Here is a 52838-nt window from a genome sequence, read left to right as displayed (position 1 = left end):
GGCGAGCGAAGCGAGTCAATCCCCCCCTCACCGCCATATTTGAGAAAGAGCTCGTACGCAAGTACGGGCTTTTTTTTCGCATGTTGCACACCTGCGGGGGGATGAGAAGCCCCGGCCGGGGGCGGTAATTGGTGACGAAACTGTGCTTTCTATTCATTGACAGATTTCTCAACATAATTAAAATATAACGTTGCATCGGTTTTTTTGTATTGTAGATGGTTTATTTTTTCACTTGAAAAGTGGCTTTCAATTGTGCCTTAACGCAAATTTGCTTTGCCTTTTCAGAGTCCTCAGAAATGTATTGTGCAAAAACATAAAAACCACGTATTTTACAAACTCAGATGGATTGATTAAAAGGACATAGAAATGGAAAACGATAGCCTGTATCATTTCACTACCTATGATAATTTTGTTAGCATTATCAAATCAAAAAAAATCTTCATGTTTAATGCGTTTAGCATGAAAGATACACAGGAAGTCATAGCCGGCCTTGAAGCATCAATCTTAGTTGTCGACGATATAATATCTTCAATAGAAAATAATGACACATTAATTAATTCGTTCACCGTTGCAAAGAAAAACATTCTTAAAGAAATTGAAAAAATAAATAAAACAGATGCCATTTTGCAAGACGTTTTTTATTTCTATATACTTTCACTTTGTCGTAATATTGAAAATGAATATCTTTGGGATAACTATGCGAATAATAATACTGGTGTGGCTATTGAATTCAGTAAAAATGAAATGGAAGAAAATATATCACCATATAACGATGATTTTCACCCACAGGTGATTTCCTGGGATACCAGAGATACTATAGTCCCTTACCTTACAGGGTATATTAACAATTTACCATTACGTCCAATTCATTACAGCTTTAACAGTTATAATGAATTGTTGAAAGCAGAACTTGAGCAATTCAAAAAAGAAAAACATAAAGATCAAAACTGCGCTACCTGGATACAACTGATCATCTTCAACTTATCATCAAGTTTTAAACTGATTTCTGAAACTGATTATGCTAAAGAAGAAGAGACACGGTTCTTATTCAGCTTGTCACATACAGGAACCTCACAGGACCTCACCTTTTATTTTAATAAATTTTTTTACAATATAGATGATTTAAAAGTTAATAGCAGGAAATACATCCCCCTGCATCTTAACCCATTGGAGAAAGAAACATGGCCACTGCCATTTCAGAAAAAACATGAGTTAATCATGTCAAACTGCTATCCATTTGCTCATATCAAACGAATTGTGCTAGGAAAACACAATAAACAATTAATTCACGATATAGAAAATTTTTTACATCAATCTGGATTTTATAATATAGAGGTCATAAAAATGCCTAATTAATATAAATAAAAACCTTAAATTATTGTATAAAGTGATCGATATATTATGAATACAATTTTTATCAAAAAAACATTTAAATCAAGAATAATTCCTCTAATGTCGTAGTAAGTGTCACAGTGACCGCACTGAATGTGTGTCAGAAACTCTATTAAATCATCTACTTTGCTTCATTTTATTCAAGCCCCCCCCTAAACCTCACAAAAATCAAGGAAGGCAAAAAAGATCCTTACTGCACACGAATTGAATTGCCCAAAAACAAAGCCCGGTTTCCCGGGCCTTGAACACAACAGCATACTCAGTAGTACGCGTTCAGCGTGCGTTGGCACAGCGCCGAACGGACGCAGTCATCTTTAGTGAAACGCACCACACCCACCATATCGTCTTCAACAAAACGTGACATTGCATCGCTCAGTCCAGATTTCACACCGGACGGCAGGTCGCATTGAGTAATATCGCCATTGACGATAACCGTCACGTTTTCCCCGAGGCGCGTTAAAAACATCTTCATTTGCGCAGCGGTCACGTTCTGAGCCTCGTCAAGAATAACGACCGCATTTTCAAATGTACGTCCGCGCATATAGGCGAACGGCGCGATTTCCACCTTGCCAATCTCTGGTCGCAGGCAGTACTGCATAAAAGAAGCACCCAGTCGTTTCACCAGTACGTCGTAAACCGGTCTGAAATACGGGGCAAACTTCTCCGATATGTCTCCGGGCAAGAAGCCGAGATCTTCATCAGCTTGCAGTACCGGACGAGTGACAATAATCCTGTCCACGTCCTTATGGATCAGAGCCTCCGCCGCTTTGGCTGCACTAATCCAGGTTTTCCCGCATCCGGCTTCGCCGGTTGCAAAGATCAGCTGTTTACTCTCGATAGCATTCAGGTAGTGCGCCTGAGCGTCATTGCGCGCCACAATTGGTGAATTATCACGGCTGTCCCGCGCCATGCCAATTGCTTCTACGCCACTCATCTGCACAAGCGAGGTGACCGATTCTTCTTCACGCTGTTTATGGCTGCGTGAATCCCGTCTCAGCACACGTTTTGCTTCACGACGAGCTTTGATCACTGCTTTCTGTCTTCCCATGGATAGCACCTTGAGTTGTTGGTATTCATCACACGCGCCTGTCACGGCACGATTATGCGCACGAACATCTGAGGGTTGGCTTCCTTGTAAGCCATTGCTTGTATTTCCGGATGACGATACAGAACGGCTACGCGCACCATTTTGCACGTCGGTAGAATGATGATGTTTTGTGGGAGGGGAGAATTTTGTGGTGAAGAAATCGCTGCCGGAGTCTGAGCCTCCGCGCCGGGTGCTGCGGTTGTTGTGTTTACCTTGTCCAGTACAGGACGCAACCATTCGCGATCTCCATAGTGATTCAGTATCACTGCCGGGAACTACCGCTGTCTTATATTAAGTACACCAAGGATTATCATAAATGCAACATTTATTTTACCTTGATGCAACTTACAGACTGTCCCTACAGCGTAATCAGTCTCTTACAGGGATATTACAGAAATATAACAGTGGGATAGTCATACGAAAAAATAATATCCCGCTCGGGCGAGCGGGATAGGTCTCAGGCTTCGATAAGCCCTTGTGCAAGATACACTTTTTGATCGTGAGGCCCTGGCAAGGCAAAGAAATAACCACCGCCAATCGGCTTAATATACTCTTCCAGCGCTTCGCCATTTAACCGCTTCTGCACAGTTAAAAAGCCCTTCTCCAGATCGTGCTGATAGCAGACAAACAGCAAGCCCATATCCAGTTGCCCGGAGTTAGTCACACCAAGCGAGTAACTATACCCGCGGCGCATCATCAGGTTCGACTGCGTCTCCTTCGTGCGCGGGTTCGCCAGCCGAATATGGCTGTCCAGGGCAATGGTGTCCCCTTCAGGATCGCGCGCATAGTCAGGTACATCGTGCTCGTTTTTCATGCCGAGCGGCGCACCACTTTGCTTGTCACGACCAAAGATAGTCTGCTGCTCTTTAAGCGGCGTCCTGTCCCAGAACTCGACGTGGAACTGAATGATACGCACAGCCTGGTAGCTGCCGCCCACGGCCCACGCAGGTTCACCCTGGTTGGCCGTCACCCACACCACCTCTTTCATTAAGGCCGAATCCGTGCTGTCCGGGTTCGCCGTGCCGTCTTTAAAGCCCAGCAGGTTAACCGGCGTCTCTTTGCCCTTACTGCGGGCTGCATGGTCAGAGATAAAACCTTCCCGCTTCCAGCGTACGCTCAGGAGATCCGGCGTGTGCTTGATGATATCGCGCAGAGCGTGGATCACCGTGTCCTGGGTATTAGCACAGATCTGCAGCAACAGATCGCCGTGACACAGGGCAGCATCCAGCGAATCATTCGGGAAACGCGTCATTTTTTGCAGCGCTTTCGGCTTCTGTTTCGCCAGGCCGTAACGCGCATCAAACAATGACTCCCCAACAGAAACAGTGATGGTCAGGTTATCAGGAGCAATAAACGGCCCCAGAATACCAGAGTCCATCGGCGGCAAACGCGGGTTAGGCGTATCCGGTGCAGGGCCGCCTGCCGTAAGAAAGGCAATGCGTTTCGTCAGCAAACGGAACAGACGTTCCAGATCCGCTTTATCACTCGCCAGAGAATCGAAAGCCACCAGCATCATCGCCGCCTGCTGCGGCGTCAAAATACCTGACTGGTGTTCGCCATAAAAAGGCTGCGTTTCCATACGGTCGTTAGGCGAAAGTGTGCCTGGGGCACTTTGCGGTTTTGCCGCATGTGCCACCGGGCAACCGCCAGCCAGAGCAAGCGCGCCGCCAAGCGCCCCTACCCCTTTCAGCAACCGACGTCGTGAGGGTTCAGCAACGTCGTATTCATCATTCTTGCTCATCGTACTTAGTCCAGACCCAGAACGCCGCGCAACTGAGCCAGATCTTCCGCCAGGGTCGTAATTGGGCCTTTCAGCGCATTACGGTCGGCATCGGTCAGCTTGTCATAGGTTTCATAACCGTCTTTGGTACGGTATTTCGCCAGAATGGTGTTCACTTTCTTGAAGTTCGCATCCACTTTAGCCAGCAGTTCGCTGTTATCTTTCTGCAACTGAGGACGCAGCAGGTCGACAATTTTCTGCGCGCCTTCCACGTTTGCCTGGAAGTCCCACAGGTCGGTATGGCTGTAGCGATCTTCTTCACCGCTGATTTTGCTGGCTGCCACTTCTTCAATCAGCCCCGCCGCACCACCCACCACTTTTGACGGTGGGAAGGCCAGTTCGCTGATGCGTTTTTGCAGTTCCAGCACGTCAGTATTCAGTTGCTCAGCATACTTCTCCATCCCTTTGGTGGAGTTGTCGCCAAACAGGGCTTTTTCCAGACGGTGGAAACCGGTGAATTTAGGATCAGCCGCTTTCTGCTCGTAGTCATCTTCACGGGCGTCGATGCTGCCATCCAGGTCAGAGAACAGTTCTGCAATCGGTTCAATGCGCTCGTAGTGCTGGCGAGTTGGCGCATACAGGGCTTTCGCTTTTTCGATATCACCAGCTTTCACCGCGTCGGTAAAGGCTTTCGTCCCGGTCACAAGGTCAGCAGTCTCTTTCGTGACATAGGCTTTATACGCCGTAATCGCTCCGCCCAGGCTCAGCAAGGCTTCACTTTTGGCTGCATCGGCTGTCGCTTCGCCCTTCACAATCAGCTTGCCTTTCGGGTTGGTCAGCAGACCACAGGTCATGTCGTATTCACCCGGCTGCAGGTTGGCCGTCATTTTCTGGGTAAAGCCAGGCGCGATATTTTCACGCTCCTCCACCACCATTACGCCTTTGAGGATTTCCCATTCCAGCGCCTTCTGGCTATGGTTCTGAATAATAAACTGCGTTTTACCGCTGTTGACCGTGACAGTCATCGGCTCACACTGTTTGTCATTCACGGTAACTTTAACCTGCGGAATATCTGCCGCGCCTGCTGAGAAAGCAGACGCAAACAGCGCTGCCACACCAACCTGTAACGCACTACGACGAAAATGAATTGCCATGACCCTTCCCTTTCTTAAGTATGTTGTAACGACGTAGCACTTCAGGGCGCAGTACGCGACGGCTGAGTGCTGGGGCGTGATGGCATAAAGAACAGCACCAGCGCCGGAATGAGATAGATGAAATACATCGCCACTTCGCTGACGCTCGGCGTTTCCTGATACCCGAAAATACCTTCGAGCAGCGTCCCGGTCAGAGAATGGGTGGTGAGAACGTTACTGAGATCGAACGCAACATCCTGGAAGTGGTTCCACAGACCCGCCTCATGGAAGGCGCGAATAGCTCCTGCCGCCAGGCCTGCAGCAACCAGCAGAATAAACAGACTTGTCCACTTGAAGAATGCGCCCAGGTTAAGACGAATACCGCCCCAATAGAGCAAGAATCCTAATACCACGGCCGTTGCCAGCCCCAGCATTGCGCCAAGCGGCGGCCAAATACCCACATCTTGCTGGAAAGCAGCTAACAGGAAAAAGACCGATTCCAGGCCTTCGCGCGCCACAGCAAAAAAGACCATCATGATCAATGCCCAGCCGTGGTTGTTGCTTTTTTGCAGGGCATTATCAACGGCCTGCTCCAGTTGAACCTTCACATTGCGGGACACTTTACGCATCCAGAACACCATCCAGGTCAGGATGACCACCGCAATCACCGCAACAATGCCTTCAAACAGCTCTTGCTCTTTTTGCGGGAATTCACCGGTGGTTTCGTTGATCAGGATCCCCAGCCCAAGACACAGGGCAGCGGCGAGGATCACCCCAATCCACATCACCCCAATCCAGCGTCCTCGCTGAGTGCGTTTCAGGTAACTGGCGATAAGGCTGACGATGAGAGCCGCTTCAAGGCCTTCACGCAACATAATGAGAAATGGAACAAACATGCCGACACCTTAATTGTTAATCGCAGTCAACTGATGCAAAGAAAAGTAAATTCATGTGATAGTGATTATCATTACGCCACACAGAAACACAAGTGAAATGTGTGGTGTTTTGATGACGAGATGTAAATCACTCGCTGATTAATAGTTTCACCCGTTATCGTTGTATTTATAACTTATAACCCAAATGCCCATTTACGGTTAATCACAGCTGTGGCTAAATATGCGGCTCGCAAACCAACTGAACATTCATCATGTATAACTTTGTCCATTTCCTGCTGGCGCTGGTCATTATTCTTGCGCTTGCCTGGCTGGTGAGTTTTGACCGCCGAAAAATTCGTATTCGCTTCGTTTTACAGCTTATTGTTATTGAAATTGCGCTGGCATTCTTTTTCCTGCATGCCGAAAGCGGGTTATTCATTATTAAATATGTCTCCGGCTTCTTTGAATCACTGCTTAAATTCGCCTCGGAAGGGACCAATTTTGTCTTTGGTGGCATGGGTGAAAAAGGGCTGGCATTCATATTCCTTGGCGTACTTTGCCCCATTATTTTTATTTCTGCCCTGATTGGTATCCTTCAGCACTGGCGGATTTTACCGATCTTTATCCGGGTCATCGGCACGCTGCTGTCGAAACTGAATGGGATGGGTAAACTGGAGTCCTTTAACGCGGTGAGTTCGCTTATTTTAGGGCAATCAGAAAACTTCATTGCCTACAAAGGCGTACTGGGCGATCTCTCCTCCCGTCGCCTGTTCACCATGGCAGCTACCGCAATGTCGACCGTATCCTTGTCGATTGTCGGAGCCTACATGACGATGCTCGATGCAAAATTTGTCGTTGCTGCGCTCATTCTGAACATGTTCAGTACCTTTATTATTCTGTCTGTCATTAACCCGGCGCGTCCGGAAGGCGAGCCGGATATTCATCTGGAAAAACTGCACGAGTCGCAGAGTTTCTTTGAGATGCTGGGCGAGTATATTTTGGCCGGCTTTAAAGTAGCGATGATTATTCTGGCGATGCTGATTGGCTTTATTGCCCTTATTAGTGCCATCAACGCCCTCTTCTCCAGCGTATTTGGCATGAGCTTCCAGCAGATCCTGGGCTATGTGTTTTATCCTCTGGCGTGGCTTATCGGTATTCCACTGAGCGATGCGTTAAATGCAGGCAGTATTATGGCAACCAAGCTGGTGGCAAATGAATTTGTGGCGATGATTGAACTGCAAAAAATTGCCAGTCAGATGACACCACGTGGTCTGGGTATTCTCTCTGTATTCCTGGTCTCTTTCGCTAACTTTGCGTCAATCGGTATTGTGGCTGGCGCCATTAAAGGCCTGAACGAAAAACAAGGGAACATGGTCTCTCGCTTCGGTCTGCGTCTGGTGTATGGCGCAACGCTGGTCAGTCTGCTGTCCGCGAGCTTTGCCGGTTTAGTGCTGTAATTTATGCCCGGCGGCCTGGCGCTTGCGCGGGCCTGCCGGTTTGACAAGCCGGGTAAGCGCCAGGCCACCCGGCGAGTTTTATCAGAACTGTACACACACCGGTTGATCGACACGCATCACCGACTCCTGCGCAAAGCGTGATTTATAGATCCCACGCAATGCCTCAATACTCTTCTCACTCTGCGCGTCTTTGCCGTGGATCAGCATCAGCGCCTTACTCTGCTCACGAGCCACTTTTCCGTCGTTACCCAGCCATTGACCGCGTGCATCAAACACCGTTAAACCATCACGAAAACGCGGCGTCACATCCTGGTCAACAAACTGCTGCCATTCCTGACCCGTAATGTCTTTCCCTGCCGGGCGGCTCAGCCCGAAATAGAGCGTGGTTTGCTGCATCTGGTTGTCCGCTTTGCAGGTATCAACCGCAGCATGTTGCGATGGTGCATTGCAGCCAGCCAGCATCAAAAGTGCAGCCGCCATAAGCCCTGTTTTGATTGTCATTATTCGCTATCCTCATTGTTATAAGCACAGCGATATCAACGTAAATTGCGGAATTTAGCAAGAGGGGTTTGTTCCCTCTCCCAAAGGGAGAGGGTCAGAGTAAGAAGAGGAATTACTCAGGCTGCAGTTTAGACGGAGGTGCAGAGTGGTAATGCGCATCCGCTTCAGCAAAGCGTTTTTGCATTGCCGCTGATGGCGCTTTGCCCAGCAGGCTGAACACCACAATACCGACGCTGCCGAAGATAAAGCCTGGGATGATTTCATACAGCCCCAGCCACGCGAACTGTTTCCAGACGATAACCGTTACCGCGCCAATGATCATCCCGGCGAGTGCACCATTTCGCGTCATACGCGACCACAGCACAGAGAAGAGCACTACAGGGCCAAACGCCGCACCGAAGCCCGCCCAGGCATAGCTCACCAGGCCGAGAACACGGTTTTCAGGGTTTGCCGCCAGCGCGATAGAGATCAGCGCCACCACCAGCACCATGAAACGCCCTACCCACACCAGCTCGGTCTGGCTTGCCCCTTTACGCAGGAACGCCTTGTACAGGTCTTCCGTAATCGCACTGGAGCAGACCAGCAACTGACAGCTCAGGGTTGACATCACTGCCGCCAGAATCGCCGACAGCAGAATACCGGCAATCCACGGGTTGAACAGGATTTGCGCCAGCTCGATGAACACGCGCTCGGCGTTCTGGTTCACCGCGCCTGCCTGTGCCGGGTTGTTATTGAAGTAGGCAATACCGAAGAAGCCTACCGCACACGCCCCTGCCAGGCAGAGGATCATCCAGGTCATACTGATACGACGCGCGTGAACGATGGTGTGGTGGGAATCTGCCGCCATAAAGCGTGCCAGGATATGCGGCTGACCGAAGTAGCCCAGGCCCCAGCCCATCAGGGAAACGATGGCGACAAAGTTCAGGCCTTTCAGCATATCAACGTTTTCGATGCTCTTTTGCTTGATCACTTCCAGCGAATCGCCAAAGCCACCCACGGTAATAATCACGATCACTGGCGTCAGGATCAGCGCAAAAATCATCAGACTTGCCTGAACGGTATCGGTCCAGCTAACGGCCAGGAAGCCGCCCACAAAAGTATAGAGGATCGTTGCGGCCGCTCCGGCCCATAGCGCCGTTTCGTAGCTCATACCAAAGGTACTTTCGAACAGACGCGCACCGGCCACAATGCCGGAGGCACAATAGATAGTGAAGAACACCAGAATAACCACAGCAGAGATAATGCGCAGAATACGGCTCTTATCTTCAAAACGGCCGGTGAAATAATCCGGCAGCGTCAGGGCATTATTGTTAGCTTCGGTGTGCACACGCAGGCGCCCTGCCACCAGTTTCCAGTTGATCCACGCCCCCAGCGTCAAACCAATGGCGATCCAGCTTTCTGAAATACCTGAGATGAAAATCGCCCCTGGTAACCCCATCAGCAGCCACCCGCTCATGTCGGATGCACCCGCAGAAAGTGCGGTCACCATCGGGCCTAAACTGCGGCCACCCAAAATATAGTCATCGAAGTTCTTCGTCGACCGCCATGCCAAAAACCCTATCAGGATCATGCCAAAGATATAAACGAGAAATGTCACCAGCATCGGTGTGCTAATTGCCATTCAAACTCTCCAAAATTGTCGTGCGACAACCATCCGGGCTGCCTTGTTATGTCATCACCGGAACGTGGTGATGTGTGTCTACCCGTCATGCTTCAGGGTATATGAGCTTCTGTTGGGCGCGCTATCCTGCCGTATACGCATCCCGCTGACAAACGATTTAACACTGCATTTACATCAAATTCATCCCTGGTTTTATAGGTCTTTCCTATAGGTTGCACTCGCTCACGCTTTTACGGGTTGCACCTTTTAAAAGTGTTAACTCCCGCATAAAAACAGGCTTTGAAGGCACATGCCAGCTAATTTTTCCAGCTAACCGTCTATTAACAATCCATTCATTTTCCAGCTTGCAAACCATGTCACATTTAACACGGTTGCACAAAGTTGCAACATGGTGGATATTTCACGCTATCGACAGAACATCAATACCGAACAACAGGAGTTTTGGCATGGGCATGACCACCATGGGGGTTAAGCTGGATGACGCAACACGCGAAAGAATTAAAACCGCAGCGACCCGTATTGACCGCACACCACACTGGTTAATTAAGCAGGCGATTTTCAATTATCTCGAAAGGCTGGAAAGCGAAGACGGCCTGCCGGAGTTACCCGCCCTGCTGGCGGGCGCGGCAAACGAAAGTGATGATGCCACCAGCAATACAGAAGAAAACCACCAGCCCTTCCTGGAATTTGCCGAGCAGATCCTGCCCCAGTCCGTGAGCCGGGCGGCGATCACCGGCGCATACCGCCGCGCGGAAACCGACGCCGTCCCCATGCTGCTGGAACAGGCCCGCCTGCCTGAAACCATCGCCGCGCAAGCACACAACCTGGCGTACCAGCTCGCTGACAAACTGCGTAACCAGAAATCCGCCACCGGTCGTGCTGGCATGGTGCAGGGCCTGCTACAGGAATTTTCTCTCTCCTCACAGGAAGGGGTTGCCCTTATGTGTCTGGCAGAAGCGCTGTTGCGTATTCCTGACAAAGCCACCCGCGACGCCCTGATCCGCGACAAAATCAGCAACGGTAACTGGCACTCACACATTGGCCGCAGCCCGTCGCTGTTTGTTAACGCCGCCACCTGGGGACTGCTGTTTACCGGCAAGCTCGTTTCAACCCATAACGAAGCCAATCTCTCCCGCTCACTGAACCGCATTATCGGTAAAAGCGGCGAGCCGCTGATCCGCAAGGGTGTGGATATGGCGATGCGTCTGATGGGCGAGCAGTTCGTCACCGGGGAGACCATCGCCGAAGCGCTGGCCAACGCCCGTAAACTGGAAGATAAAGGTTTCCGTTACTCCTACGATATGCTGGGCGAAGCGGCGCTGACCGCTGCCGACGCACAAGCGTACATGGTGTCCTACCAGCAGGCGATCCACGCCATCGGTAAAGCCTCTAATGGACGCGGTATTTATGAAGGTCCGGGCATCTCCATTAAGCTCTCCGCCCTGCACCCACGCTACAGTCGTGCCCAGTATGACCGCGTGATGGAAGAGCTTTACCCACGCCTGAAATCCCTGACCCTGCTGGCGCGTCAGTACGATATCGGGATCAACATTGATGCGGAAGAAGCTGACCGCCTGGAGATCTCCCTCGACCTGCTGGAAAAACTCTGTTTCGAACCCGAACTGGCAGGCTGGAACGGGATTGGCTTTGTCATTCAGGCTTACCAGAAACGCTGCCCGTTTGTCATTGACTACCTGATTGACCTCGCCACCCGCAGCCGCCGTCGCCTGATGATCCGTCTGGTGAAAGGGGCGTACTGGGATAGCGAAATCAAACGCGCACAGATGGACGGTCTGGAAGGCTATCCGGTCTATACCCGTAAGGTGTACACCGATGTCTCTTACCTTGCCTGTGCGAAGAAACTGCTCGGCGTACCGAACCTGATATACCCGCAGTTCGCAACACACAACGCCCACACGCTGGCAGCCATCTACAGCCTGGCCGGGCAAAACTACTACCCAGGGCAATACGAATTCCAGTGTCTGCATGGCATGGGTGAACCGCTGTATGAACAGGTCACCGGGAAAGTGGCGGACGGAAAACTGAACCGCCCATGCCGTATTTATGCCCCTGTCGGCACACACGAAACGCTGCTGGCCTATCTGGTTCGCCGTCTGCTGGAGAACGGGGCGAACACCTCCTTCGTTAACCGAATTGCCGATACCTCGTTGCCGCTCGACGAACTGGTTGCCGATCCGGTACAGGCTGTTGAGAAAATGGCCGCTCAGGAAGGCCAGATTGGTCTGCCGCATCCGAAGATTGCCCTGCCGCGCGAGCTGTATGGTAAAGGTCGCGTGAACTCCGCAGGCCTGGATCTGGCGAACGAACACCGCCTGGCATCGCTCTCTTCCGCCCTGCTTAACAGCGCCCTGCAAAAATGGCAGGCCAAACCGATCCTTGAAGAGCCGGTAGCTGACGGGGAAATGCAGCCGGTGATTAACCCGGCCGAGCCAAAAGACACCGTCGGTTACGTACGCGAAGCGACGGAGCAGGAAGTGGATCTGGCCCTTAACAGCGCAGTGAACAATGCGCCGATCTGGTTCGCGACCCCGCCACAAGAGCGTGCCGCCATTCTGGAGCGGGCTGCCGTGTTGATGGAAGATCAGATGCAGCAGCTGATTGGCATTCTGGTACGTGAAGCCGGTAAAACCTTCAGCAACGCGATTGCCGAAGTGCGCGAAGCGGTCGACTTCCTGCATTACTACGCCGGTCAGGTTCGTGATGATTTCGACAATGAAACCCACCGCCCGCTTGGCCCGGTGGTCTGTATTAGCCCGTGGAACTTCCCGCTGGCGATCTTTACCGGACAAATCGCTGCCGCACTTGCCGCAGGTAACAGTGTGCTGGCAAAACCGGCGGAACAGACTCCGCTGATTGCCGCCCAGGGGATCAACATTCTCCTTGAAGCGGGTGTACCGGCAGGCGTGGTGCAGTTGCTGCCAGGCCGGGGTGAAACGGTCGGCGCGAAGCTGACGGCCGATAACCGCGTGCGCGGCGTCATGTTTACGGGCTCGACCGAAGTCGCCACGCTTCTGCAACGCAACATTGCCACTCGCCTGGATCCGCAGGGTCGTCCAACGCCGCTGGTTGCCGAAACGGGCGGGATGAACGCCATGATTGTCGACTCATCGGCCCTGACCGAACAGGTCGTCGTCGACGTACTGGCTTCCGCTTTTGACAGTGCGGGACAACGTTGCTCTGCCCTGCGTGTGCTGTGCATACAGGATGATGTTGCCGACCACACGCTGAAGATGCTGCGTGGTGCAATGGCAGAATGCCGCATGGGTAACCCAGGGCGGCTCACCACCGATATCGGCCCGGTCATCGACGCAGAAGCCAAAGGCAATATCGAGAACCACATTCAGGCCATGCGTGCCAAAGGCCGTCCGGTATTCCAGGCCATCCGTGAGAACAGCGAAGATGCCCGTGAGTGGCAAGCCGGAACCTTTGTTCCGCCCACGCTGATTGAACTGGCGAGTTTTGATGAACTGAAAAAAGAGATCTTTGGCCCGGTTCTGCACGTAGTGCGTTACAACCGCAATAATCTGGATCAGTTGATCGAGCAGATTAATGCGTCAGGTTACGGCTTAACGCTGGGAGTACATACCCGTATAGACGAAACCATCGCCCAGGTAACCGGTAGCGCCAACGTCGGTAACCTGTACGTCAACCGTAACATGGTGGGCGCAGTGGTTGGCGTACAGCCTTTCGGAGGAGAAGGTTTATCGGGCACAGGTCCGAAAGCCGGTGGTCCACTTTACCTCTACCGTTTGCTGGCTCATCGCCCGGAAAATGCGCTCAGCATCACCCTCGCACGCCAGGACGCAGAACATCCGGTGGATGCTCAGCTCAAGGCAATCCTCACGCAGCCGCTGGATGCACTCATCACATGGGCAGATAAACGCCCGGAACTGCGCACCCTGTGTCAGCAGTTTGGTGAGCTCGCGCAAGCCGGGACACAACGCCTGCTGCCAGGCCCAACCGGAGAACGCAACACCTGGACATTAATGCCGCGCGAGCGGGTGTTGTGTGTTGCAGATAACGAACAGGATGCTCTGGTTCAACTGGCTGCGGCGGTCGCGACGGGGTGCGAAGTCTTGTGGCCGGAAGAGGGTCTGCACCGCGATCTGGCGAAACAGTTGCCCAAAGAGGTCGCGTCGCGCATTCACTTTGCCCAATCAGATGTCCTGTTCACCCAACCGTTTGATGCGGTGATCTACCACGGGGATTCTGACCAGCTTCGTGCGCTGTGCGAGCAGGTCGCGGCACGCAGCGGAGCGATTGTCTCGGTGCAGGGCTTTGCCCGGGGAGAAACCAATCTCCTGCTGGAGCGCCTCTATATCGAACGCTCGCTCAGCGTCAATACTGCCGCCGCTGGGGGGAACGCCAGCCTGATGACAATCGGCTAACGCTGTGCTAATAAGGCTCCGGAGACGGAGCTTTTTTTATTCGGGGAGTTTATGAAACGATTTCTTATCGCAGGCGCGGCATTGCTGCTGAGCACCAGTGCGCTGGCAGACGAGTGTGCCAACGCCAGCACGCAACTGGAACTGAACACCTGTACAGCACAGCAATATCAGGCAGCCGATAAAAAGCTAAACCAGACCTGGCAGGCCGCGTTAAAGCGTGCCGCTGCACCACAGCGGGATCTGCTGAAAAAAGCACAACAGGCGTGGATCACCCTACGTGATGCCGATTGCGCGTTTATCGGCTCAGGCACGGAAGGCGGCAGCGTTCAACCGATGATCGTTAACCAGTGCCTGGCGGAAAAAACGGTCGAGCGCGAAGCGTTTCTCGCCTCACTGATGCAGTGTGAAGAAGGCGATTTAAGTTGCCCTCTTCCCCCGGCAAACTAACGCACACGGATCCCTTCAATAATCATCCGCTGTACGTTTTCCAGGGTATTCTGGAAAAAGGCTTCGTCCTGCAACGTTTTGCCCGTGACAGCCTCAACCTGGGCCGCAAAATCAGCATAATGCTGGGTTGAGGCCCAGATCATGAAGATCAGATGATGCGGATCGACCGGTGCAAGTTTCCCGTTGGCAACCCATCCGGCAATAATGGCGGATTTATCGGCAACCAGCTGTTTTAAGTCTCCCGTCAGCTCGGCCTTCAGCAACGGCGCTCCCTGCAACATCTCCAGACAGAATAATCGCGATGCCTGCGGGTAATCACGCGATACCTCAAGCTTGAGGCGGATGTACTCTTTTATCGCCACCAGCGGGGTGAACTCTTCGCGAAACGCCTTAAGCGGGGCGAGCCAGATGTCCAGAATCTGTTGCAGCACCGCAACGTAGAGCGCCTCTTTAGACGGGTAGTAATACAGCAAGTTGGTCTTTGATACCCCAGCCTGCTCCGCCACCTGTTCAAGGCGAGTGCCATGAATACCAAACTGCGAAAAGGTGTCCAGCGCCGCTCCCAGGATGGCCTTTTTCTTGGCGCTCACCGCCTGGGACCGTTTACCCGCTGTTTTCACTGCACCTTGTGTCATACCCGCTCTCCTTATTTTGCTTAGCCATCAGCATAGCAAAACCCCTGCTTTCTCTCGACATTCTGTAGCGCAGGGGCTGTGCAAAATTGATGAGGGGAATGTGTTGTGGTGTGAGATGGGTTGTAGGGGGGAAATGATTGAAAACGGAGGCAGGAGTCATATCTGGGGTTGACTGGGGGTTTTAGTGGGTCGGTTGAGGGGGACCGGAATGGCGGGTATGTGCCAGGAGCGGACATTTTGTAGATTATTCGGAGGCATACCAAAAAAGAATTATCACGGACCTGAAAGATAGTTATGCGTCAGGAAAACGCTCCTGACGCAAACTGTAAACGCTAATCAGACTTTCTTTTGTAGAGCATTTACCACAGCCTCGCCCAGTGCTTTAGCCGATGCCGGGTTCTGTCCCGTAATCAATCGCCCGTCGACAACCACTTTATTTTCGAAAATCGGAGCCTCCTCGAAGAGTGCTCCATCTTTTTCTAACGCCGCTTCCAGCTCAAATGGAACAATTTTATCGTAGTGCCGATATGCTTCTTCTTCTGCGGTAAATCCGGTCAGATGACGTCCTTTGATCAACAGTTCGCCATTGCTGAGCTTAACGTTCAACAGCCCGGCAGGCCCGTGGCAAACGGCACTGATGATGCTGTTGTGCTCATACATAGTTCTGACAATATGGATCAGTTGCGGGTTATTAACAAAATCCCACATTGGACCATGTCCCCCGACAAGCAGAATCGCGCTGTAATTTTCTGGATTCACTTTTTCCAGAGCAATAGAATTGGCTAATTTATTACGGTGCTCAGGATTCGTCCAAAAATCGAGATTAGCCCGATCCTTCAGATCGAACCCGTCGAAGGGAGGTAGTCCACCTTTAGGGCTTGCAATATCATAACTCACACCCGCTTTATCAAAAACTTCGACAGGATGAGTTAATTCAGGAAACCAAAATCCCCCGACCAGATCCGGCGTTTTTTTATCCAGACTGGATACCACAATAAGGACTTTTTCTCCCTTTACGCTGATTTGAGCAAGAGCAAGAGGAGACACCGCGCAGAACAGAACTGATGCAAAAAGGCATGTACAGAATTTCAAAATTGTCACAGGTAATTTCTCCAGTGGGTCGTGTAAGTCGACTCTAACTGAAAGAAGTAGCGCCCAACAGACGGTAAAAAAAGGACAATGTGTTTAAAAAAACGATGTAATAACTCTGCATTGTTGCTTAATGTTACTATGAAGTTATCTCCAAAGTTTTAGAAATAATATGACAAGAGGCTACATGGGTCAGTCCGATATCTTTGACGGTTTAAACGAGTTTCTGGCCATTGCAAAGCGCTTGAGCGTTAGAAAGGCAGCTCTTGATATGGGCAAAACGCCGGGCGCTGTAAGTCTGGCTTTGCAACGGCTTGAACATCGCCTTGGAGCGCCACTTTTCCATAGGACGACGCGCAGAATGTCACTAACGGAAACAGGCGAGCATCTTCTTTAGCAAATCACCCCAGCAGCCCAGATAATTGCAACGAGTTTTGAAGACGTCGCGCAATCAGCAAAGTTGCCAACAGGAACGCTGAAACTGATTGTAGAACGCCTTGCGCTCCCTCATGTTCTCGAACCTCTTTTACCTGCATTCAGAGAGGCATGGCCGAATATACATATTGATATTACGGTAAGTAACCGACACGAGAATTTCGTTTCAGAGGGTTATGATGCAGGAATTATGATCGGTTCATATATTGAGCAGGACATGATTGCCATCAGACTCTCACCGCCATTCAGGTGGGCGGTATTCGGTTCTCCCGAATATTTCCAAAAATATGGAAAGCCGAAAAAAACGCAAGACCTCGAACAACATGAATGCATTCGCTTTCGTCGTCCTGAAAAAGGGGATGTTTATCGCTGGGAGTTTATTGAAGACAATGAAAATAAAAAGTTTGAGCCTCGTGGGTTGATTACCGTGAATGACGGAGAATTAATGCGTAGCCTCGCGGTGAGGGGTGCAGGGTTGATTTATTCCTCCACCTTTCACACTTCTCGTGAACTGGCTAATGGTTCTCTGGACGCGGCCTTGCTGGATCTTTCTCCGGGTAACGATGGACTATTCCTTTATTTTTCCAGAGCAGCCAGAAATCAACCCAAACTTCGTGCATTTATCGACTTATGCTCAGAATTAATAACAACCTGAATCGCTAATGTGTTCGTGGCCATCCTTTACATCGAGTACTCTGCCTCATGCCTTTTGATCATTAAAGTAACGTCCGCCCCTCGCTCAAAGTAGCCTCTTAGACACTCGCATATGGGCTGCCTGGTACAGCAGACATTGCAACGCGGGGTATTTGTTGGAACGTTGTGTTGATTGCTCGCTATGGACGTCAATCAGCCACGAGTAAAAAAATGTGAATACCGATCAGATATGCTAAAACATACCCCCGGCCCACAGGTGACAGGGGGTTAATAATAATGCCAGGCTGACCTGCCTGCGACTAACCAGGCGGACTCATGCCGTTATTTTTTGGCGGTGATTTTCGTCACTGAGCCTGTCTGAACTTTATCCCCGGTCGAGCCATACATAGACACCAGATAAACTGCGCCATCAGGCCCGGCGGTCAGGTTGTTTGGCGTATCATCCACCGGGATATTAGCGACCAGTTTACCGTCCTTGTTCAGCACTGCTACGGTTCCGCCTGCACGCGTGGCGGCGAAAACCTGCGATGTCACCGGATCCCAGACGACAGATACTCCCCCGGCACCAATATAGGTATCCGCAAGTACCTTACCGTCCGCATCAAGAACCACGACATTGTTCGTCTCCTGGGACGCGACATACAGACGGCCAGTCTGCGGATCGCGAGCGATGTCGGTTGCGCCCTGCGCCTGAGGTACTTTCACCGTCGTACTCTTGCCGGTTTTGAGATCAATCCAGCCTACCCATGGCGTATCGCGGCTGACGCCGTAGAGCTTGCCGCCAGCGCTATCGAGGATAAGATCGGTACTGTTAAACAGGTTTTTGCCACGCTCCACCACAAACTCCAACTGACCGATGTGCTCCAGCGTTTTGGTGTCATACACTTCGACAAAACCGGTCAGCGCCGCGCTGACATAGGCCCGATTGTTGTCTTCATCAATAACCACATCGCGTGGATGCGAGACCGATCCCTCCGGGAAAACCTTCACAACGGAAAGCGTTTTTGCGTCATAGACGGTCACCGTCTCGGCAAGGGTGTTCGTCGTCCAGACCTGATTATGGGCATTATCAACACCGACGCCGAAGACACCAATCTGCTCACCCTTTTTGTCTTTAGGCAGTGTTGCCTCCGCTTCGACAGCCAGGGTTCTGGCATTCAGTCTCATTAGGCGGCTACCATCCTTCGGGCCGCGTGCAGAGGTCACGAACAGTTTTCCGTCAGCCGACACTGCCGACTGGTAAGCCCGCTCACCGACGGACGTTGTTTGCAGCCTGAAAGCCTCCGTGTTTTTTGGCGGGACAATCTGGGACAATTTCAACATGACCTGCGAAACGCTCGCGGGGTTTTGCGTAATAACAGTGAGTGGATGAAGGCCTGTTGCGGCATCGGCCGGAACGGTCAACGGAATATTGAGGTTTCCCTTCTCGTCGGCGGTCAGTGGTTTCGGTGTCAGGACTTCAACACCATTGAGAATGGTGACGGTCGTGCCCGCCTGCAAGCTCTTAATGGCTATAACCGTTTTATCTCCGGGCTTGACGGGAACTTCCCGTGACCCGGCACGGATGCTACCAGGAAAGGTCGTGGTGGCGGCTGTCCATTGGCTATCGGCGTATGCCGTTGTGGCAGTTGATATCGCAATAGCTGAGGCCAACAGCACTGACCAGACTGAAATTCTTCTCATCTTCTCTCCATAAATTGTATTGATGCTGCTTCTCAACGCAGCCACAGGGTTTTCCCACGCGATGAGTCTTATCTTCCGCCATGAGAACCAGATCTTGTTTTAAGCGCGTTCAACATAGCACACTGATGCAAATAGTTATCATTACTGTTTTGAGTGGTATCTTAAATGATGGGCCTTTACTGTATCGCGGGGAAACGTGGTGTGGGTTTTGGATAGGGTGGGCAGGAGGGACACCTTAAGATTCAACCATTAGAAATGTTAGCTGCGAAAAAACGATGTAGAATTATGTATATTAAACTTAATATTCTGTGACAGCTTGTAATAACAATGGAGTGTTCACGCTGAATAACGCCTGGGCGTTTAAAATTAAAAGATGAAAAATGAGTAATAAGAATATTAAAAGCTACTGTCGTGATTGTTGCAAAAAACTAATTATCAGGAAGTTGGAACATCAATTTTTGCTTTCTATCCGTATAGGGCGAGAAGGTCCATTCCTCGCTCAAACCAGCCCCTCAAGTCCCCCCACACCTTTCCTCGAGCCGCCTCGCATTTTCACTATTTCCCCGACCATTTTACCCCTGTGTATTTATCCATAAGGGTATAATCGGCGTAGTGAAACCACCCAACACAAGCAGTGAGTTTTAGACAGGAAAGTAGATAAACGAGATCGCGGTAAAAAGGTGTAACAGCACCTTTATACCGCTAACCACAAAACAACTAAACAGGAGTTGAATATGGCTGCGAAGAATTTTATGCCAGAGCGGGCTGTTGCCCAAACGGAAAATGCAGTATTTGAAAATGGTGAAGAAATTCGCGAGCAGGTACGCAAAAAGAACCCACGGACGTTGCATGGGGATCCCACCCATTCCGGGCGTGTTCACGCGAGGGATGAGACGGGTTCATCCTGCGGTGAGCTGTATACGCGAATGGAGAACAATTATCTGCCGCTGTCCGGGGAGTGGCTGTCCCGCGCCGGGTTTGCGTATGGCCGCGCGGTAAAAATCCGCGTGATGCCGGATTGCATTGTGATCACCCCGCAGAATACGCGCGAGCTATGGGGCTGTTTAGAAGGGTTAAGCGCAGTGCATACCAATAAGCTCAAGGTGAAAGCGTGGCTGGCGACATTCCCGGGGGCGCTTAATGATACGGGCGATCAGCCGGAGCACAAACGCGTGAACGGGCCTGTGAAGCCCCGGTAAACGCTAACCTGCGATCCCGGTCAGGGCCGGGATCGTTGCCACTTTCCCCCGCCCTTTTTCACCCTCCCTTGCTGCATTCCCTTCATCATGCCCTGCACCTCAATCGCGCATGAACGCCTGATTTCTGTGCAATGTTTTTGACCATTTAGTCCGTTTTTTTAGCCTTCATTTCATCAACTTTGCGTTAACACATTAATAACACAGTCATTTTCAAAACTGGCATCTCCTTTGCAAAACCTTGTTCACGAGGCTGAACAGGATATGCAGGATGCAGCGCCACGTCTGACTTTCACCCCATACAGAGATGAAGAGAGGTTCGTGATGAAAATTGGCGTATTCGTACCTATTGGTAACAACGGCTGGCTGATCTCCACCACCGCGCCGCAGTACATGCCAACCTTTGAGCTGAATAAGGCGATTGTGCAGAAAGCCGAGCATTACCATTTCGATTTTGCGCTGTCGATGATCAAACTGCGCGGTTTTGGCGGCAAGACCGAATTCTGGGATCACAATCTGGAGTCCTTCACCCTGATGGCAGGGCTGGCAGCCGTGACATCGCGCATCCAGATTTACGCAACAGCAGCCACCCTCACCCTGCCCCCGGCCATTGTGGCGCGAATGGCATCAACCATCGACTCCATCTCAGGTGGCCGTTTTGGCGTTAACCTCGTCACCGGCTGGCAAAAGCCAGAATATGACCAGATGGGGATTTGGCCGGGCGACGAATACTTTTCCCGTCGCTATGAGTACCTGACGGAGTACGTCCAGGTATTGCGCGATCTGTGGGGAACTGGCAAGAGCGACTTCAAAGGCGACTACTTCACCATGAATGATTGCCGTGTCAGCCCACAGCCCTCTGTGCCGATGAAGGTTATCTGTGCCGGACAGAGCGATGCTGGCATGGAATTCTCTGCAAAATACGCGGACTTCAACTTCTGCTTCGGAAAAGGCGTTAATACCCCGACAGCCTTCGCGCCAACCGCCGCACGCATGAAAGACGCCGCCGACAAAACCGGACGTGACGTGGGTTCCTACGTGTTGTTTATGGTGATCGCCGACGAAACCGACGACGCTGCGCGCGCAAAATGGGAATGCTACAAGGATGGCGCCGATGACGAAGCCCTGAGCTGGCTCACCGAGCAGAGCCAGAAAGATACCCGCTCCGGCTCCGATACCAACGTTCGCCAGATGGCTGACCCGACTTCAGCAGTCAACATCAATATGGGCACGCTGGTCGGCTCTTACGCCAGTGTGGCACGAATGCTAGACGACGTGGCTAACGTGCCAGGGGCAGAAGGTGTTCTGTTGACCTTTGACGATTTTCTGACCGGTGTTGAAACCTTCGGCGAGCGCATTCAACCGCTGATGCAGTGCCGCTCACACATCCCTGCTGTCACGAAGGAGGTCGCGTAATGACCACGCTCGACGCTCGCCCGGAAGCCATTACCTTTGAGGCACAAAAAAGTGCCCTGATCGTGGTGGATATGCAAAACGCCTATGCCAGCCAGGGCGGTTACCTGGATTTGGCAGGCTTTGATGTCTCCGCGACGAAACCCGTTATTGAGAACATTAAAACGGCTGTCGCTGCCGCACGCGCTGCGGGAATGCTGATTATCTGGTTCCAGAACGGCTGGGACGATCAGTATGTGGAGGCGGGTGGCCCCGGCTCTCCTAACTTCCACAAGTCCAACGCCCTGAAAACCATGCGCAAACAGCCGGATCTCCAGGGCAAGCTGCTGGCAAAAGGCGGCTGGGATTATCAACTGGTTGATGAACTGGTTCCTGAACCTGGCGATATCGTGCTGCCGAAACCCCGCTACAGCGGTTTTTTCAACACCCCGCTCGACAGCCTGCTGCGCTGCCGTGGGATCCGCCACCTGGTCTTTACCGGCATCGCCACCAACGTCTGTGTGGAGTCGACCCTGCGCGACGGTTTCTTCCTTGAATACTTCGGTGTGGTGCTGGAAGACGCCACCCACCAGGCCGGGCCGGAATTTGCCCAGAAAGCCGCGCTATTCAATATCGAAACCTTCTTTGGCTGGGTAAGCACTGTCGCTGATTTCTGCGACGCTCTCTCCCCGCCATCATTAGCCCGTATTGCCTGAGGAGAAACACAATGCCGAAATCCGTGATCATTCCACCGGGCACGAGCACCCCCATTGCCCCGTTTGTCCCCGGCACACTCGCCGATGGCGTGGTGTATGTTTCCGGCACGCTGCCGTTTGATAAGCAAAATAATGTGGTCTACCCCAACGACCCAAAGGCGCAAACCCGCCACGTGCTGGAGACGATCAAAAGCGTTATCGAGACCGCAGGTGGCACGATGGAGGATGTGACATTCAACAGCATCTTTATCACCGACTGGAAAAACTACGCCGCGATTAACGAAATCTATGCCGAGTTTTTCCCTGGCGACAAACCAGCGCGGTTCTGTATTCAGTGCGGGCTGGTCAAACCGGAGGCACTGGTCGAAATCGCCACCATTGCCCATATTGCTAAGTGAGGCTGCCGTGAAAATTTCCGTCTCACCGCCGCCCTTTTCTGGCGCTCCCGTCGTGGTACTGATTGCCGGGCTGGGCGGCAGTGGCAGCTACTGGTTGCCCCAGCTTGCCCTGCTGGAGCAGGAGTACCAGGTGGTGTGTTATGACCAGCGCGGTACGGGGAATAACCCCGACACACTCCCGGAAGGCTACAGCCTGGACACCATGGCGGACGAGTTGTTTCAGGCACTCACAGAGGCAGGCATTCAACGTTTTTGCATGGTCGGCCACGCGCTGGGCGCGCTGGTTGGCCTGCAGATGGCGCTCGATAGACCCGATGCGGTTACCGCTCTGGTGTGCGTCAACGGCTGGCTCACGCTGAATGCCCATACCCGTCGTTGTTTTCAGATCCGTGAACGCCTGCTCCATGCGGGCGGCGCACAGGCGTGGGTAGAGGCGCAGCCGCTGTTTCTCTACCCGGCGGACTGGATGGCTGCTCGCGCACCGCGCATGGAGGCAGAAGAGTCGCTGGCGCTGGCCCATTTCCAGGGCAAAAACAATCTGCTGCGCAGGCTGGCGGCCCTGAAACAGGCCGATTTCAGCCGTCAGGCTGCCCGTATTCGCTGTCCTGTGCAGGTTATCTGCTCCGCTGACGACCTGCTGGTTCCTGCCGTCTGTTCAACTGAGTTGCAGGCCGCAATCCCCGGTTGCCAAAAAGTGGTGATGCGCCAGGGAGGACATGCCTGCAACGTCACCGAACCCGATATCTTTAATACCCTGTTGCTGAACGGGCTGGCCCGCCTGCTGCACAACCATGAACCCGTTTTATAAGGAGCTGCGATGAGCGAAGCCATTAATCCTTCCGCACTGGAAACCCTGTTCACCGGTGCTCGTACGCATAACGGCTGGCAGGATATTCCGGTCAGCGATGAGACACTACGGGAGATCTACGGCCTGATGAAATGGGGGCCGACCTCCGCCAACTGCTCACCTGCGCGCATCGTGTTTGTCCGAAGTGTGGAAGGAAAAGCGAAACTGCGTCCGGCGCTTTCCAGCGGGAACCTGGAGAAAACCCTCAGCGCCCCGGTGACGGCGATTGTCGCCTGGGACAGCGAATTTTATGAGCGTCTGCCCGAGTTGTTTCCACACGGAGACGCAAAAAGCTGGTTTACCTCAAGCCCGGCGCTTGCGGAGGAGACCGCCTTTCGCAACAGCGCTATGCAGGCTGGGTATCTGATCTTTGCCTGCCGCGCCCTGGGGCTCGACACCGGGCCGATGTCTGGATTTGACCGACAAAAAGTCGATGACGCCTTTTTCACGGGTACGACACTGAAAAGTAATCTGCTGATCAACATCGGCTATGGCGATGTCCGCAAACTATACGGGCGTCTGCCCCGGCTGAGTTTTGACGACGCCTGTGGCCTGGCGTAAGGAGCGAAAATGAATACTCCCGATAAACAAACCTTTCGCGATGCGATGGCCTGCCTGGGGGCGGCCGTCAACATCATTACCACCGACGGGCCTGCCGGTTTAGCGGGCTTTACCGCCAGCGCGGTATGCAGCGTGACCGATTCACCACCAACCCTGCTGGTATGTCTGAACCGTGGCGCGTCAGTCTGGCCCACCTTCAGCGAAAACCGCACACTGTGCGTCAATACGCTCAGCGCCGGACAAGAGCCACTGTCGAATCTGTTTGGCGGCAAAACGCCAATGGAAGAACGTTTCTCCGCTGCCCGCTGGCAGACGGGAGAAACGGGCTGTCCGCGTCTGGAAAATGCACTGGCGTCGTTTGACTGCCGTATCAACCAGGTCGTCAGCGTTGGCACTCACGATATCCTGTTTTGCGACATCGTATCGATCGTTCGCCATCCCGTGCCGCAGGGACTGGTGTGGTTTGACCGCGGCTATCACGCACTCTTGCGACCCGCCTGTTAACCCTCCTTAAGGAGACAGCTTATGGCAATGTTCGGTTTTCCCCACTGGCAGTTGAAATCGACCTCTACGGAACACGGCGTGGTCGCGCCGGATGAGAGACTCCCGTTAGCCCAAACTGTGGTGATGGGCGTTCAGCACGCCGTCGCGATGTTTGGCGCAACCGTACTAATGCCCATGCTGATGGGGCTTGATCCCAACTTATCCATTTTGATGTCGGGTATCGGTACGTTGCTGTTCTTTGTGGTCACAGGTGGGCGAGTGCCGAGCTATCTGGGGTCAAGCGCCGCCTTTATCGGGGTTGTTATTGCCGCCACCGGGTTTAACGGTCAGGGGATTAACCCCAATCTGAGCGTCGCACTCGGCGGCATTATCGCCTGTGGTCTGGTCTATACCCTGATTGGCCTGGTGGTAATGAAGATTGGTACTCACTGGATCGAACGGCTGATGCCTCCGGTGGTAACAGGCGCGGTGGTTATGGCGATTGGCCTGAACCTCGCCCCTATCGCCGTTAAAGGTGTGTCCGGCTCGCCATTTGAAAGCTGGATGGCGGTGATCACGGTTCTCTGCATTGGCCTGGTAGCGGTATTTACCCGTGGAATGATCCAGCGTTTGCTGATTCTGGTCGGGCTGATTGTGGCCTGTCTGGTGTACACCCTGCTGGCAAACGTGTTTGGATTCGGCAAACCGGTCGATTTTAGCCTGATCCACCAGGCTGCCTGGTTCGGCTTACCGCAGGTCACCTCCCCGACGTTTAGCGGCCAGGCGATGATGCTGATCGCCCCCGTCGCCGTGATCCTGGTTGCAGAAAACCTAGGCCACCTGAAAGCCGTCGCTGGCATGACCGGGCGCAATATGGACCCGTACATGGGGCGTGCGTTTGTGGGCGATGGGCTGGCAACAATGCTCTCCGGCTCTGTCGGCGGCAGCGGGGTCACGACTTATGCGGAAAATATTGGCGTCATGGCTGTCACCAAAGTCTATTCCACGCTGGTGTTTGTCGCGGCCGCCGCCATTGCCATCTTGCTCGGCTTTTCGCCTAAGTTTGGCGCACTGATCCACACCATTCCCGGCCCGGTCATTGGCGGCGCATCGATTGTGGTATTTGGGTTGATTGCGGTGGCGGGCGCACGTATCTGGGTCCAGCACAATGTCGATCTCAGCCAGAACGGCAACCTGATTATGGTCGCGGTTACGCTGGTGCTGGGTGCGGGTGACTTTGCCCTTTCGCTGGGGGGATTCACGCTGGGCGGGATCGGAACGGCTACGTTTGGAGCAATCCTGCTTAACGCCCTGCTGAGCCGCCGAATGGCGGTGACGCCGCAGGGCGACGTGGTGCGTCAGGATTCGTGATTGACCACAGCGCTGTCATTTTCCGGCAGCGCTTTTTTCTTCCGTTTGAGCTTTAACTCGCTGACCAGCACCCCTGCTACAATAAACGCGGCTCCCAGCAGAGCCAGAAGCGGCAGACGTTCTCCGGCGATACGCCCAAAAATCCCCGCCCAGACAGGCTCACCCGTATAGATAACCGTTGCACGCGTGGGCGAAACGCTGCGCTGCGCCCAGTTCATCGTGACCTGAATAATGGCGCTAAAAATGCCCAGCCCCAGGGCGACAATGATAAGCCCTGGCGACATCGGCGGAACAGATTCTCCCGCTGGAACCATCGCCATAAAAGCCACCAGCGATGCGGTAGCCAGTTGCACCACGGTCACTCGCTTAACGTCCACTTTTCCCGCCCAGGCACTGATCAGGATAATTTCAGCCGCAATCGCCACCGCGCCAACCAGAGTGATCATTTCGCCTGGCCCCAACGCCAGCAAATTATCGCCAGGACCGGCCAGCAGGATCAGGCCGATAAACGCCAGCACAATACCGATACAGGACATCAGACCCGGCATTCGTCCCAGACACAGCCACTGTAATAGTGGAACCAGCGGAACATACATGGCGGTGATGAAGGCCGATTTACTGCTGGAGATGGACTGTAAGCCCCAGGTTTGCAGGCTGTACCCCATCGCAATGGACACACCAATCGCCACACCGGCTTTCAGCTCTTTGAGCGTCAACCCGCGCAATGTTTTTAGCGAGATCAAGGCCACGGCAATCGCCGCCGTCGCAAAACGCAGTCCAACAAAGAAGAAGGGATCGCTCAGCGTGACCGCATACTGGACGGCAAGAAACGTTCCGCCCCAGAACATGGTGATCAGAATGAGGATGGCTTCCTGAGGTTTAACGGAGAATCTGAAACGAGAAGACGACATGGTGCACCAGCAATAAGGATCAATTCCGTAGTGTGCGATGCCTTTGGTTACAGTTCAATGTTGCAGAAATAAAAAAACCGCCGGATGTTCCGGCGGCCGGGGAATGCCGCGACCGTCATCGGTCGCTATCTGGAAAAGGATACGGGCGAATTAACTGTTACGGTTCCCGTGGCTATTTTTTCCCCCTTTTTTACCGGCTTCTGATGCACGCTGAGGGTCATTCTTAAAGTTCCCTCCGCTGTGTTGGCCACCTTTACGACCTGCTTCTGATGCTCTGTCACGATCTTCAGCAAAATTACCTGAGCCACCACGATGGTTTGCCATCTTCAACCTCCAGGGTGTGAAACATTAGACATCATACTGCATTCAGTAAAAGAGGATTCTTTCACCTGACGACGTGAAAAAAGCGTCTTATCTCCGCGTCGCGTGGATCTAAGCTTAGCGGATGAGGGCGGTATAACCAGCAAACCGTAATATCCTGCAACAGGATCTCAGCCTCTTGCGCGGGACGTTGTGTGAACCATCAATAACCCTTTCTTATCAATCTAAAAATTGAGTGTCGTAAATATGTTTCATATTGCTACAAAAGAAAGTGTAAGATTTATGATTATAAATCAATTAAATAACAATAAATCGATGCTCTGTGGTCTCAGAAATAGCGTTGTTACCCTTTTGTCTCAACGCTATGATGAGCCGCTCACCTCTGCTAACCCTTTCACGTAGAACCTGTACCACATTTCGTAATGCCTATTTTTATAAGGATTTAAGATGAACAAGCTTTTTGCATTAGCCATAACGGCTCTCGCGTCATCAACAGCCATTGCGGGCGAGATCGCGGATAACGCGACAATAGGCTGGCAAGAGGCGCAGTGTGCGGCGATTTCTCGTCTTGATGAAACGGGCTACAACGGTGCTGCGGGGGATCAGTTGCTCAAGCTGGCGAAACCGCGTCTGTCCAGATACTTTACTCAATATAAAGCCAATGCCATTTCAAAAGAGGAGTGGGGAAAAATCGGGGGCAATCTCGAAGCGTCGGCAAAAATATCCGATGATGCCGATCATTTTGTTTATGCCGTCCTGGCTGACTACACGCGAAAACTGCAGCACTTAAAATCAGAGTCAAACTTCACGCCCGACAGTGTGAATGGGCAATTCTTTTACTCAATGGCATGGGTTAACGGTGGGTGTGCCGCAATGTTAGCGCTGGACAAATAATCCATGATTTAGCAGTGAAATTACCCGGTTTCACTGCTATCCGATCAGAGTCTGTCCGTCCCGCAATAGTCATATCCTGCAACATCATATCTGCTTTTCAGTCTTCTCTGTGTCACTGATGCCATTAAACCCCTCTTATCATTACGAAAATTGAACGGCACAAAAGTGTTTCACGTTACTACAGAATAACTTAGTTAATATGTTGTTATAAATCAAAGAAATGGCGCTAAAAGTTGCACTCTGGCCATCACGACTTATCTTTAAATGAACGCAGCGATTCGCTGTCAGAAAAAACAAACGAGGAGTGATGCAAAATGGCAAAAGTTCTGGTGCTCTATTATTCCATGTATGGACACATTGAAACCATGGCTCACGCAGTAGCAGAAGGTGCAAACAGAGTAGATGGCGTTGAGGTTGTGGTGAAGCGCGTACCGGAAACCATGCAGGCGGAAGCCTTCGCCAAAGCCGGGGGGAAAACACAAAATGCCCCGGTCGCTACCCCACAGGAACTGGCTGATTACGATGCCATCATCTTCGGAACCCCTACCCGTTTTGGCAATATGTCAGGCCAGATGCGCACATTTCTCGATCAGACCGGAGGGCTTTGGGCATCCGGCGCATTATACGGCAAGCTCGCCAGCGTATTCAGTTCCACCGGTACGGGCGGCGGTCAGGAACAGACTATCACGTCGACCTGGACCACGCTTGCCCACCACGGAATGGTGATTGTGCCAATCGGTTATGGCGCACAGGAGTTGTTTGACGTGTCTCAGGTTCGCGGCGGGACACCGTATGGCGCAACCACCATTGCCGGTGGTGATGGCTCACGCCAGCCGAGCAATGAAGAGCTGTCTATCGCCCGCTATCAAGGCGAACATGTCGCGGGTCTTGCCAAAAAACTGAACGGCTAACCCAACAGGAGGACCAGCATGCCAACTCAAGAATCTAAAGCTCATCGTGTCGGCGAATGGGCAAGTTTACGCAACACCTCTCCGGAAATTGCCGAGGCCATCTTTGAAGTCGCGAAATATGATGAAAAAGTGGCTGAGCAAATTTGGGAAGAAGGCAGCGATGAGGTACTGGTACGCGCCTTCGATAAAACGGACAAAGACTCGCTCTTCTGGGGCGAGCAAACCATCGAACGTAAAAACGTCTGAACGTTCCCCCCGCTACGGCGGGGGGTTATCCCCTATTTCGCCGCGTTATTCATGACCGCATTGAATTTATCGACCGGGCAGAAGCCGTTCGCATCGACCGGGCAACCTGCCAGCTCCAGCGTCACATGCTGTGCCGGTGAGGTCAGCGACAGGACACTCGCCTCCCGCAGTTGCTCAGAACTCTGATACACATACTCAATTTTCATCAGCTCACGATTGGCATTTTTATCGTGCCAACGCTGGAAGACAATTTTACCGCCGATCGGTGTACGTTCCTGCTGGTCGTGCAGTTGATACGGCTTAAAGTCCAGGGCCGCCAGCAACGAGGCGATATTAGAGTCGTGTCCCACCAGGAGCGTAATCTTTGGCGCTTTCGCCTGATCCGTCACCAGCGCCTTATCGATATATTTCACCAGCGGTTTGGCGACGTTCTGTGCAACATCGGTAGAGGTGAAGAGCGAATCCTGATAACCATTTTTCAGCTTCGACAAAACGCGCCACTGCTGATCGGTTTTGATTTCCCCCCAGGCGACCTGGTCGGCCGGGAAGCCTTCGTAATATTGCAGCGTAAAGGCATCCACCAGCGAGTTACCCACTTTCAGCGGCCCGGAAACGCCCGGCTCTTTTTCATACTCCGCGCTGAAAGTATCTTTCGCCTCGGTCAGTGAACAGACCTTTTTCTCTTTGCAGGATGGCGACTCCGCATAGTTTGTCATCTGCTCCAGCAGCTTATAGCTTTCATCAAGCTGCATTTTCTGCCGTTCAGTCTCCATCGCCTTCAGCGCTTTTTCACGGAATTCAGGGGAGTTATCCGTAATGACCGGGTTAAAGGTTGGGTCCATCGTGCCCATTTTTTCCTGATGATGGACAGGCACATCACAGCCAGGGAATGCACCCGTAATGAAGAATTGCGCGGTCGCCACGGTGCGTTGCAAACTGTTGGCATAGGCATAAACCGTATTTGCCGGCGGACACTCTCCCGTGGTGACCATCCCTTTGTCTGCCAGCCACTCACGCATGTAGTGCCCCATATAGACTTCAAGCACGCCGCCTTTGGTGGTGAGCTGACCGCCCGGCACGTCCCATTCTGGCCATTTGTTCGGCGTGGCTTGTTCCAGCACGCTGCCATTATTGGCGAGCGGCGCACGCAAGTTATGGCGACTCATGATTAAAACTTGTTCTAACTGATACCCCTCAGGTACGTCCTGCGCCTGTACGCCGAACGTCATGGACATGGAGCCTGCCACTGCAACAGCGAGTAGTGCTTTTCTCATCCCTCATTCCTCACCTGGTTGTTAACATCGCGTTAAGTGTGACAGATTGATGACAATTTTCCGGGAAGCATTTCTCAAACTGATGAATAACGGGCTTACCCGTCAGCATAATTAGTTTTATAATAAAACCATACCGTCCTGGAGAATCGCCCGTGAAACGCACCCGCCTTGAAGAGAGCACCTGCCCGATTGCCCGTTCGCTGGATATTATTGGCGACTGGTGGTCGTTGCTGATCGTTCGCGATGCCCTGCGCGGCATTAAACGCTTCGGTGAGTTTCAAAAAAGCCTCGGTATCGCAAAAAACATGCTGACCTCGCGCCTGAAACTGTTGGTTGACGAAGGTATCCTCATCCTCCAGCCCGCTTCCGACGGCAGTGCATGGCAGGAGTATGTGCTCACCGAAAAGGGACAAGCGCTACAGATGGTCCTGGTTGCTTTGTCGCAATGGGGCAATGAATATCTGTTCGCTGATGACGAATGTGGCAGCGTGTTGGTCGACGTGAAAAACCAGCAACCCCTGCGCAAACTGTCTCTCATTGCAGGCGATGGCCGGGAATTATCGCCTCAGGACGTTGAGCTTAAAACCCCGTAATTTCATATTGTTAGCCTGAATTTCCTTTCTACCCTGAATTCAGAAACAAAAAATAGCCCCCAAAATGGTTGCATTATAAAACCAAATATCTCACAGTAAATTCAGTTTCATATTGAAACCAATTAACTCACTTTGCTTTGAGGTACAACACAATGACTACGCAACATTCTGCAGCGCTGATCACAGGGGCATCATCCGGTATTGGCGCAGTGTACGCCGATCGTCTCGCGGCGCGCGGCTACAATCTGGTTCTGGTCGCCCGACGCGAAGCCCGCCTGAAAGCGCTGGCTGAACAACTTTCAGGCCAGTATGGGGTGGAGATCCAGACCCTGACTGCCGATCTGAGCGATGAAAACGGTATTCGCGTCGTTGAAGAAAAACTGCGTAGCGACACCCGCATCGACACTCTGGTTAACAATGCAGGCACAGCGCAGATGGCCCCCTTTTTAGCCGGGGATATTGCCCAACATCAGGCCATCAACACCCTGAATACGACGGCACTGATGCGCCTCACCTACGCCATCCTGCCGCGTCTGGCACAAAACGACAGCGGCACAGTGATCAACATCGCTTCTGTACTTTCTCTCCACGCCCGCGCGGGTAGCGCACTCTATAGCGCCACCAAAGCCTGGGTGTTCAATTTCACCCGCGGCTTGCAGGAAGAGTTTGCCGACCGTCATGTCCGCATCCAGGCAGTATTACCTGCCGCTACCGCAACGGAAATCTGGGATCTGTCCGGGGTATCAGTTAATGATTTACCGGAGGGGTCGGTGATGACAACCGATAATCTGGTCGATGCAGCGCTGGCCGGGTTGGATCAGGGAGAGTTGATCACTATCCCACCAATGCACGACATACAGCTCTGGGCGCGTTTTGAAGAGGCGCGTCTGAACCTGTTTGCCAGCGCACGCACCGGCGAACCTGCCCCACGCTATTTCAGGAAGTAATTTAAGACTCCAGCTGGTCGCCGTAATCATTCATCCAGGCGGCCAGCGGGGAAAGCGCTCCCTGAAGCGTCAGCCCCAGTTCTGTTATCTGATACTCAACCCGCGGAGGGATCTCCGGATAAACCGTACGTGAAACCAGCCCGCGCTGTTCAAACAGGCGTAATTGCTTCGTCAGCTCTTTTTGCGTAATGGGCGCGGCGGCACGCAGCAGATCGCCAAAACGCACCGGCGTATTAAGGACGATCAGGCGATAAAGCACAGGGATCGCCCACTTGCCCGAAATCAGATTCACGAACCGCGTCATTGGGCAGGCATGCACCGCAGAATTTTTTTCACAGGACACATCGCGTCTTTCCGCCATAGCACACCTCTTGCCTCTTTAGTATCCAGTTGGTACCTGGTTTCCTTTCGATACTAACGTTTCTATAGTGCTTTCTCCACTGACTTTTCAGGAGAAGCACATGGGTCGTTTAGCGGGTAAATACACGTTGATTACCGGGGGAACCAGCGGCATTGGTCTGGCAACCGCACAGGAGTTTATCGCCGAAGGGGCGCAGGTCGCGGTTACGGGGCGTAACCCGGAAACTCTGGCCGAGGCTCAACGGCTCCTTGGCGAGCACGCCTGGGTGATTTCCGCTGATGCGGGCGATACTGCCGCGCAAAAAGCACTGGCAGAGACACTCGCCTCACGCTGGCCACGCCTCGATGCCGTGTTTATCAACGCGGGAGACGTCACACACGGCTTGCTGGAAGAGTGGCAGGAAGAGGCCTGGGATCGCCTGATGTGCATCAACCTTAAAGGCCCCTTCTTTCTGATTCAGGCGTTGTTGCCGCTGCTGAATAACCCTTCGTCAGTCATTCTGTGCGGGTCCGTCAGCGCACGTATCGGCCTGCCCACCAGCAGTGTTTATGCGGCAAGTAAGGCTGGCCTGCTCTCGCTGGCTCGCACCCTTTCAGCCGAACTGCTGCCACGCGGTATTCGCGTCAACGGCCTGAGTCCTGGCCCGGTTGCAACCCCGGCGCTCAATAAGCTGGGTCTGAGCGAAGAGGCGCAAAAAGCCCTGCAAGGGGACATCGCGAGTCTGGTTCCGTTAGGACGCATGGGCACGCCCGTTGAACTGGCAAAAGCCGCATTATATCTGGCATCGGATGAGTCAGGTTATACCGTCGGAACGGAATTACTCGTCGACGGAGGAACCGGAAGTCTGTAAATCAGAAGGCGCTGATGCCGGTGATTGCGCCGACATACAGCGCCGCCCATGCGGCAGCCGACAGCAGACTGATGGCATACACGCGTCCCGCACTCAGCCTGAGCATTCCGGCGGCCAGCGGCACGATATAACGCAGCACGGCGACAAAGCGCGAACCGAATAACGCCACCACACTGTTTTTTTGTAGTTTGCTTTGAATCTTCAGGATCTTATCCGCATGTCTGGCGGTCAAACGCGCAACCAGACGTGTGTGGCCCAGTCGTTGCCCGGCGTGGTAACTCAGCACAGACCCCAACGTCGCGCCAAGCATGATGGCAATCCACGCCACGACGGGAGAAAAAACAGACTGACTCAGGGTTATCCCCGCCAGCAGCATCACCGAAGCAGGAGGTAACACCGATGAGATCAGCACCGTGGACTTACCAAGCGCCATCACAAAAAGCAGTGCAAAGAGATGCGCGGGATGAAGTGCAAAATGGCTGAGCATATTGTTTAACAACGCCATATTCTTTTCCTGATCCCTGTTTCATCTTTCTATTAAAAATGAAACATCCTAAATACTCCCTCAACATTTCCACGAAAATAATCTTCTAAACACTTCTTAAACATTATTTAAATTTCACGGCAACAGAAAAAAACCGGCGTATTATTTGCGACGTTTTACAACGATCTCGTTATGGCGAGGCTCCTGTACAAATACACGTTATCGCTCTGGTGGGTTCGAGAGAACCGGCACAGGGTAAAACAGGCACTGTCGAATCAAGGCTTTGTCAGTATAACTTCCCTTACGGGATACGGTGTACAGTGCTGAACCCAGGACGTGGGGATCTCTTCTTCGACATGCCCTGTCTTGCTCGCCCCTGAGAGATTTTATTATTCAAAGGGAATTCACTATGTCTTACTCCATTCACAACAATAATCCGGCTTTCAATGAAAGCGCTATCGCGCAATACATGAATACCGATTTCATCGTCCTCAATATTGCTTTATGTGTGGCATCAGCACGCGAACAATTTTTCGAAAAATTAAAAGATGATGATATTCCGTCGCATATTTTCATCGAAGATAATGGCCGACTGGCGGGTATGATTGCCGTCAGAAAATTATTACAGGAAACCAATACGGTGCAGCCGGCTAACGCGCTAATGATTTCGCATTTCGTACAGGTAAAACCTGAAGATGAACGCGCGGATCTCGCAGGGTTACTGGCCCACGGCAGTGCAGATGTCGTTCCCGTGGTGACACACGGAAAGCTGGTCGGTTGCCTGACCGAGCGCGAAATAGCGCATCTGCTGGAAGACGATGTCACAGAAGATGCACAGCGCCAGGGGGCAACGCTGCCGCTGGAAAAGCCGTATCTCGAGACCAGTGCATTCAGCCTGTGGAAAAAGCGCTCCGTCTGGCTGTTGTTACTGTTTGTCGCGGAAGCCTATACCAGCTCAGTGATCCAGCATTTTGAAGAGGCGCTGGAATCCGCCATCGCGCTGGCCTTCTTCATTCCACTGCTCATTGGGACGGGCGGCAACAGCGGGACGCAAATTACTTCGACGCTGGTACGCGCAATGGCGCTCGGCGAAGTGCATTTAAGGGATGTGGGACGAGTGCTGCGTAAGGAGATGAGCACTTCGTTAATGATTGCCGCCACGCTGGGTGTGGCTGGATGCATTCGCGCCTGGATGATGGGGATTGGTCTTGAGATCACACTAATTGTCAGCCTGACACTGGTCTGCATTACGCTGTGGAGCGCCATTGTCGCATCGGTTATCCCGATGGTGCTGAAACGCTGTCACATCGATCCCGCCGTGGTCTCTGCCCCGTTTATTGCCACCTTAATCGACGGAATCGGGCTGATTATCTACTTTAAAATCGCGCAGTACACCCTGGGCCTGGAATGACTCTGTTAGCACCTCACTGACCGGTGAGGTGCTAACAGTGCGTTACAGATTACCCAACTGGTGCGCAATTTCGCGTAGCTGTTGGGCAAGCTCCTGCACATTAGTCCCCTTCTCACCTTTTGCCCCGGTGGACTGTCGCACTACCAGTCTGGCAGGCAAAATGGATGACATGCGCAGCGTATTATCGTCGCTGCTGTCAAGAATGCGGCGGACCGCCTCTTTCCCCTGTAAATCGAGATCGAGTGATACTGTCGTCAGCGCCGGGTAGAAGAATGAGCTTTCGTAGGTATCATCATAGCCAATCACCGATTTCTCACCGGGGATGGAGATTTGCTGCTGATGAAATGCACTCAACACGCCCAGCGCCATCTGGTCGTTGGCGACCAGAACGGCTGAGAAGGGGGCGGTTTCACGTAGCATCTGCAATGCCCCCGCATAGCCACTTTGCGCATCCCAGTTGCCACGAATCACCGCCGCTGGCTCCAGGCCATAGCCTTTCAGGGTTTCCATCCAGCTCTTGAGCCTTAACTGCGCAGAGACAGATGACTCCGGTCCTGCCAGCAATGCAATCTCCCGATGCCCCAGTTCATAGAGGTATTTGACGCTGGCGCGGGTTCCATCTGCCGGGTTAAACGAAACGTTAAACACGGAACTGTACGGATCAACGTCGAGAAAAAGACAGACAATATCATCGTTGTCTGTCGCGATTTTCTGCGCCTGCTCGGCTTCCAGCGGGACGTTAATGATCACTTTGCTGACCAGCTGGGATTTCAGTTCGTTGATGGAATCCTGAATACTATGATTGACGTTCTCATCAATCATCGAAATCAGCACCTGATACCCTTCCAGATTTGCGTAACGTTTTACCGCCGCGGCAACCTGCGAAGGGGCATGTAACGCCAGCGAAATGGTCACCAGCCCAACGGTATGGGACTGCTTCCCCACCAGTTGCTGCGCCAGTCTGTTGGGGACATACCGCAATAACTCTATGGATTTCTCCACCTTGAGACGCGTGGCTTCGGATACATTGGCAGATTTATTCAGTACCCTGGACACGGTCTGATAGGAGACGCCCGCATGGCGTGCAACGTCTTCTAATGTCGCGCTTTTCGACTTCATGGTCCGGTTCCTTATGTAGTTATGCGCTGATTGTAACAGGGGACATCTGAAAAAACGCTGACCACCGTACCCTGACGCACATAACACCATCAAAAAGTATGACGCTCACATTGCCACAATTTGTGGTGAATCTCATTAATCGTAACAAAATAGTCTATTTTATTTGCACTTAATCACACATTCATCATCCTGCAATTGCCAGATAACAGGTTTAGGCATTTTATGACATCGGATTTGTGAACGTATTACAAAACAATAAGAGGGTAACAATGAACACGATGATCCGCTCTGTATCTGTTGCGCTGGCAGCCGCGTTAGCGTCTCCTTCGCTGTTTGCCGCGTCTTCAGTACCGATTGATTTTCATGGATATCTTCGCTCTGGTGTGGGCGTCTCACGGGATGGTGGGATGGAAGAGTGGCAAAAAAACAAAATTGGGCGTCTGGGTAACGAAGCTGATACCTATGGCGAACTGGAGCTTGGCTCTGAGGTATACAAAAAGAACGATGTCAGTTTCTACCTCGACAGCATGGTGAGCATGGTGTCTGACGGCTCAAACGACAGTGAAACAACCTTCGGAGATGATGCTCAGTTCGGTTTGCGTCAGTTAAACCTGCAAATCAAGGGGCTGATCCCGGGCGATCCAAATGCCGTGATCTGGGGCGGTAAACGCTATTACCAGCGTCATGATCTGCACATCATCGACACCAAATACTGGAACATCTCCGGTGCGGGCGCAGGTATCGAAAACTACACCCTCGGCCCGGGCGCAGTCTCTGTTGCCTGGATCCGTGGCGACGCCAATGATGTCGACTACCGTGTCGACGGTGATAACGACGTCAATATTAACTACATCGACCTTCGCTATGCAGGCTGGAAACCCTGGTCGGGCGCATGGACTGAAGTCGGTATTGATTACGCGATGCCAAACCCGACTAACAAGCAAAAAGACTACGGCGGCTTATATGAGGCCGACAATGGGGTCATGGTAACCGGCGAAATCAGCCAGGACATGTTTGGCGGCTATAACAAGCTGGTGTTGCAGTACGCGAACAAAGGGCTGGCACAGAACATGGTGTCGCAGGGCGGCGGCTGGTATGACATGTGGAACGACGTGAACGATGCGACCGGCTATCGTGTGATCAACACCGGTTTGATTCCCATTACCGACAAGTTCTCCTTCAACCATGTGTTGACCTGGGGCTCAGCGGATGACACTACGCAATATACCGACAAATCACGCTTAGTCTCCCTGGTAGGCCGCGCGCAGTATCAGTTCACCGAGTATGTACGTTTGATCGGCGAAGTGGGTGGTTTCTACCAGCAAGATACCTATACCGATGGCTCTAAGTACAAACAGAGCGGTGAGAAGTACACCCTCGCGCTGGGCCTGGCTGATGGACCCGACTTTATGTCTCGCCCGGAACTGCGTGTCTTTGCGTCTTACCTGAATGATTCCGAAAAAGGTAAATCCTTCGAAGATGGTACGGCAAATAACACCTGGAACTTCGGTGTACAGGTTGAAGCCTGGTGGTAATGAATAAGCAGTAAATACCGGTTTGCGTTAATCGTTATTGTATCTCCAACTATTGGCTGTTTTTTCCTGCGAATGATAGCAATATCATTGCTGCTCTTATTCTCTTTATTCAGGGATAACCATTATAATGGTTATCCCTTTTTTATTTATTTCCGCTGATTAAAATGTTCATCCAGCAACTGACGTAATGCATCAGACTGTCGGCCAAATATTGCATGCACCTGCTGCCCAATAATAATTACGCCAAGCGCCCCCTCAAGTTGTAATGCCTGTGAGTCCACTTGTTTTAAATCTTTTACCGTCACGCGTAAGCGGGTAATACAGGCTTCAACATGTTCGATATTCTCTTCTCCGCCAAAGGCAGGAATTAAACGTTGTGTGATTTTACTGTCCATAATAAGCCTCCTGGTTATGCAGATAAAAAAATGCCTGCTCGAATGAGCAGGCTCCTTCAGGGTGTTTTTCAGCGCGGTGCGGCGTTATGCCCTCTCCTACGGAGAGAGGGCGAAAACCCGCTACGCCTTACGCTTAAGCACCCGGCAGTCCCACGGCAACAGAACAGTGTCGCCAGCCACTGCCGCCTCGGTCATGCAGTCGGTATAGCCCTGCGGTAACGCCACCATCTGCTGCTGCGCGGTAAAGTTTTGCACAAACACCCAGGTGGTCTCACCATCGGTACGCGCAGTTGCCACGACGCCCGGCGGGAAATCCCCTTCAATGGCACTCGGCAGAGCCAGCTCGACCATGATCCCGGCGAAGAAGTCACGCTGGAACGGCAGATCGTTGCGGGAAGCAACATGCCACGCCTTACCAAGACCAAAGCGGTTCACCGTCACAGCAGGCCGTCCCGCATAGAAATCATCACGGTAGGTTGCCAGCGCCTGAGCCGATTCCGTGTGGATCAGCTCGCACAGGTGGCGAACCTGATATGGCCCCTGTAAGCCCGCAGCGTTGCCTGCCAGCCCCTGCACCAGGTTGCGTTCCCCGTCCCCCAGACAGTCGATCTCCTCCGCCCAAATGCCGAGCAAGTTACGCAGTGGCCCAGGGAAGCCGCCGAGGTGACAGAGGTCAGATTCATCGACAATTCCGCTCCAGTAAGTCGTGACCAGATGCCCTCCCGCCGCGACAAAAGCTTCCGCGCGTTCTGCAAAGCCCTGACGCACCATGTAAAGCATCGGCGCAATCACCAGCGCGTACTGGCTCAGATCGCCGTCGGCATCAATCACATCTACCGCAATCCCTTTTTCCCAGAACGGACGGTAGTGCTCGTTAACGGTTTTTTCATATTCCAGACCCAGATTACGTGGACCTTCCGCATCATCCATCGCCCAGCGGTTTTGCTGATCGAAGATGATGGCCACCCGTGCTTCGGTACGGCAGCCCACCACGCCCGGTAAGCGCTCCAGCATCTCACCCAGACGGGTCACTTCACGCCCGACGCGGGTATCAAGATGGCCGACGTGATCGATAATCGCCCCGTGGAATTTTTCCACCGAGCCACGGCTCTTGCGCCACTGGAAGTACTGCACCGCATCCGCGCCATGTGCCACCGCCTGAATCGACGAGAGAATATGCATCCCCGGCTTTTTCAGCTTGCTGGTTGGCTGCCAGTTGGTCACGCTCGGCGTGGACTCCATCAACACAAACGGTTTGCCACCTTTCAGGCTGCGCATCATGTCGTGATACATCGCGGTATAGCAGGCAAGCGTGGTTTCATCTTTCTCTTTGTGCCACATCGGGTAGCTGTCCCAGGAGATGAAATCCAGCTCTTTTGCGAGCTGCCAGTAATCGTAATCGTAGAAATATTCCATAAAGTTAGTCGTGACCGGCAGTTCCGCATTAGCGGCTTTCAGCGGGACGATTTCGTGATGGCAGAAATCCGTCACCTGCGCCGTGTTGAAGCGACGCCAGTCAAGATTCAGGCCATGAATCGACACTTCCCCCTGTGGCGCAGGAGATTCAATCTGCGACCAGTCGGTGTACGTGTGGCTCCAGAAGGTGCTCCACCACGCATGGTTCAGGTTTTCCAGCGTCTCATAACGGGCTTTCAGCCAGTCACGAAAACGGGCCTGACAAAGATCGCAGTGACATTCGCCGCCATATTCGTTCGAAATATGCCAGCCCAGCACCGCCGGGTGCTTTGAGTAACGTTCAGCCAGCAATGTATTGATTTTCAGCGTCTTCTCGCGATAAACCGGGGAAGACATACAGTGGTTGTGACGCCCACCGTGCAACGCCGGTATGCGGTTACGGCCAACGCGCAACACCTCAGGGTATTTTTGCGACATCCACGCAGGACGCGCACCGGTAGGTGTGGCAAGAAATATATGAATACCTGCGGCATATAATTTTTCAATAATGTCATCCAGCCAGGCAAAATCGAATTCCCCTTCGCGGGGTTCCAGTTTCGCCCAGCTAAATATGCCCACTGACATGACATTACATTTCGCCTGCTGCATCATGGCGATATCTTTTTCAATAATACCGGGGTAATTCTCCCATTGCTCCGGGTTATAATCCGCGCCATGCAATAGCGCAGCAACCTTAGGACTTAAAGGCGCAAATTTATTCATATTAAAAATTTCCTGAATTAAGACAAAATACTATTTAAATACCGTTATTGACGGCAGCACCTTACCTTTGCAATCGAATAACGCCTGATTCTCACGTGCATTACCCTCTTTCCACTCGTCATGGATATATTTCATCCCGGTTTTCGTTGCCCATGTCGTGCCAGGAACGGCAATCCAGGTAGGCTCCCAGTAAAATATTCCTTTACCGCGATGGTCAGGCACATCAATAACGCTTTGCATTAAATCGTGAATATAATCGTACTGGCCCTGAACAGTGCCTGGATAGCCACCGTCTTTTTCCTCTTTGGCCTGGAAGCTGTTTTCCGCGTTATCGCAGTTCTCCAGCGTATAGCCGTAGGCTGCCTCGACCACAATCACATCTTTGTTATAACGCTTGCTGATGTCATCCATATTGGCTTTTAACGCACTGATCGGGCCATTCCAGTAGGTGTACATCGACAGGCCGATGATATCGAACGGCACGTCGCGTTTGGTGATCTCATCAAACCACCAGCGGAAGGTGTCATTTTTGGTCCCTTCTGCCAGATGGAGCATAATTTTCACCTGCTCGCCATCGGTCAGGTTCTCTTTCATCCCGCTAATGGCAGCATTGAGCAACCCGGCCAGACGGTCAAACTCACCACCGCCCTGCCCCCAGCTTTTGCCTTCCGGCCAGAGCATACCGCCGTTAATCTCGTTACCGATCTGCACCATATCCGGCAGCACACCCTCTTTCTTAAAGCGGGCGATGATATCGTGGGTGTAATCATGGATCGCCGTTTTCAACTGCGGATAATCCATCTTTTCCCAGGCCTTCGGTTTGAACTGTTTACCCGGATCGGTCCAGAAATCGCTGTAGTGGAAATCGAGCAGCAGCTTGAGCCCCTGCGCCTTCACCCGTTTCGCCAGCGCCAGAGTATTTTCAAGGTTGTTACTGCCGCCGCCATAGCTATTGCCGCTGGCATCTTGCGGATCCACCCACAGACGCAGGCGCACATAGTTCACGCCGTTGGCTTTCAGGATCGCAATGGCATCCTGCTGTTGGCCGTTCTGGTTATAAAATTTGGCGCCGTGTTGTTCCGCTTCCAGTAGCGTCGAAATATCCGCGCCTTTAATAAAATCCGCCGGCATGGCGCTAAACGGGCGCGTTTTCACCGCATCCTCCGCGAAGGCACTGGCGGCAAGACCGCAAGAGAGGCAAACAGCAAGCAAAGCGGGTTTGAGTCTGTTCATGTTGTTATCCTTTGGTACTGCCGGAGGTCAGGCCGGAGACGAAGTATTTTTGTAAAGCCAGATAGAGGATCGCCACCGGCACAGCAATCAGCACAGCGCCTGCTGCGTAGGTGGTGTAACTGGCCCCCATTTTTTGTGCCACCAGGTTATAAAGCCCGATGGGTAAGGTGTATTTGTCCGGGGTGCGCAAAATGGTGCTGGAGAGAATGAAATCCCCCAACGGTCCGGTGAAGGAGAACAGGGCTACCACCGCCACAATCGGCTTGGACAGCGGCATGATGATCTCGATAAAAATGCGGAAGTTACTTGCCCCGTCCATACGGGCTGATTCATCAAGGTCTTTCGGGATCGCGTCGAGATAGCCTTTCATCAGATAGGTGTTCATCGGGATCATGCCCCCCACATAGATCAGCACCAGCGCCAGGTGGCTGTTGATAAGCCCCAGCAGTTGCGACAACACAAAGATGGCAATCAGCGCGGAAAATTGCGGGATCATCTGCAACAACAGAAACAGCATCAGACCATTCTGTCGCCCTTTAAAGCGAAAGCGTGAAAACGCATACGCCGTAAAGCTGACGCTGATCAACGTCAGTACCATGGTCAGGAAGCTGATTTTCATCGAATTCCAGTACCAGGTCATGTAATTCACCTGCCCGTTGAACAGGTCAGCATAATGCTGGAATGACAGGTTCTCCGGAATGATGGAAGAGCTGAGCAGGCTGTTTCCCGCATTCAGCGATGCCCCCACCGTCCAGACCAGCGGGTAAATAATAATCACCGACACCAGCACGATAACCAGCCAGGAGAGCGAGAGCCGAACCCACTTCTCGCGTTTAATACTTTGTGATTTAGCCATTGTTACGTCCCTTACGCCATGTCGTCATTTTTGAAGGATTTGGTGGCGCGGAACTGCCACAGCGCCAGGCCGACGACAAAGATCGACAGCAGGATGGTGATAGTCGCCGCAATGGCATATTGCGAAGACGACATGGTGAGTTTGTAGATCCATGACACCAGAATGTCGGTTCCACCTGCATTGGAGCCCACCACCGCTGGTCCGCCGTTGTTAAACAGATAGATAATGTTGAAGTTATTGAAGTTAAAGGTGTATTGCGTGATCAGGATCGGCGCAATCGAGTACAGCACCAGCGGCAGCGTAATGGTGCGCAGCTTGGTCCAGCTGCTTGCACCGTCCATGGTTGCCGCTTCGTATAAATCATCCGGAATGGCTTGTAGCACCCCAGTGGTCATGGCAAAGACAAACGGGAAGCCCAGCCAGGTTTGCATCATGATCAGCGCCGTTTTGGTCCAGAACGGATCGGTCATCCACGCTTTAGGCGCAATGCCAAAGAAGGCCAGAATCGCATTGTTAATCACGCCGAACGAGTCGTTAAACATCCCGGCAAATACCAGAATAGTGACAAAGCCCGGAACCGCCCACGGCAGGATAAAGATGGTGCGAATCAGCGGCTTAAAGCGCAGATCTTTTTGGTTCACGAGAATTGCCAGCAGTACACCGACGGAGCATTGCAGCGTCGTGGCAAGCAGCGTCCAGACAACCGTCCACTGCAACACATCAAGGAACGTGGACCGCCAGATGGAGAGCGTGAAAATGTTGATGAAGTTCTTGAAGCCAACCCAGTCCACCAGCTTCGCTGGCGGCGTGTGGTAGAGGTTGTAGTTGGTAAAGGCGATGGAAAACCCGAACAGGATCGGGAACACCACCACGAACACCAGCAAAATAAAGCCAGGCGTGATCATCAGATACGGAAAACCATCACTCAGCAGCATCTGGTACTGCTTACGCACGCTGTTGAGCGCCAGCCCTTCGTCCCGCTTTACGCCATTGAGCCAGGCATCGCGCAGGGACAAGTAGTAAACCATGACGCCAAACGCGACAATCAGCACGCTGATGATCCCTTCGGCCAACAGGAAGATGGAGTTGTCGCGCGGAACCTCCTCGCCCAGGGTCACCAGCCCCCATAATCCTTCGCGCAGAAAGTCAGAGAATACCCCGATAAAGCTGGCCAGCAGGACCAGGAAGATAGCCCCTTTTAACCACTGACGATGATAAAACTGCCCAAAGCCGGGTATAACAGCCAACAGCAGACCGCACCAGGCATGACGTCCGGCTGCACGCGTTTTGGCAAAATGTTCTGGGATGATACTCACAGACAACTCCTTTCAAAAAACGGGAGAGTGCTCTCCCGTTCTGCTACGTCAGAAAATTACTGGTTACTGGCCTGCATGGCTTCAATTTGCATCTGGATCTGTTTTTCTGCGCTATCCAGCGCCGCTTTCGGATCCTGCTTGCCGGTCAGGCTCAGCTCCAGCGCAGCGTTAGCCGGTCCCCAGACTTCGCCCATTTCAGGAATGCCTGGCATGGCGGATGCCCGCGCAGCCTGAATGGCCACGGCGCTGGCTTTCTCATCATTCTTGATCACCGGATCGTCAATCATCGCGGTCAACGGCGGAATTTCACGCGTCGCGATATAGCGCGTTTTTACGTACTGCGGCTGGTTGATGAACTCGATGAATTTCTGCGACAGAGCTTTGTCTTTGCTCCAGGTCGACACGACATAGCCTTTGACCCCGAGGAAGGAGCTCATCGGCTTACCGTCCGGCAACGCAGGCAGCGGAACCACGCCGTAATTAATGCCTGCCGCTTCGTAGGGCTGGAATGCCCACGGGCCGTTGATCACTGCCGCCGCTTTTTTCTCGGTAAATAACGAGTCAATCGCGTTCAATCCGTTGTCGCCAATGGTCCCGGCCGGGAAAACGCCATCCGCGTAGAATTTCTTCAGGAAGGTAACAGCCTCAACCGCTCCGGGCTTGTTCAGGCCGACATCTTTCGCATTAAACCCGCCTTTGTCGTTTTTCCCGAAGATGTAACCCCCCATGGGGGCAATCGCTCCCCAGCTGTAGTAAATCTGGTCAAACTTGGCCAGCAGGCCATACTGGTTTTTTGCACGCTGCTGCTTTGAAAAGTCGTACCACTCCTGCAAGGTATTCAGCGGCTTATCAATCAGATCCTTGTTATAGATCAGCACCAGGGTTTCCACGGCTTTTGGCACACCGTACAGCGTATTGTCCATCTTGAAGGCATTGATGGAGGCCGGTGTGTATTGTTCTGTCTGTTTAGCCTCCAGATTCAGGGGGGTTAACAACCCTTGCACGACAGCGCCGCCCAGTTGATCATTAGGGATCACCAGGACATCGGGGCCAATACCCGCCGGGCCATCCAGACGCAGTTTTTCCAGTTGCTGCGCGTAAGGCATCTCCTGCACATTGACCTTAACGTCGTACTGTTTTTCAAAATCGGCGACCGCATCTTTAATACCGGACGACTTTTTGATGTCTTCCCAGACATTAAGCTGCGAGGTGGCATGGACCTGCATCGCGAGCGTAGAGAGGATCAGAGCAGCGAGTATGTTCTTTTTCATTATCAACCTCATGTGAAGGTATAACAATTTTAGGATTGTTATGGCATGTAAACATCAACACCCCGCGCCAGATAACCCATAGAAACTGGCTTAAGAGGCATGACATCGAATGCCTTTGGTTTGTTATACGCTACCCTTCACATCATGATAACTCTACAAAAAACTGTAAGTTGTGTGATCGTCATAACATTAATGGAATATCTATATATGGCGCGTGAATACTGGAAGTTATAGTCATTGCAGACAAATTGCACCGTCCGGCCATGTTGAACATGATTGTTATACGTAAAACATAATCGGCGGTTTACTCGGGGAATACAGATGTCGAACATACAATTGAGGAATGTCACCAAACGCTTTGGCGACACCGTCACCTTGCACAATGTGAATCTTGATATCGAAGACGGCGAGTTTGCCGTCTTTGTCGGTCCCTCCGGCTGCGGTAAATCAACGCTGCTGCGCATGATTGCCGGTCTGGAAGAGGTCAGCGACGGTGAGGTGTTAATTGGAAATGAAGTGATGAACGATGTCGCCCCCTCGCATCGCGGTGTGGCAATGGTATTCCAGTCCTATGCCCTTTATCCCCATATGACAGTGGCCGAGAACATGGGTTACGGGCTGAAGGTCAATAAAGTGCCGAAAGACCAAATCCGCCATCAGGTCGAAATGGTTGCCAAAACGCTGCAACTTTCTCACCTGCTGGACCGCAAACCTAAACAGCTCTCCGGTGGTCAGCGCCAGCGCGTGGCAATTGGTCGCGCGATTGTGCGTAACCCACGCGTCTTTATGTTCGATGAACCACTCTCAAACCTGGATGCCGAGCTGCGTGTCGAAATGCGTCTGCATCTGGCACGTCTGCACCAGGAACTGAAAACGACCATGGTGTATGTCACCCACGACCAGATTGAAGCGATGACCCTGGCCGATAAGATTGTGGTGATGAACTACGGCAAAGTTGAGCAGATGGGCGCGCCGATGGATCTCTACTACAAACCGGCAAATAAATTCGTCGCCGGGTTTATCGGCTCACCGAAGATGAACTTCCTGCCTGCGACGGTCGAAGCCTGGCAGCCTGGTGAGCTGACGGTTCGGCTGTCGCAACAAAAATCCCTCACCCTGACACAGACCACCACGCCGCTGAAACCGGGTAGCCAGGTCACGCTGGGTATTCGCCCGGAACATTTAACCACCGACCTCAGCCACGGCACACGCCTGGAATTTAACTGTGAAGTGGTGGAGCGTTTGGGGAATAACACCTACCTCTTTGGCCAGTGTTACGGCCACGACAACATGAAGATCCTGCTGCCGGGCGACGTTAAATTTGCCCCGTGGCAGAAGATCGACGTCGCGTTTGATAACCGCCACTGCATGGTGTTTGACGAGCAGGATGTGCGTGTGAGCGCGGATATCGACAACGTCGTGCGCTCCGTCGCCTAGACATTATTCCTGCCTGATAATTTCCAGAAACTTGTTCGCCAGGGGATTCGCCCTGGCGGACGACCATGCCACCGCCGTGGTGATCACCTCGATACGCTTAGCCAGAGGCAGTGTCACCACACTCGCCGGGGATAACCGTTCAAGCGAAGCCGGGACCAGTGCAATCCCCTGACCACAGCCGACAAAGGCGATTTGTGACGCAACAGAACGCGCCTCATGGATGATGCGGGGCGAAAACCCCTCCTGGCGACAGGCGGTGGTGATACTGTCAAAGTAGACCGGGCTGAGATGCCGGGAGAACATCACCCACTCTTCATGCAGTAATTCACGAATGTTGATTTGGCTCTGGCAGGCCAGAGGGTGATGGCGCGGCAGCGCCACTACCAGTTCCGCACTGGAGAGGGGTAATAACTCAACGCCGTCTCCGGCATCTCCGGTGAGGCGGGCAAAGGCCAGATCAAGCTCACCGTTTTGCAGGGCCGGGATCGCCTCTGCACTGTCTATCTCTTTGATCGAAATAACAATATCAGGATACTGTGTTTTCATTTTATCCAGTAACGCCGGTAACACATCCAGCATCGCAGTGCTGATTGCACCAATGGTGAGGATGCCCGTGTGCCCGGCAACCGCTTCCGTAATAGCCAGTTCCAGCCTTTCGACCTGCTCGGCGAATTTTTTCACCGCCGGAAGAATTGCCAGCCCAACGGGGGTGAGCTGAACCTTGCGCTTTGAGCGATCAAAAAGCTGCACTTTCAGGGACTGCTCCAGCACCTGGATCTGCTGCGTTAGCGGCGGTTGCGTCATCCCGAGCTTTTTGGCCGCGCGGCCAAAGTGTTTCTCCTCAGCGACGGCCAGGAACAGCCACATATGGCGAATAATACGGAAATTGATCATTGTCCCTCAGAGAGTAGTTCACTTATTTCATATATAAAACGTATCACAGGGTTAGTTTATTACGAATATACATATCGAATGGATATCAGGATCATCACCTTCCTGACACAACATGCGTAAAAAGGAAGAAGAGTTGAACCACGAATTCCACAGCCAGACGTATACAGCCACGGTGAAAGGTACACCGATGCAGGTTGCGGCCCTGCACCGAACAGGGACACGAGACCCCATTGTTTTTCTGCATGGCTTTGGCTCGACCAAAGAGGATTATGCCGATATCGTGCGTTATGCGGCATTTAGCGATTGCCCTTTCCTCGCATATGACGCCCCCGGCTGTGGCGAAACCCATTGCCCCGATCTAAAAAAAATCACGATTCCTTTTCTGGCGGAGACAGCACTCAACCTGATTGAACAGGCGGGTTTTACACGTTTTCATCTGGTGGGCCACTCGATGGGAGGACTTACCGCCCTGATGCTGGCTCATGCCCACCCCGACCGGGTACTGAGCTTTGTTGATATCGAAGGCAATATCACCCCGGAAGATTGCTTCCTGAGCCGTCAGGTGCTGGATTACCCCGAAGGCGATGATGTGCAATTTTTCCACGACTTTATCGAACGAACCCGGCATGCCCCCCACTGGGCCAGTGCGTTGTATGCCGCTCGCCTGAGGCATAACGTCCAGGCTGAAGCCGTTCGCCCTATTTTTACCTCGATGGTGGAACACTCCGATCACGGCGAACTGATGGCAAAGTTCCTTAATCTCCCCTGTCCGAAAATGTTCATGTATGGTGAGCAAAACGCTACGCTCTCCTACCTGGACTACATTCAGAAACGCGGCGTACAGTTGGCTGAGATCCCGGACTGTGGGCATTTCCCGATGTACTCAAACCCGGTGCTGATGTGGCAGAAGATCCACGCGTTGCAGGAAACCGTCCGTTGAAGCGCAAACTGACTCCGCACATGCTCGGGTTCGGCCTTGCCGTGCTGGCCGCCTTTGGCTTTTCGTTTAAAGCCATTTTCGTCAAGCTGGCCTATCAGGTGGCTCCCGTCGATCCCGTCACCCTGCTGATGTTGCGCATGTCGATGGCCTTACCACTTATCCTGCTTACCGCGATTCCGGTTCTGCGCAAAGGCCCGGCGCTTCGGGGTAAAGATTATGCCCTGCTGTTCTTGCTGGGTGTTGTGGGGTACTACGGCTCGAGCATGCTCGACTTTATGGGGCTGCAGTACATCTCTGCCGGACTGGAACGGCTGATTTTGTTCACCTACCCGATGCTGACGATTCTGATCGGGGTCTTCTTCTTAGGGAAAACCTTTGAGCGGAAACTTCTGCTGGCGATGCTTCTCGCCTATGGCGGGATTTTGGTTGCCTTTGTCCATGACCTGAATGTCTCAGAAGACATACGCTCCGTCGTGATCGGCGGCTCACTGGTATTGGGCTGCGCGTTTTTATACGCCATCTACAGCGCTGGATCGGAAATCGCCATTGGTCGGATGGGAGCGATCAAATTCTCGGTACTGGCACTGCTGATTTCTGTTCTGGCGACCCAAACCCATTTTCTTGCCGTTCGTCCACTGACCGCACTGATCCTGCCCTGGCCGGTTTATGCCTACAGCGCCGGGATGGCTCTGTTTTCTACCGTGATGCCTATCTTCTGGCTCTCGTCGGCGGTCTCCCGTATTGGCGCGGCAAGGGCCGTGTTGATCGGCCTGATTGGGCCGATTCTGACGCTCGTCTTTAGCTGGTGGCTGCTGGATGAACCGATCTCAGTTGAACAACTTCTGGGGACGGGGCTGGTTGTATGTGGGCTACTGGTGATCATAAGACGTCAATAACGCGCCCCTGCCTTATCCTGGTTTCAGCAGGATAAGGCAGGGCACAAAATCACCGGGATGCCGCCAGCGAGGTGACTGCCCGGCCAAACGCCTCGATCGCCAGCGCCACGTCTTCAGCCTGTACCGATTCCGCCGGATGGTGGCTAATACCGCCTTTGCAGCGCACAAACAACATCCCGACCGGCCAGCGCTCAGCCATGGCAATGGCATCATGTCCCGCTCCGCTGGGCAGAGATAACGACTCCCCCTGCACCGCGGCTACCGCTTCACCAATCAGGGTTTGCAGACGGAAATCGCATGGTGTGGCGGCAATGCGGTAGAACTCCTCGGCGCTAAAGTACACTTCACGACGTCCGGCAACCGCCTCCGCCAGTGTCAGCAGTTCGCCCAGCAGCGCATCCAGAGGGCCATCCTGTGGGCCACGAATATCGAGTGAGAGCGTCACTTCACCCGGGATCACATTCACCGCTCCCGGAACACACCGGATCTCCCCCACCGTAGCAACCAGATTGTTACCATGCCGTTGTGTGGTGCTCTCCACTGCGACCATCCACTCTGCGGCGGCGGCAAGTGCATCCTTACGGTGATTCATGGGTACAGTGCCCGCGTGCCCTGCCTCGCCGGTAAACTGGCAGCGCAAACGCCGCGCCCCGTTGATCGCCTCAACAACGCCCAGCGCCAGCCCTTTCTGCTCCAGACACGGCCCTTGCTCGATATGCAATTCCAGATAGCTACTGATGTCCGCCACGTTGCGCGCAGCATGTGAGATCCGCGCAGGATCAAGCCCCACCTGCACCATTGCCTGCGCCACGCTGATCCCTTCAGCATCAGTGGTTGCCAGCCAGCTCTCCGGCCAGGTTCCCGTCAGGCCACGACTGCCCAGCAGCGTGATGCCAAAGCGCGTCCCTTCTTCATCGCAAAAACCTACAATCTCAATCGCTTGCGCCAGACGTGCGCCCCGCCGATGCAGGTTGTCCACCACCTCAATGGCGGTAAGCACGCCAAGCATACCGTCGTAGCGCCCGGCATTGCGTACAGTGTCCAGGTGCGAGCCTAACAACACCGCAGACGCCCCCTCCTGTTCACCTTCATAGCGCCCACACAGGTTTCCCACACTGTCCTGCCAGACGGTCATCCCTGCGTGTTGCATCCACTGGCCGACACGCTGGTTAGCCTGCAAATGCTCAGGCGAAAGCGAGACCCTGGTCAGGGCATCCGGGGTTTCACTGATGGCCGCCAGTTCATCTGCCCTGTCCATGACACGTTCAGCCGCCTGCTGGCGGGTTAATGGACTCATAGCGCCGTCTCGCTGCGATAATGATCCCACGCCGCCTGCATCGCCGCGCCCTGCGTCGTGGTGAATCTCAGGTAGTTCAGCACCGATTCAAGCGCACTCAGCGTGGTCATCACACAGTCTTTACGCGCGTTGTACCCCATCGTACCAATACGCCACACCTTGCCATGCAGTGGACCAAAGGATGTACCGATCTCGATGCCGAAATCCTCCAGCATCAGCTTGCGCACCTGGTCACCATTGACCCCCTGCGGGATCACCACGCCCAGCACATTATTCATCTTGTGCTTCAGGTCACCGAAAGTTTCCAGCCCCATCGACTGAATGCCTTTTAGCAACGCATCACCGTGCAGTTTGTGACGCGCAATGCCGTTATCCAGCCCTTCCTGCAGGATCAGACGCGCGCACTCGCGCGCGCCAAACAGCGCGGTGGTGGCTTCGGTATGGTGGTTCAGGCGCTCTGGCCCCCAGTAGTCCATCACCATGCCGAGATCGAAGTAGTTGGAGTAGACCATCTCATCCACTCCGTCATGGTGGGCGTCCGTTCGGATGCCCTCTTCCACGCATTTGCGGCGGCGGATCGCCTCTTCCATGCGCGCGCTCAGGGTAATGGGCGATGTCCCTGATGGGCCTCCGAGGCATTTCTGCATCCCGGCGGAAACGGCATCCAGCGCCCAGGCATCGGTTTCCAGCGCGTTACCACCCAGCGATGCGGTGGCATCGGTATAAAACAGCACATCGTAACGGCGGCAAATCGCCCCCAGTTCAGCAAGCGGTTGCAACATGGTCGTTGACGTATCGCCCTGCACCGTCAGCAGCATTCGCGGACGTACCCGCTTGATGGCATCTTCCACCTGATCCGGGGTGAACACCTCGCCCCATGGAACCTCAATAGTGTGTACCTCTGCGCGACAACGCCGGGCAATTTCGCACAGCAGATGCCCAAAGCGTCCAAAGACCGGAACCAGCACTTTGTCACCAGGACGGATCGCCGAAATCAGGATCGCTTCAATCCCCGCGCGCGACGTGCCATCCACCAGCATTGTCCAGCGGTTGTCGGTACGAAATACGCCACGATAAAGCGCCATCACTTCGTTCATGTAATGGGTCATCGCCGGATCGTACTGACCAATCAACTGGCTCGACATAGCACGCAGTACGCGCGGGTCGGCGTTAATCGGTCCTGGCCCCATCAACAGACGTGGCGGCGGATTGAGTTGCGGAAATTGAGCGATATCCATCTTAGTGTCCTTAGGTTAATTGAGGCCGCGCACAGAAGAGATAAACTGCTTCAGCTCAGTAGTCTGCGGGTTGGCAAACAGCGTTTTACTGTCGCCCTGCTCCCAGACGCGTCCCTGATGCATAAACACCACGCGGTCGCCCACTTCGCGGGCAAAATTCATTTCATGGGTGACGAGGATCAAGGTCATGCCTTCTGCTGCCAGTTGTTCCAGCACTTTGAGCACTTCGCCCACCAGTTCAGGATCAAGCGCAGAGGTTATCTCGTCACAGAGTAAAACTTTAGGCGACATCGCCAGCGCCCTGGCAATCGCCACACGTTGCTGCTGACCGCCAGAAAGGCTGGAGGGAGAGTAATCCAGCCGGTCTCCCAGCCCCACTTTTTCCAGCATCTGCTTTGCCAGCTCGCGACATTCGTCGGCACTTTTTTTCAGCACCCGTCGTGGTGCAAGCATCACGTTTTCCAGCGCCGTCATGTGCGGGAACAAGTTGAAGTTCTGGAACACCATGCCTACCGAGCGGCTGATTTCACGCGCCTGGGAGTCCCGATCGGTGATGGTCATGCCGCCGAGTTTAATACTGCCGTCCTGATAACCTTCAAGGCCGTTGATACAGCGTAACAGCGTGCTTTTTCCAGACCCACTGCGCCCGATAATCGAAATCACCTGTCCCATATCGATATCCAGATCGACACCCTTGAGCACGTGGTTGTCGCCGTAGTACTTCTGCACCTGATTAATGGTGATGAGAGGCATTGAATTTTGTCTCCAGATAACGGCTGTAGCGCGACAGCGGATAACACAGAATGAAATAGCCCAGCGCCACCAGCGCAAAGACTTTAAATGGCTGATACGTGACATTGGTCAGCATCGTTCCGGCTTTGGTCAGTTCGATGAAACCGATAATCGACGCCAGCGCCGTGCCCTTAAT

At 52.9% G+C, this 52838-nt stretch carries 49 protein-coding genes, 1 pseudogene and 1 riboswitch (1 of these 51 running past the window's edge); of the genes and pseudogenes, 24 read left to right on the top strand and 26 right to left on the bottom strand.

The annotated features are described in order from the left end of the window. Positions 1-366: 366 nt before the first annotated feature. Positions 367-1356: a DUF2971 domain-containing protein gene (locus GF617_RS08745; RefSeq protein ID WP_203451509.1), complete on the top strand. Its 990-nt coding sequence runs from the start codon at positions 367-369 to the stop codon at positions 1354-1356. A 295-nt stretch (positions 1357-1651) separates the two neighbouring features. Here GF617_RS08745 and phoH read toward each other — a convergent pair whose 3' ends face one another. From phoH to efeU, 4 genes are all read right to left on the bottom strand, one after another. After that, complete coding sequence (phoH, locus tag GF617_RS08740) at positions 1652-2440, bottom strand: phosphate starvation-inducible protein PhoH (protein WP_181623724.1); 789 nt, start codon at positions 2438-2440, stop codon at positions 1652-1654. 496 nt (positions 2441-2936) lie between these two features. Beyond that, complete coding sequence (gene efeB, locus GF617_RS08735) at positions 2937-4220, bottom strand: iron uptake transporter deferrochelatase/peroxidase subunit (protein ID WP_203451508.1); 1284 nt, start codon at positions 4218-4220, stop codon at positions 2937-2939. A 5-nt stretch (positions 4221-4225) separates the two neighbouring features. Beyond that, positions 4226-5353 (bottom strand): iron uptake system protein EfeO, encoded by a 1128-nt coding sequence (efeO, locus tag GF617_RS08730; RefSeq protein WP_181623011.1) that lies wholly within the window; start codon positions 5351-5353, stop codon positions 4226-4228. A gap of 41 nt (positions 5354-5394) precedes the next feature. Further along, positions 5395-6228, bottom strand: a complete 834-nt coding sequence (efeU, locus tag GF617_RS08725; RefSeq protein ID WP_181623010.1) for an iron uptake transporter permease EfeU — start codon at positions 6226-6228, stop codon at positions 5395-5397. Between the two features lie 251 nt (positions 6229-6479). Here efeU and GF617_RS08720 point away from each other — a divergent pair, with 251 nt between their 5' ends. After that, positions 6480-7664, top strand: coding sequence for a NupC/NupG family nucleoside CNT transporter (locus tag GF617_RS08720; protein ID WP_203451507.1), 1185 nt, complete (start codon positions 6480-6482; stop codon positions 7662-7664). An 81-nt stretch (positions 7665-7745) separates the two neighbouring features. On the opposite strand, the gene GF617_RS08715 is transcribed toward GF617_RS08720, so the two are convergent. Continuing rightward, positions 7746-8165: a DUF3574 domain-containing protein gene (locus GF617_RS08715; RefSeq protein WP_181623008.1), complete on the bottom strand. Its 420-nt coding sequence runs from the start codon at positions 8163-8165 to the stop codon at positions 7746-7748. A 112-nt stretch (positions 8166-8277) separates the two neighbouring features. Next, positions 8278-9786 carry a sodium/proline symporter PutP gene (gene putP, locus GF617_RS08710; protein ID WP_181623007.1) on the bottom strand — a complete coding sequence of 503 codons (1509 nt, stop codon included), beginning with the start codon at positions 9784-9786 and terminating at the stop codon, positions 8278-8280. Positions 9787-10232: 446 nt separating this feature from the next. Between putP and putA the strand changes: the two genes are divergently transcribed. Then, positions 10233-14195, top strand: a complete 3963-nt coding sequence (gene putA / locus GF617_RS08705) for a trifunctional transcriptional regulator/proline dehydrogenase/L-glutamate gamma-semialdehyde dehydrogenase (protein ID WP_203451506.1) — start codon at positions 10233-10235, stop codon at positions 14193-14195. 51 nt (positions 14196-14246) lie between these two features. Further along, entirely contained in the window at positions 14247-14642 is a 396-nt protein-coding gene (locus GF617_RS08700; protein WP_181623005.1) for a lysozyme inhibitor LprI family protein, read from the top strand. Here GF617_RS08700 and rutR read toward each other — a convergent pair. Beyond that, entirely contained in the window at positions 14639-15277 is a 639-nt protein-coding gene (gene rutR / locus GF617_RS08695; RefSeq protein WP_181623004.1) for an HTH-type transcriptional regulator RutR, read from the bottom strand. The two genes, GF617_RS08700 and rutR, sit on opposite strands and share 4 nt — an antisense overlap. Positions 15278-15613: 336 nt before the next feature. Continuing rightward, positions 15614-16378 (bottom strand): type 1 glutamine amidotransferase domain-containing protein, encoded by a 765-nt coding sequence (locus GF617_RS08690; protein WP_181623003.1) that lies wholly within the window; start codon positions 16376-16378, stop codon positions 15614-15616. Between the two features lie 175 nt (positions 16379-16553). Between GF617_RS08690 and GF617_RS08685 the strand changes: the two are divergent. Continuing rightward, a pseudogene (locus GF617_RS08685) lies at positions 16554-17456 on the top strand (LysR family transcriptional regulator). A gap of 320 nt (positions 17457-17776) precedes the next feature. Here GF617_RS08685 and GF617_RS08680 read toward each other — a convergent pair. Beyond that, a complete protein-coding gene (locus GF617_RS08680; RefSeq protein WP_203451505.1) occupies positions 17777-19138 on the bottom strand; it encodes a YncE family protein in 1362 nt (453 codons plus the stop codon). A gap of 734 nt (positions 19139-19872) precedes the next feature. Between GF617_RS08680 and GF617_RS08675 the strand changes: the two genes are divergently transcribed. The 8 genes from GF617_RS08675 to rutG all read left to right on the top strand — a co-directional run bounded on the left by GF617_RS08675 (position 19873) and on the right by rutG (position 26102). Further along, entirely contained in the window at positions 19873-20337 is a 465-nt protein-coding gene (locus GF617_RS08675; protein WP_181623000.1) for a SymE family type I addiction module toxin, read from the top strand. Between the two features lie 321 nt (positions 20338-20658). Then, on the top strand, positions 20659-21750 hold the full coding sequence (gene rutA, locus GF617_RS08670) for a pyrimidine utilization protein A (protein WP_181623723.1): 1092 nt from the start codon (positions 20659-20661) through the stop codon (positions 21748-21750). Continuing rightward, entirely contained in the window at positions 21750-22442 is a 693-nt protein-coding gene (gene rutB / locus GF617_RS08665; RefSeq protein WP_181622999.1) for a pyrimidine utilization protein B, read from the top strand. The genes rutA and rutB overlap by 1 nt, the downstream gene beginning before the upstream one ends. A gap of 11 nt (positions 22443-22453) precedes the next feature. Beyond that, positions 22454-22840 (top strand): pyrimidine utilization protein C, encoded by a 387-nt coding sequence (gene rutC, locus GF617_RS08660; RefSeq protein ID WP_181622998.1) that lies wholly within the window; start codon positions 22454-22456, stop codon positions 22838-22840. A 7-nt stretch (positions 22841-22847) separates the two neighbouring features. After that, complete coding sequence (rutD, locus tag GF617_RS08655; protein WP_181622997.1) at positions 22848-23648, top strand: pyrimidine utilization protein D; 801 nt, start codon at positions 22848-22850, stop codon at positions 23646-23648. Positions 23649-23657: 9 nt separating this feature from the next. Beyond that, positions 23658-24248, top strand: coding sequence for a malonic semialdehyde reductase (locus GF617_RS08650; RefSeq protein ID WP_181622996.1), 591 nt, complete (start codon positions 23658-23660; stop codon positions 24246-24248). A 9-nt stretch (positions 24249-24257) separates the two neighbouring features. Beyond that, entirely contained in the window at positions 24258-24752 is a 495-nt protein-coding gene (gene rutF / locus GF617_RS08645) for an NADH-dependent FMN reductase RutF (RefSeq protein ID WP_181622995.1), read from the top strand. A gap of 21 nt (positions 24753-24773) precedes the next feature. Further along, on the top strand, positions 24774-26102 hold the full coding sequence (rutG, locus tag GF617_RS08640; RefSeq protein WP_181622994.1) for a pyrimidine utilization transport protein G: 1329 nt from the start codon (positions 24774-24776) through the stop codon (positions 26100-26102). Here rutG and GF617_RS08635 read toward each other — a convergent pair. Further along, a complete protein-coding gene (locus GF617_RS08635; RefSeq protein WP_181622993.1) occupies positions 26090-27013 on the bottom strand; it encodes a DMT family transporter in 924 nt (307 codons plus the stop codon). The two genes, rutG and GF617_RS08635, sit on opposite strands and share 13 nt — an antisense overlap. A 150-nt stretch (positions 27014-27163) precedes the next feature. After that, positions 27164-27337, bottom strand: coding sequence for a general stress protein (locus GF617_RS08630; RefSeq protein WP_181622992.1), 174 nt, complete (start codon positions 27335-27337; stop codon positions 27164-27166). A 444-nt stretch (positions 27338-27781) separates the two neighbouring features. Here GF617_RS08630 and GF617_RS08625 point away from each other — a divergent pair, with 444 nt between their 5' ends. The 3 genes from GF617_RS08625 (at position 27782) to GF617_RS08615 (ending at position 29385) form a co-directional block, all read left to right on the top strand. Continuing rightward, positions 27782-28228: a hypothetical protein gene (locus GF617_RS08625; RefSeq protein ID WP_181622991.1), complete on the top strand. Its 447-nt coding sequence runs from the start codon at positions 27782-27784 to the stop codon at positions 28226-28228. Between the two features lie 314 nt (positions 28229-28542). Beyond that, entirely contained in the window at positions 28543-29139 is a 597-nt protein-coding gene (wrbA, locus tag GF617_RS08620) for an NAD(P)H:quinone oxidoreductase (RefSeq protein ID WP_181622990.1), read from the top strand. A gap of 18 nt (positions 29140-29157) precedes the next feature. Then, positions 29158-29385, top strand: coding sequence for a YccJ family protein (locus GF617_RS08615; RefSeq protein ID WP_181622989.1), 228 nt, complete (start codon positions 29158-29160; stop codon positions 29383-29385). Between the two features lie 32 nt (positions 29386-29417). On the opposite strand, the gene agp is transcribed toward GF617_RS08615, so the two are convergent. Then, positions 29418-30659 (bottom strand): bifunctional glucose-1-phosphatase/inositol phosphatase, encoded by a 1242-nt coding sequence (gene agp, locus GF617_RS08610; RefSeq protein ID WP_203451504.1) that lies wholly within the window; start codon positions 30657-30659, stop codon positions 29418-29420. Between the two features lie 152 nt (positions 30660-30811). Between agp and GF617_RS08605 the strand changes: the two genes are divergently transcribed. Further along, complete coding sequence (locus GF617_RS08605) at positions 30812-31252, top strand: helix-turn-helix domain-containing protein (protein WP_203451503.1); 441 nt, start codon at positions 30812-30814, stop codon at positions 31250-31252. A 152-nt stretch (positions 31253-31404) separates the two neighbouring features. Then, positions 31405-32199: an SDR family oxidoreductase gene (locus GF617_RS08600; protein ID WP_181622986.1), complete on the top strand. Its 795-nt coding sequence runs from the start codon at positions 31405-31407 to the stop codon at positions 32197-32199. A gap of 1 nt (position 32200) precedes the next feature. Here the strand turns inward: GF617_RS08600 and GF617_RS08595 are convergent, their stop codons facing one another. Continuing rightward, complete coding sequence (locus tag GF617_RS08595) at positions 32201-32560, bottom strand: helix-turn-helix domain-containing protein (protein WP_181622985.1); 360 nt, start codon at positions 32558-32560, stop codon at positions 32201-32203. 100 nt (positions 32561-32660) lie between these two features. Here GF617_RS08595 and GF617_RS08590 point away from each other — a divergent pair, with 100 nt between their 5' ends. Further along, positions 32661-33410: an SDR family oxidoreductase gene (locus GF617_RS08590; RefSeq protein ID WP_203451502.1), complete on the top strand. Its 750-nt coding sequence runs from the start codon at positions 32661-32663 to the stop codon at positions 33408-33410. Between the two features lies 1 nt (position 33411). Here GF617_RS08590 and GF617_RS08585 read toward each other — a convergent pair whose 3' ends face one another. Then, positions 33412-33915, bottom strand: a complete 504-nt coding sequence (locus tag GF617_RS08585; protein WP_181622984.1) for a DedA family protein — start codon at positions 33913-33915, stop codon at positions 33412-33414. A 158-nt stretch (positions 33916-34073) separates the two neighbouring features. Beyond that, positions 34074-34243, top strand: a riboswitch (M-box (ykoK) riboswitch). 60 nt (positions 34244-34303) lie between these two features. On the opposite strand from GF617_RS08585, the gene GF617_RS08580 reads away from it, so the two are divergent. Next, positions 34304-35305, top strand: a complete 1002-nt coding sequence (locus GF617_RS08580; protein WP_203451501.1) for a magnesium transporter — start codon at positions 34304-34306, stop codon at positions 35303-35305. 42 nt (positions 35306-35347) lie between these two features. On the opposite strand, the gene GF617_RS08575 is transcribed toward GF617_RS08580, so the two are convergent. Continuing rightward, the gene (locus tag GF617_RS08575; RefSeq protein ID WP_181622982.1) at positions 35348-36424 is read right to left on the bottom strand and encodes a LacI family DNA-binding transcriptional regulator; all 1077 of its coding nucleotides are present in this window, start codon (positions 36422-36424) and stop codon (positions 35348-35350) included. Between the two features lie 269 nt (positions 36425-36693). Between GF617_RS08575 and GF617_RS08570 the strand changes: the two genes are divergently transcribed. Then, positions 36694-37959 (top strand): maltoporin, encoded by a 1266-nt coding sequence (locus GF617_RS08570; RefSeq protein WP_181622981.1) that lies wholly within the window; start codon positions 36694-36696, stop codon positions 37957-37959. Between the two features lie 146 nt (positions 37960-38105). Here GF617_RS08570 and GF617_RS08565 read toward each other — a convergent pair whose 3' ends face one another. The 6 genes from GF617_RS08565 to GF617_RS08540 all read right to left on the bottom strand — a co-directional run bounded on the left by GF617_RS08565 (position 38106) and on the right by GF617_RS08540 (position 45208). Then, positions 38106-38354 carry a PTS transporter subunit EIIB gene (locus GF617_RS08565; RefSeq protein WP_203451500.1) on the bottom strand — a complete coding sequence of 83 codons (249 nt, stop codon included), beginning with the start codon at positions 38352-38354 and terminating at the stop codon, positions 38106-38108. Positions 38355-38474: 120 nt separating this feature from the next. Beyond that, the gene (locus tag GF617_RS08560; RefSeq protein ID WP_203451499.1) at positions 38475-40532 is read right to left on the bottom strand and encodes a beta-galactosidase; all 2058 of its coding nucleotides are present in this window, start codon (positions 40530-40532) and stop codon (positions 38475-38477) included. 30 nt (positions 40533-40562) lie between these two features. Further along, the gene (locus GF617_RS08555; protein ID WP_203451498.1) at positions 40563-41765 is read right to left on the bottom strand and encodes an arabinogalactan endo-beta-1,4-galactanase; all 1203 of its coding nucleotides are present in this window, start codon (positions 41763-41765) and stop codon (positions 40563-40565) included. Positions 41766-41769: 4 nt separating this feature from the next. Continuing rightward, on the bottom strand, positions 41770-42621 hold the full coding sequence (locus tag GF617_RS08550) for a sugar ABC transporter permease (RefSeq protein WP_181622977.1): 852 nt from the start codon (positions 42619-42621) through the stop codon (positions 41770-41772). An 11-nt stretch (positions 42622-42632) separates the two neighbouring features. Continuing rightward, positions 42633-43937: a carbohydrate ABC transporter permease gene (locus GF617_RS08545; RefSeq protein WP_181622976.1), complete on the bottom strand. Its 1305-nt coding sequence runs from the start codon at positions 43935-43937 to the stop codon at positions 42633-42635. A gap of 56 nt (positions 43938-43993) precedes the next feature. After that, complete coding sequence (locus tag GF617_RS08540; RefSeq protein ID WP_203451497.1) at positions 43994-45208, bottom strand: extracellular solute-binding protein; 1215 nt, start codon at positions 45206-45208, stop codon at positions 43994-43996. Positions 45209-45529: 321 nt separating this feature from the next. On the opposite strand from GF617_RS08540, the gene GF617_RS08535 reads away from it, so the two are divergent. Then, positions 45530-46645: an ABC transporter ATP-binding protein gene (locus tag GF617_RS08535; protein ID WP_181622974.1), complete on the top strand. Its 1116-nt coding sequence runs from the start codon at positions 45530-45532 to the stop codon at positions 46643-46645. A 3-nt stretch (positions 46646-46648) separates the two neighbouring features. Here the strand turns inward: GF617_RS08535 and GF617_RS08530 are convergent, their stop codons facing one another. Then, positions 46649-47539, bottom strand: coding sequence for a LysR family transcriptional regulator (locus GF617_RS08530; RefSeq protein ID WP_181622973.1), 891 nt, complete (start codon positions 47537-47539; stop codon positions 46649-46651). Positions 47540-47651: 112 nt separating this feature from the next. On the opposite strand from GF617_RS08530, the gene GF617_RS08525 reads away from it, so the two are divergent. Continuing rightward, positions 47652-48479: an alpha/beta fold hydrolase gene (locus tag GF617_RS08525; protein ID WP_181622972.1), complete on the top strand. Its 828-nt coding sequence runs from the start codon at positions 47652-47654 to the stop codon at positions 48477-48479. Next, the gene (locus tag GF617_RS08520) at positions 48440-49375 is read left to right on the top strand and encodes a DMT family transporter (RefSeq protein WP_309228230.1); all 936 of its coding nucleotides are present in this window, start codon (positions 48440-48442) and stop codon (positions 49373-49375) included. The genes GF617_RS08525 and GF617_RS08520 overlap by 40 nt, the downstream gene beginning before the upstream one ends. A 49-nt stretch (positions 49376-49424) precedes the next feature. Here the strand turns inward: GF617_RS08520 and hpxK are convergent, their stop codons facing one another. The 4 genes in view from hpxK to GF617_RS08500 are tightly spaced (at most 15 nt apart) and all read right to left on the bottom strand, a layout consistent with a single transcriptional unit that may run on beyond the window. Next, on the bottom strand, positions 49425-50672 hold the full coding sequence (hpxK, locus tag GF617_RS08515) for an allantoate amidohydrolase (RefSeq protein WP_203451496.1): 1248 nt from the start codon (positions 50670-50672) through the stop codon (positions 49425-49427). Further along, positions 50669-51910: an alanine--glyoxylate aminotransferase family protein gene (locus GF617_RS08510; protein ID WP_203451495.1), complete on the bottom strand. Its 1242-nt coding sequence runs from the start codon at positions 51908-51910 to the stop codon at positions 50669-50671. The genes hpxK and GF617_RS08510 overlap by 4 nt, the downstream gene beginning before the upstream one ends. Before the next feature lie 15 nt (positions 51911-51925). Beyond that, positions 51926-52663: an amino acid ABC transporter ATP-binding protein gene (locus GF617_RS08505; protein ID WP_181622969.1), complete on the bottom strand. Its 738-nt coding sequence runs from the start codon at positions 52661-52663 to the stop codon at positions 51926-51928. Continuing rightward, positions 52644-52838, bottom strand: partial view of an amino acid ABC transporter permease gene (locus GF617_RS08500; protein ID WP_181623721.1) — the end only. It continues 462 nt past the right edge of the window; 195 of the gene's 657 nt are visible here — the last part of the coding sequence; its start codon lies beyond the right edge, outside the window — the gene reads right to left on this strand; its stop codon occupies positions 52644-52646. Before GF617_RS08500 ends, GF617_RS08505 begins: the two co-directional genes overlap by 20 nt.

Origin of the sequence: Lelliottia sp. RWM.1, assembly GCF_016859735.1 — a bacterium.
Taxonomy (GTDB): Bacteria; Pseudomonadota; Gammaproteobacteria; order Enterobacterales; family Enterobacteriaceae; genus Enterobacter.
The sequence above is the reverse complement of the archived record's forward strand: the minus strand, read 5'-3'. Positions and strand labels throughout refer to the sequence as shown.

Excerpts from the sequence above, each read along its gene's own strand:
- GF617_RS08745 (WP_203451509.1), top strand. The coding sequence starts at position 367 with ATGGAAAACGATAGCCTGTATCATTTCACTACCTATGATAATTTTGTT.
- GF617_RS08615 (WP_181622989.1), top strand. The coding sequence starts at position 29,158 with ATGCCAACTCAAGAATCTAAAGCTCATCGTGTCGGCGAATGGGCAAGT.
- GF617_RS08580 (WP_203451501.1), top strand. The coding sequence starts at position 34,304 with ATGTCTTACTCCATTCACAACAATAATCCGGCTTTCAATGAAAGCGCT.
- rutF (WP_181622995.1), top strand. The coding sequence starts at position 24,258 with ATGAATACTCCCGATAAACAAACCTTTCGCGATGCGATGGCCTGCCTG.
- GF617_RS08565 (WP_203451500.1), bottom strand. The coding sequence starts at position 38,354 with ATGGACAGTAAAATCACACAACGTTTAATTCCTGCCTTTGGCGGAGAA.
- GF617_RS08535 (WP_181622974.1), top strand. The coding sequence starts at position 45,530 with ATGTCGAACATACAATTGAGGAATGTCACCAAACGCTTTGGCGACACC.
- rutC (WP_181622998.1), top strand. The coding sequence starts at position 22,454 with ATGCCGAAATCCGTGATCATTCCACCGGGCACGAGCACCCCCATTGCC.
- phoH (WP_181623724.1), bottom strand. The coding sequence starts at position 2,440 with ATGGGAAGACAGAAAGCAGTGATCAAAGCTCGTCGTGAAGCAAAACGT.
- GF617_RS08575 (WP_181622982.1), bottom strand. The coding sequence starts at position 36,424 with ATGAAGTCGAAAAGCGCGACATTAGAAGACGTTGCACGCCATGCGGGC.
- GF617_RS08700 (WP_181623005.1), top strand. The coding sequence starts at position 14,247 with ATGAAACGATTTCTTATCGCAGGCGCGGCATTGCTGCTGAGCACCAGT.
- GF617_RS08530 (WP_181622973.1), bottom strand. The coding sequence starts at position 47,539 with ATGATCAATTTCCGTATTATTCGCCATATGTGGCTGTTCCTGGCCGTC.
- wrbA (WP_181622990.1), top strand. The coding sequence starts at position 28,543 with ATGGCAAAAGTTCTGGTGCTCTATTATTCCATGTATGGACACATTGAA.
- agp (WP_203451504.1), bottom strand. The coding sequence starts at position 30,659 with ATGAGAAAAGCACTACTCGCTGTTGCAGTGGCAGGCTCCATGTCCATG.
- efeB (WP_203451508.1), bottom strand. The coding sequence starts at position 4,220 with ATGAGCAAGAATGATGAATACGACGTTGCTGAACCCTCACGACGTCGG.
- rutA (WP_181623723.1), top strand. The coding sequence starts at position 20,659 with ATGAAAATTGGCGTATTCGTACCTATTGGTAACAACGGCTGGCTGATC.
- putA (WP_203451506.1), top strand. The coding sequence starts at position 10,233 with ATGGGCATGACCACCATGGGGGTTAAGCTGGATGACGCAACACGCGAA.
- GF617_RS08555 (WP_203451498.1), bottom strand. The coding sequence starts at position 41,765 with ATGAACAGACTCAAACCCGCTTTGCTTGCTGTTTGCCTCTCTTGCGGT.
- GF617_RS08720 (WP_203451507.1), top strand. The coding sequence starts at position 6,480 with ATGTATAACTTTGTCCATTTCCTGCTGGCGCTGGTCATTATTCTTGCG.
- GF617_RS08525 (WP_181622972.1), top strand. The coding sequence starts at position 47,652 with ATGCGTAAAAAGGAAGAAGAGTTGAACCACGAATTCCACAGCCAGACG.
- putP (WP_181623007.1), bottom strand. The coding sequence starts at position 9,786 with ATGGCAATTAGCACACCGATGCTGGTGACATTTCTCGTTTATATCTTT.
- GF617_RS08625 (WP_181622991.1), top strand. The coding sequence starts at position 27,782 with ATGAACAAGCTTTTTGCATTAGCCATAACGGCTCTCGCGTCATCAACA.
- efeO (WP_181623011.1), bottom strand. The coding sequence starts at position 5,353 with ATGGCAATTCATTTTCGTCGTAGTGCGTTACAGGTTGGTGTGGCAGCG.
- hpxK (WP_203451496.1), bottom strand. The coding sequence starts at position 50,672 with ATGAGTCCATTAACCCGCCAGCAGGCGGCTGAACGTGTCATGGACAGG.
- GF617_RS08560 (WP_203451499.1), bottom strand. The coding sequence starts at position 40,532 with ATGAATAAATTTGCGCCTTTAAGTCCTAAGGTTGCTGCGCTATTGCAT.
- GF617_RS08595 (WP_181622985.1), bottom strand. The coding sequence starts at position 32,560 with ATGGCGGAAAGACGCGATGTGTCCTGTGAAAAAAATTCTGCGGTGCAT.
- GF617_RS08570 (WP_181622981.1), top strand. The coding sequence starts at position 36,694 with ATGAACACGATGATCCGCTCTGTATCTGTTGCGCTGGCAGCCGCGTTA.
- GF617_RS08680 (WP_203451505.1), bottom strand. The coding sequence starts at position 19,138 with ATGAGAAGAATTTCAGTCTGGTCAGTGCTGTTGGCCTCAGCTATTGCG.
- GF617_RS08675 (WP_181623000.1), top strand. The coding sequence starts at position 19,873 with ATGGCTGCGAAGAATTTTATGCCAGAGCGGGCTGTTGCCCAAACGGAA.
- GF617_RS08600 (WP_181622986.1), top strand. The coding sequence starts at position 31,405 with ATGACTACGCAACATTCTGCAGCGCTGATCACAGGGGCATCATCCGGT.
- GF617_RS08505 (WP_181622969.1), bottom strand. The coding sequence starts at position 52,663 with ATGCCTCTCATCACCATTAATCAGGTGCAGAAGTACTACGGCGACAAC.
- GF617_RS08630 (WP_181622992.1), bottom strand. The coding sequence starts at position 27,337 with ATGGCAAACCATCGTGGTGGCTCAGGTAATTTTGCTGAAGATCGTGAC.
- GF617_RS08650 (WP_181622996.1), top strand. The coding sequence starts at position 23,658 with ATGAGCGAAGCCATTAATCCTTCCGCACTGGAAACCCTGTTCACCGGT.
- GF617_RS08550 (WP_181622977.1), bottom strand. The coding sequence starts at position 42,621 with ATGGCTAAATCACAAAGTATTAAACGCGAGAAGTGGGTTCGGCTCTCG.
- GF617_RS08585 (WP_181622984.1), bottom strand. The coding sequence starts at position 33,915 with ATGGCGTTGTTAAACAATATGCTCAGCCATTTTGCACTTCATCCCGCG.
- rutR (WP_181623004.1), bottom strand. The coding sequence starts at position 15,277 with ATGACACAAGGTGCAGTGAAAACAGCGGGTAAACGGTCCCAGGCGGTG.
- GF617_RS08715 (WP_181623008.1), bottom strand. The coding sequence starts at position 8,165 with ATGACAATCAAAACAGGGCTTATGGCGGCTGCACTTTTGATGCTGGCT.
- GF617_RS08590 (WP_203451502.1), top strand. The coding sequence starts at position 32,661 with ATGGGTCGTTTAGCGGGTAAATACACGTTGATTACCGGGGGAACCAGC.
- rutB (WP_181622999.1), top strand. The coding sequence starts at position 21,750 with ATGACCACGCTCGACGCTCGCCCGGAAGCCATTACCTTTGAGGCACAA.
- GF617_RS08540 (WP_203451497.1), bottom strand. The coding sequence starts at position 45,208 with ATGAAAAAGAACATACTCGCTGCTCTGATCCTCTCTACGCTCGCGATG.
- efeU (WP_181623010.1), bottom strand. The coding sequence starts at position 6,228 with ATGTTTGTTCCATTTCTCATTATGTTGCGTGAAGGCCTTGAAGCGGCT.
- GF617_RS08635 (WP_181622993.1), bottom strand. The coding sequence starts at position 27,013 with ATGTCGTCTTCTCGTTTCAGATTCTCCGTTAAACCTCAGGAAGCCATC.
- GF617_RS08510 (WP_203451495.1), bottom strand. The coding sequence starts at position 51,910 with ATGGATATCGCTCAATTTCCGCAACTCAATCCGCCGCCACGTCTGTTG.
- rutG (WP_181622994.1), top strand. The coding sequence starts at position 24,774 with ATGGCAATGTTCGGTTTTCCCCACTGGCAGTTGAAATCGACCTCTACG.